Genomic DNA, 57,671 nt, shown 5'->3' with positions numbered 1-57,671 from the left:
CCTGATGAAATAAATGGTAATAGTGAAGATCAGGAAAATGCTGATGAAGATAATATATCTAAAAACAATAAAGAAACCAAAAAGCCACAACCTAAGGTTGTAAAGAAAGAAGAGCAAGTAGCAAGAAAAACTGCTCCAAAGCCACAACCTAAGGTTGTAAAGAAAGAAGAGCAAGTAGCAAGAAAAACTGCTCCAGAAAATGCTATCTCAGATTATGAAAAAATAAATAATGAAGTAGATAAATTAGATATCTCTGATAAACACAAAAAGGAGCTGAAACAGGCAATCCATGGTGTTGTAGATGAGCTTTATAAGTCATCTCCGGCAGAAAGAGAGAGGATTATAGCAGATTTATCAGCTGGTAAATATACTGCTAAGGAGACTGTGCAACTAAAATCTGAAGGAAAGGGCTGGTTATCCACCCTTTGGAGTGAAACTTTTGGCAGCAAAGAGTTGGAGGCCCATACTGCTATAGCTATAGCTGCAGTTGAAACTTGCTTAGTGAATCCAGCCTGTAGTGCCTTACTCGTTGGCGCAGCAACAGCAGTATATGCAAAGATAGTTGATGCATTAAATAAAGGTATCATCCTAAGCACCCCAATCCACGAAAATAAGGGAAGTGTGCTAGATACACCAGCTCATAAAGAAGAAGGTAAAATCCTGCACACGCCATTCCCAAGTCAGGAAGGCGCTGATATTCTACATACACCACTACCAACCAGCAAACAGTCAGCAGATCAAGGCTTTGAAATCCCTGATTCTGATGTGGATATGACTATTTTATTTAAAAATACTTTTGATCCAGAAAAGGTCCAGTATGAAGATGCGCCATATCATCATCAAAACTCTCAAGGGATCAAGAATCCTGCGCCAACTAATCCATTACCAACTTTAAAGAATTCAGTAAAAATATCTGATAATAGTGATAGAAGAGTAGGGGTAGACGTAGAACATAAAGAATTTGTAATATTTGATAAAACAAGGAATTTACCTGATGGTGATTCTGTATATCATGGACATGTGAGGTCATGGAGTGGACTAGAGCAATCTCAAAAAAATGCTTTATTTGAAGCAGAAATGACTGATTTAAAAGGCAAAGTTAACCCTAAATACAGAGCTCAATATGAATGAAAAAGATTTTTGCTGTGAAGATATGCATAATTCTATAGAAAAGTATAAAATTGTTGATTATGAACAAATTGATAGGACATATGGTATATTATTTGGTGATGGCTATAATATGTTTTTACAATTTTGTCCATGGTGTGGAGTGAAATTAAAACATAGATTAGTAAAAGAATTATTTAAGTGTCTTAAGACAGAATACAAAATTGAAGAGCCAGATTTAACAAATTTTACTAATGTACCAGAAGAATTTAAGTCAGATGAGTGGTGGAAGAAGAGGGGCTTGTAGATGGTTGTGTATACAGCGATTAAATACAGCTAAAAGTTGAGTAAAATATGAGAGAAATTTCTGTCACAGCAAATAAAATCCACCTGGTAGGGGCTGAAATCTATGGCACAGAAAAGCTTAAAGTAGTAGGGGATGTATCTAGTGAAGATATTGCTGAAACACGTGAATCTTCGAGCTATCATTTTGGGTTCTCGTTTGATCCAACTAAAGCAACGGGTGGAAGTGCGCTCACTTCAGTAAACTTTGGTGTAAATAACCATCATGATAACGGCGTGGTTCATTCGGGTTTAGGTGAAGCAGCAAAACATGAAGGCACGGATAAAGGCGGCTTCACCGCAAGCTTCCAGTGGAACACAGTGCTCTCTGAGGCTGCAACTAAAATTAAAGATTGGTTTACATCTCCTAAACCTGCAAATGATCATAAACCTAAAGTTGCTCCTGAATGGATTAATCCTGATGAAGTTGTTTCTGGCGATGAGGGTAGCGGAGAGCCTAATCCTAAACAAACAGCAGGTATGAAATATATAGTGCAGCAAGGAGATAACTTATCTAAAATTGCTGAAAAATATGGGGTAACAGTTAAAGAATTAATGGATTTAAATCCGGAAATCACTGATCCAAATAAGATTAAGATTGGTCAAAAGGTGAAACTACCTGAAAATGCAAAAGTTAAAACTTTTATAAATAAAGATAAAACCCTTGAACATCATAAGATAGAAAACGGCGGAATGTTGCCAAATCCAAATTCTCAGGAAGCAAAAACTTGGGAGAATTATTTAACCAAGCACACGCCAATAGGTGATTTGACGCCGCAAGGCCAAAAGGCTTATAATGAGATTGCAAGTAAAATTGATGAGTTGAATTTAAGTGATGCTGAAAAATTAAAATACCAAAAAGCAGCTTATAAATTGCTTGTAAATATGGAAAATAGTAGCACTGAAGATAGATTTGAAATAATGCAATCTCTATCAAATGCAGCAAATGGAAAATCTAAAGGTTCCTTTGGAATTTCTGATGCAAATGCAGCAGTCCCAGCTATTTTAGGTATACCTTATTTAGCAGAATTGCTGGGTGCAAGTGTTGTTGTAACGATGCTTAGTAAATATCTAGAAGATCATCCAATTACCTGGAAAGGATTTAGTGGAGCGGCACAGTATGATGGAGATGTACTTGAAAAAAGTAAGCATAAAGATTCGTCTAGCATAAAGCTAAAAACAGGCGGTGTAGATATGGGAGCTCCCGATCCTGACTTTGACCCAGAAGATGATAATGAACGAAAAACTAATCCAACCAAAGCTGAAAGTAAAATTTGGCAGGAACTTGAACCTTATAAAGGTAAAACTCGTACAAATGGCTTGAGTGGGAAAGAAAGAAGATATTATGAATGGGATAATTTACATAATGATATAGAGGTTTTTGATCATAAAGGAAAACATTTAGGATCTATGAATCCTAAAACAGGAGTGATGTATAAGCAACCTAAAGGCCATAAGCCCTCTATTAAAAATTAGGAGAGAATATGTTTAAAGGTAAGATTGAAGGAAAATTGTTAAATTTTTTTGATAAAAATTCAGGTAATTTGCCAATCAAATGTTGTAAAGACATGGTTTTTCATATTGCTCATAAAGAAATACATTTTTCTTATTTAGACCGTACTAGAGAGTATGTAATTCATTATATGGATATATTTGGCGAAAATAGTGTTCAGATAGTTAACTTTTGTCCATGGTGCGGGGCAAAATTACCTAAAAGTTTACGAGATGAATATTTTGATATTATTTACGATGAATTAGGTATGGATGATGAATTTGATCCTAATTTACCAGAAGAATTTAAGTCAGATGAGTGGTGGAAGAAGAGGGGTTTATAAAATAGAGATTGTGTATAAGATAATAAATACAACTAATAGTTGAGTCAAGATGTGAAAGTATTTTGCAGTAAAAAACTTAAAGTAATAGGTGAGGTATCTAGTGAAGATATTGCTGAAACACGTGAATCTTCGAGCTATCATTTTGGGTTCTCGTTTGATCCAACTAAAGCAACGGGTGGAAGTGCGCTCACTTCAGTAAACTTTGGAGTGAGTGATAAACACGATAATGGTGTCGTCCACTCTGGTTTAGGTGAAGAAGCAAAACACGAAGGCACGGATAAAGGAGGCTTTACCGTTAGTGGCCAGTGGAACACAGTGCTCTCTGAGGCTGCAACTAAAATTAAAGATTGGTTTAAGGGTGAAGAACCAAAAGCTCCTCCTCCAAATCCAGCCAATGACTGGATTAATCCTGATGAGATAGCGGGTAATAGCGAAGATCAGGAAAATGCTGATGAAGATAATATATCTAAAAACAATAAAGAAACCAAAAAGCCACAACCTAAGGTTGCAAAGAAAGAAGAGCAAGTTGCAACGAAAACTGCTCCAGAAAATGCTATCTCAGATTATGAAAAAATAAATAATGAAGTAGATAAATTAGATATCTCTGATAAACCCAAAAAGGAGCTGAAACAGGCAATCCATAGTGTTGTGGATGAGCTTTATAAGGCATCTCCGGCAGAAAGAGAGAGGATTATAGCAGATTTATCAGCTGGTAAATATACTGCTAAGGAGACTGTGCAACTAAAATCTGAAGGAAAGGGCTGGTTATCCACCCTTTGGAGTGAAACTTTTGGCAGCAAAGAGTTGGAGGCCCATCCTGCTATAGCTATAGCAGCAGTTGAAACTTGTTTAGTGAATCCAGCCTGTAGTGCCTTACTCGTTGGCGCAGCAACAGCAGTATATGCAAAAATAGTTGATGCATTAAATAAAGGTATCATCCTAAGCACCCCAATCCACGAAAATAAGGGCAGTGTGCTAGATACTCCTGCTCATAAAGAAGAAGAAAAAATCTTATACACGCCACTACCCGAAGCAGAAGGTGCAAAGATACTACATACGCCAATTCCTGGAGGAAAAAACTACGCTGACCAAGGCTTTGAAATCCCTGATTCTGATGTGGATATGAGCATCCTGATGAATGAAGGCTGGGATGACTGGGCAGTTGATAATTACGACAAAGCTATGCTTCATGGCACATTCGGAAAATTCTACCAAGATCCTAAAGCTGTAAGTGAGAATGGTAATAGAATTTGGTGGAGTAAAGATACGGCCAAACATGGTGGATCAGAGTGGAAAGTATTTGAAAGTGGTAGAGGTGGTTTAAAGTGGTATAAGGATGCAGATAAATATGGAAATTATATTGAAGGTAAACATAAAAGTGATACAGGTTTCTTTATTCCATGGGATCAATTAAGAGGTATACATGTCAAATCAAAAAAATAATAGTATAAAATATTGTTGTGAACATATGGAGGGTGTATTAGATAAATATAAGGTATTATCCTATTCTGATGCTGGAAGATGTTATGCAATAGATTTGTTAATAGGAGCTAATAAAGAATTATACTATTGTCCCTGGTGTGGAACAAAACTTCCAAAATCTCTTGATATAAAATGGATGCAAGTACTTCGAGAAGAATATGGAATAAAAGATCCCATCTTTGATGATGCAGATAAAGTCCCTCCGGAGTTCCATACAGATGAATGGTGGAAGAAGAGAGGTTTGTAGGCGGTTGTGTATAAAAGAAAGATATACAACTTTTAGTTGCGTGTTGTCGAACACGATGTATAGATAAATTAAAGCTTGCGCAGCGCGCAACCCATTATAGCGCTGTAGCAAGCAAGCTTTAATGAATCATTCTAGATTATTTTTAAGATAATAATTGATTATATATCAAAAATGATATAAGATTTTTATATGGATAGTAAAGAATGGAAAATAGTTTTTTTAAATCGTAAAGCAGAAGATGAGTTTCATCAGCTTCCCAGTGAGATGAAGGCCCATTATTGGCATATCGTATCTTTGATAAAAGAATTTGGTCCACATAATGTAGGTATGCCGCATATTAAGCTAATAGTAAAGAAAATATGGGAAATACGAGTTAGAGGGAAAGATGGTATAGCACGAGTATTATATACAACTATAGTGAATAGGAAATTGGTTATTTTGCGAGTATTTATTAAAAAAACGCAAAAAACTCCGGATGCAGAGATTAGAATAGCATTAAAAAGATTAAAAGAGGTGGAAGAATGAATCTCGATTTTGACAAAGCAATAAAAAAATTGGAAAAAAATAAAGAAGTAAAACAGTATTATGATGAGTTAGCTCCTAAATACGCAATTGTCCGCAATCTTATAAAAGCTAGAATTGAGTCTGGCCTATCGCAAGAAGAGATTGCTGAGCGTATGAAAACTTCACAATCAGCAATAGCACGTCTTGAGAGTGGTAAGCAATTACCTAGTCTTGCTACTTTATTTAAGTATGCAGAAGCTACTGGTACAATTCCAGTGATAAATTTTGTGCATCCTAAGCATTAATATTCAAATTTTTTGGTACAGCAACTGACTGAAGGGTTATGCTTTATAGCTCTTAAGTTTCTTATAGCTTTGATTATAAGTGGCTTTAGTGGTGTATTATTATAGTTATACAATCTATAAATAATTTAAAAATTTCCTCAATTATCTTACTTTAAACGAAGCTTTAGCATAATTATTACAGATAGTAATAGTAAGAATAGTTAATAGAAGTTAATGATAAAGTAGTTGAGTAAGAGAAGGAAATGTGTTAATAAACTTAACGAATACTACAAAAAGATCTATAAATTCTAATAAATTAATATCAACGTTATAAAACTAAAAAGAAGTAATGAATTATGTCAGTAATGTCAGGGGAAGTGTTGTTATCCGGGAGCGGTGGTGATTGGTTTGTCAATGATCATCTAGAAGGATGGTTAAATTATTTAGGACTCTATAATCCCTTTGGGTATCATGGAATAATTTTTGGAGATGATCATTTAGTAAATGGTAGTAGCCATAAAATAGCTGTGGTAGAATATGATGGTAATGATTTAGATGATTTTTATTTGTATAATAAGGTACTTGCTGAAGAGCTAATTATTTATTTACCTCAGTATACCAAAGTTAGAGGTTCTTTACATTTAGATCATGCAGCCAGGATTAGGTTAGTAGCGCCACAAGGTATCTCTCTTTCTGGGGTAGATTTTAATGGTTTAGAGGTAATAGTTAGCACGCATGATTTAGAGGAACTGGAACAAATATTAAATAATAAAGATGAGCTGAGAGCTAAGTCTGTTAGTAAAGTGGAGATTGCAGAGGTTAAGGGTCATGGTTTATGGATAGAGGCGTGTGCGGCGGTAGTTGGTGGAAATAATAGGATCAGTGATTTTAGGGCAGCTTTATATTGTAGTAAACCAATTGATGATTACTCGTTTAAGAGTTTACAAGGTAGCGTGCTAAGTAGTAGCGCAGTAGTGGTGGAAGATGATGGTAATAGTTTAGGAGTAAAGCTTGAGGGAAATATTGCTGCTCCTTTGATCAAGGTTAAAAGTAAGGAAGCATTTTGGTTAGAAGGGTCTATTACTGCAAGTGAAGTAGAAGTTGTAGGAAGTTCTGTGAGTCTTGTAGGGTTTGGTAGTATCAAATTAGCAAGCTATAGGAATCAAGATGGGATGGTAGGAGCGCCTGGCAGCTTAAATATTTATGGAGATCATGGAGTATTTGCGCCAAATTCGAGGATATATTATGCGCTTTATGAGATTATAGAATATATAGGAGAGTGTAAGGGGAGCGATGTTAAGCAAAAAAATAATATAGATCTTAAGAACTATAGCTGTATAGAGCAAGTATGTTTAAATAATGAGATTAGCTGGTTATTTGGTGATGAACGTGCAGCAAGCTTGGGTAATGCGAGAGAAGGTAATTTAGAGAATAAAGATAGGGTAATAGTAGATGGCATAAGCAGTTTGCCGTTAATCAAGTTACTGTTTAAGAATAGCTTAGAGCTTGGTGGAAGGGTTGAAGGAGAGAGCGGTGTAGGTATTGTAGGTCAGCTATTATTAAAGTTGGAAGAAGGTGCAAGAGTTAGCAGTAAGCAAGGTGCGATAAAGTTGATAGGGTCTGATAGTAAGTTTGGAGGAGAAGTAACAGGTGATTATGTAAATATAAATGCAGATAATGTAGAGTTTTTAGGTGAAATCAAAGCCTCAAATTTAAATATATTAGCAATGAATTTGAAGAATGGTAAGAGTGTAAAGGCTGATGAATTATGTCTTACCTTAGGGGGTAAGTTAGAAAATGATATAGGTGTAAGGATAGAATTTAAGGTAGGTAGCATTACCGCAGAAGAGTTGATTAATCGAGGAATAATAAAATCGGATTATGGGGTATTTAAGTTTGTAGGTAGATTTGAAAATGAAGGAGAGATTAGTAATGTAAGTGAAGATTCTGAGGCATCGCTGGAATTTTGGTCAGAAGAAGGAAGTTTAGTAAGTAGAGGTAGAATCAAGAGTAACTATTATGTAAAGTTTATAAGTGAAAAAGGAGAGATGGTAGTAGATAATATAGTGGTAGAGCATGGTAATATTTATCTATTTGGGAAGAAAGTTGTAAGTGGTGAATTAGTAGCAGCAGGTGTAGAGGTAAAGAGCAAGGATTGGCAGGCAAAGGATGTTAAGAGTAAGGTAATTAACTTTACCAATGAAAACCAAGATGAGAAGGTGTTATTTAGTGGTAAGACAGAGGTAGAAAAGTTATTTGTAACAGCAAATGAGCTAAGTTTTAGTGAAGAAAGTAGTATAGCAATAGGGAATATAATTTTAACTTTAACTGGCCTGTTAGAAAATAACAGTAAAAACCCAAGTAACTATGTAGGAGTATGGGTGCAGAAAGGAGGTCATATCTTTAATCATGGTTATCTTAAAATAGGAGATAGCCTCGATATGGAGAGTAACACAGGCTCGTTTTCGAATTATGGTATAGTAGAAGTTAAGAATATTGCCTCTATAAAAGCAAAAGATTTTGATATGGGAGAAAAGCTCTCAGGTAATTATCAGCAAATCATGGATAATAATTACCAGTTAACGATGGGTAATGGTGTTATAAAAATAGAGGAAAGATTTGCTAATTATGGAAAAATAGTAGCAACGAATGATTTAGAGATTGGTGCGGGAAGTGATCTTACGAGTTATAAGCATATAGAATCGAAGGAAGGTAATCTATATTTAAAGTCTGGTGGTAATGTTTATAGCTTTGATGGAGTTGTGAACCCATATAGTGAAATTTTAGCGCCAAAAGGTCGGATTAGTATAGCTGCAGATGGTCGGGTTCATATTTATATAATGAAGGCAAAGAATATTTATCTAAGTAGCAAAATAGAATATACGCATGCTGTGTTACTTCAAACTGAGGAAGATTTTGAGTTACGAGCACCTTATTATTTTAATCCTTGCGGAGGCAAAATAGAGGTAGGAGGGATGTGGCATTTAATTGATGAGGATCCGATAGGTGTGCGAGATATGGGAGCTAAGCAGCTAAGCTTCCATCAATTGAATAATGAGTGGAGTGTAGGCAGAGGTCTTCATTTTGTAGGGAAAGACTGGGTACAACACAGTGATTTTGAACTAGGTTCTGACTTAATTTTGGAGTTAAGTGGTAATTTTATTAATTATCAGAAGCTGATTATTCATGGTAAATTGGAGATAAAAGCTAATGATTTGGTTCTGAATGAAGGTTATATCCATACTGATGGAAGTATAGTAGTAGAAGCAATTAGGTTTGGTAACAAAAAGATATGGGATAGCGTACCCTCATATAAGACGTATGAATTTGATTCGATAGCAAGTTTTTCTGAGATTAGAGGAGAGATGGCAAAGCATAGAGGAGCTACGTTAGAAAACATCCTGGACTACTGGCAAGCGCATGATGCTAATGAGTTTAGTATTGATATAGATATAGATACCAATAAAGGTCAGATGCATGGTAGAGGAATCACAATTATCACGAGCTATGTCATACATAATGTTGAAGGAGCGCTTTTACATTCGTATGAAGGAATGAAGTTACAGGCGGGTGGAGAAGTAATCAATTATTATCATAAGCAAAAGAATGGGAAAAGTATCTATGGAGATGGTTATGATATAATGCCATCTTATATAATAGCAGATAATGGTGATATAGAAATCTATAGTAATGATAGAATATATAGTGGAGCTTCTGATATAATAGTGAAAAATGGCTATAAGTTAAAAGAGCATGCGAGATTAAATATAGGTCATGCAGCAGAAACAGGAGTATACATGCTAAGAGGTATTAGTTTGCCTGGTTGTAGAGATCCGCATGGTTCAGATGGGTTAAGTAAACATTGTTATGCAGAAACGAATGGGCTTTATTATTACCTAACGATGCACCCTTATCACTTTTCGCGTGCTGCGAATGTGTATGCGTCAGGAGGATTTCATGCTTATTCGGAGGAAGGTGCAGTCTCAGCGATAGGAGCGCAAATACTCTCGCATGGTGAAGTAGTGTTAGCAGGTAAGGATATTATTCAAAAGCCAGCTTTGGTAGGGAATCATTATATTGGAGGAATAACAGTCGGTCAAACGGTGAGTTATGATGCAAAAAATGATCTGATTTTATCTGGCGCGGTGATGACACAAGGCAATATGTATTTAAAAGTAGGCAGTGAAGCACATATAGAAAGCTTGCAGCATGTATATTTACAAAACTATATATGGACGAAGAAGTATAAAGAGGTAATATATAACATAGTGGTATCAGAGGTTCAGTTAGTTGCGGGTGGCGGCATAGAGATTAGCTGCGGGAAGATTTGTCATCTTAAGGGAGCTAAGCTTTACGCGCAAGATGATATATCGATTAGTGGTGAAAAAGTGGTAGCGGAGGTAGCGCACACAAAAGTAGAGAACATGATCGAGATCAAGAAGAAGCGGGGGTTTTTAGGGAGCAAGAGTATAGCAACAGCTTGGTGGGAGGATTCAAGTGTGGTGCCAACCTCTATTCATTCAAGTCATGGTAAGGTAACGATCAATGGTGAAGAAGTGGAAGGAAAAGGATTAAAAATTGCTGCTAAAGAAATGAATGTCAAAGGTAGCAAAAAGCTGGATTTATCAGAATTTATCTATCAAGAGAAAATGGAAATCAAAACGAAAAGCAGGGGTATTGGGGCGCCCAAGATAGATAAAGCACTATTTGCAAGTAAAATGGGTAAATCTTATATACCGATCTCTGCTCCAGCCCGAATTAGTCTTAGCAGCTGGTTTATAGATTCGGTGAAAGGAGCGAAAGCTGAAACTATAACAGATTTAGAGGGTCCGCTTGGGCTAGCGACGGATGTGCTTAGAGCAGGTCAAATCTATAATAAACTTCGGGCAGATAATGTATCGCCAAGTGCCTCATTAGCCCAAACTATGCTAGCGATGTTACCGAGTGTAAATTTTAACTTTGGAACAATCAAAACTTCTGTTACATTAGAAGAAAGAAAGGCAGTGCTGACGGAGCTATATGCTGAGAAGGTGGAGGTTGAATCAGGCGGAGATAGTAGCTTTAGTGGCACGCAAATAACAGCAGAAAAAGAAGCAAATGTTCATGTCAAAGGAAATGCGAAAATGGAAGCTGCGGTAGAGAGCAGAACTCAAGAAGGAGAGACGACAAGCCAGGGGCCAGTTGCAAGTGCGAACTTTAATGGCCTAACAGTTGCATTTAGCCATTCAGAGAGTGATTATACTGCATTTGGAAGCCATCATGTGCCCTCCTTTATCAAAGCACCTCAAGTGATGGTTGAAGTGGGCGGAGATTTAACTATCAAAGGTGCTTATATTAAAGGCCAGAAAGTTGAAGTAGCTGTTGCTAAAAAGTTACTGATTGAGTCGGTGCATGACATAAACTCTATGGAAGCAGATAGTTCGAGTATATCCCTTGGTGTCTCATTTACTCCAGCTGGCGTTGCACCAGCAGTCTCTTTTGGAGCAGGAGAATCTCATTCTAACAGTGAGCTAGTGAACTTTATCTCCGGGATTAGTGGTGAGGATGTATCTGTCACAGCAAATAAAATCCACCTGGTAGGGGCTGAAATCTATGGCACAGAAAAGCTTAAAGTAGTAGGGGATGTATCTAGTGAAGATATTGCTGAAACACGTGAATCTTCGAGCTATCATTTTGGGTTCTCGTTTGATCCAACTAAAGCAACGGGTGGAAGTGCGCTCACTTCAGTAAACTTTGGTGTAAATAACCATCATGATAACGGCGTGGTTCATTCGGGTTTAGGTGAAGCAGCAAAACATGAAGGCACGGATAAAGGCGGCTTCACCGCAAGCTTCCAGTGGAACACAGTGCTCTCTGAGGCTGCAACTAAAATTAAAGATTGGTTTACATCTCCTAAACCTGCAAATGATCATAAACCTAAAGTTGCTCCTGAATGGATTAATCCTGATGAAATAAATGGTAATAGTGAAGATCAGGAAAATGCTGATGAAGATAATATATCTAAAAACAATAAAGAAACCAAAAAGCCACAACCTAAGGTTGTAAAGAAAGAAGAGCAAGTAGCAAGAAAAACTGCTCCAAAGCCACAACCTAAGGTTGTAAAGAAAGAAGAGCAAGTAGCAAGAAAAACTGCTCCAGAAAATGCTATCTCAGATTATGAAAAAATAAATAATGAAGTAGATAAATTAGATATCTCTGATAAACACAAAAAGGAGCTGAAACAGGCAATCCATGGTGTTGTAGATGAGCTTTATAAGTCATCTCCGGCAGAAAGAGAGAGGATTATAGCAGATTTATCAGCTGGTAAATATACTGCTAAGGAGACTGTGCAACTAAAATCTGAAGGAAAGGGCTGGTTATCCACCCTTTGGAGTGAAACTTTTGGCAGCAAAGAGTTGGAGGCCCATACTGCTATAGCTATAGCTGCAGTTGAAACTTGCTTAGTGAATCCAGCCTGTAGTGCCTTACTCGTTGGCGCAGCAACAGCAGTATATGCAAAGATAGTTGATGCATTAAATAAAGGTATCATCCTAAGCACCCCAATCCACGAAAATAAGGGAAGTGTGCTAGATACACCAGCTCATAAAGAGGAATCGCAGGATAAAGGCTATACTCCATGGGACGGAGCAGGCTTCAAAGATCAAGGTTTTACCCCTGCTAACCTGAACTCAGATACTCCTGGCTTTGATATTCATACCGGTGATGATATGAGTATACTTTACTATGATGATTCTGGTGATACGATATATGAATACTGGCCTAAATACGTGGAACATAAAGGGAATAAAGTTTATCAGCGTGATGATTTAATTGATCCGTCAAGGATAAATCCTAAGAATAAAAAAACTAGTTTAGAGAATATGAAGAATGGCCAAGCGCCTACTGGTCCTGATAATAGGCCAGTAAACTTACATCATTTAATCCAAACTGAAGCGGGAGGAGTAGCAGAAGTAACTGAAAAAATGCATCAGGATTTTACAAAAATATTACATATTAACCCTTCATCTTTTGGTTCTGGTATTGATAGAAAAGAATTTGATAAATGGAGAAGTCAATATTGGAAAGAAAGAGCAAAAGGTTTTGAATAGGAGATAAAAAATGAGCTATGCAGATTACAAAGAAGCTATAAATTGGATAAAGAATAATGAAGAGAAATGTTTTATCAGAAAAGGTAATACTATTGATGAAATAAATAAAGCAGAAAAAAAATTAGTAATTGAATTACCAAAATCTTATAAGGAATTTTTGAGTAAGTATGGATATTGGTCTTGTGATAGTAAAGAAATTTATGGACTTTACAATAATACTTTAATTGATTTTACTATAGATCAACGTAACGTAAATCATGATTATAAATTTCCTTTAGGTTTTGTACCTATTCATGAATTAGGTAATGGTGAAAAATCATGTCTTGATACCTCGCAAATGAATGAAGAAGGAGAATGTCCAGTAGTGGCATGGTATTTTGGTCCAACTTTACCGAATGGTAAATGTGAAATATTAGCAGAAGATTTTGGAGCTTTTTTATTAGATAAAGTAAAATCAGCTATAGAGTCATTAGAAGAAGAGGAATAAAATTATATAGATTGTATATACGGCAATCATACACAACTATAGGTTGAGAAAGGAAAGCTGGAAGTGAAGGCGGCAAGTGAGAAAATAGACCAGGAAGGCAGGGCGAGTTCAAATACTCCGGTGGCGAATATGAACTTTAATGGCCTAACAGTTGCATTTAGCCATTCAGAGAGTGATTATACTGCATTTGGAAGCCATCATGTGCCCTCCTTTATCAAAGCACCTCAAGTGATGGTTGAAGTGGGCGGAGATTTAACTATCAAAGGTGCTTATATTAAAGGCCAGAAAGTTGAAGTAGCTGTTGCTAAAAAGTTACTGATTGAGTCGGTGCATGACATAAACTCTATGGAAGCAGATAGTTCGAGTATATCCCTTGGTGTCTCATTTACTCCAGCTGGAGTTGCGCCAGCAGTCTCTTTTGGAGCAGGAGAATCTCATTCTAATAGTGAGCTAGTGAACTTTATCTCCGGGATTAGTGGTGAGGATGTATCTGTTACAGCAAATAAAATCCACTTAGTGGGGGCTGAAATCTATGGCACAGAAAAGCTTAAAGTAATAGGAGATGTATCTAGTGAAGATATTGCTGAAACACGTGAATCTTCGAGCTATCATTTTGGGTTCTCGTTTGATCCAACTAAAGCAACGGGTGGAAGTGCGCTCACTTCAGTAAACTTTGGAGTGAGTGATAAACACGATAATGGTGTCGTCCACTCTGGTTTAGGTGAAGAAGCAAAACACGAAGGCACGGATAAAGGAGGCTTTACCGTTAGTGGCCAGTGGAACACAGTGCTCTCTGAGGCTGCAACTAAAATTAAAGATTGGTTTAAGGGTGAAGAACCAAAAGCTCCTCCTCCAAATCCAGCCAATGACTGGATTAATCCTGATGAGATAGCGGGTAATAGCGAAGATCAGGAAAATGCTGATGAAGATAATATATCTAAAAACAATAAAGAAACCAAAAAGCCACAACCTAAGGTTGCAAAGAAAGAAGAGCAAGTAGCAAGAAAAACTGCTCCAGAAAATGCTATCTCAGATTATGAAAAAATAAATAATGAAGTAGATAAATTAGATATCTCTGATAAACACAAAAAGGAGCTGAAACAGGCAATCCATGGTGTTGTAGATGAGCTTTATAAGTCATCTCCGGCAGAAAGAGAGAGGATTATAGCGGATTTATCAGCTGGTAAATATACTGCTAAGGAGACTGTGCAACTAAAATCTGAAGGAAAGGGCTGGTTATCCACCCTTTGGAGTGAAACTTTTGGCAGCAAAGAGTTGGAGGCCCATCCTGCTATAGCTATAGCTGCAGTTGAAACTTGCTTAGTGAATCCAGCCTGTAGTGCCTTACTTGTTGGCACAGCAACAGCAGTATATGCAAAAATAGTTGATGCATTAAATAAAGGTATCATCCTAAGCACTCCGGCTCATGAGAATAAGGGAAGTGTGCTAGATACGCCAATTCATCAAGAGGAAAGCAAAATCTTGCACACGCCACTACCCGAAGCAGAAGGTGCAAAGATACTACATACGCCACTTCCTGGAGGAAAAAACTACGCTGACCAAGGCTTTGAAATCCCTGATTCTGACGTGGATATGACTATTTTGATAAATGAAGGCTGGGATGACTGGGCAGTTGATAATTACGACAAAGCCATGCTACACGGTACATTCGGAAAATTCTATAAAGATCCTAAAGCTGTAAGTGAGAATGGTAATAGAATTTGGTGGAGTAAAGATAATGCAAAACATGGTGGATCTGAATGGAAGGTTTTTGAAGAAACAGATAAAGGTTTAGAATGGTATAAAGATGCTGATAAGCATGGAAATTATATTGAAGGTAAGCATAAAGGTCCTATAGGTTTAAAAATAAAGTGGAAAGAGCTAAGGAATATAAATATTAAATAAAAAGCAATTAATATATAGGAAAAAATTGTTATGGAACATTGTTGTGATAATATGCGATATTATGTAAAAGAAAATAAAGAAATCAATTATGATCCTTCTTTAAGATCATATGATATGAGAGTATCTGAGGATAGAAGAGGTACCTCACAAGAGTTGTATTATTGCCCATGGTGTGGAATAAAATTGCCTAAAGAATTAAATACAGAATGGTTTAAGGCTTTACGCGAAGAATATGGAATAAAAGATCCCATCTTTGATGATGCAGATAAAGTCCCTCCGGAGTTCCATACAGATGAATGGTGGAAGAAAAGAGGTTTGTAGATGGTTGTATATATGTCGATTAAATACAACTAATAGTTGAGTTAAAATGTGAAAGTATTTGGAACAGAAAAGCTTAAAGTAGTAGGGGAGGTATCTAGTGAAGATATTGCTGAAACCAGCGAATCTTCGAGCTATCATTTTGGGTTCTCGTTTGATCCAACTAAAGCAACGGGTGGAAGTGCGCTCACTTCAGTAAACTTTGGAGTGAGTGATAAACACGATAATGGTGTGGTTCATTCGGGTTTAGGTGAAGAAGCAAAACATGAAGGCACGGATAAAGGAGGCTTCACCGCAAGCTTCCAGTGGAACACTGTGCTTGCTGATACTGCTGCTAAAATTAAAGATTGGTTTAAGGGTGAAGAACCAAAAGCTCCTCCTCCAAAGCCACAATGACTGGGTAATTACGGTGTATAATAATACTAATGGAAGTGAATAAAGGCACCCCAGCACATGAGAACAAGGGAAGTGTCTAGATACGCCAGTTCATATATAGTAAATTAAGTTGATAAAGACATGATATATGATATATTAAAAAGCTCATAAACCCAAAACAGTAGAAGCAATGGCATATTCCTTAGATTTACGTAAAAAAGTAATTCACTATGTTAATAAAGGTTATACCAGAGAAGAAGCTGCAAGAATTTTTGGCATAGGTGAAAGAACAATTTATAGATGGTTATCGAGATCGAAATCCGGGAATTTAGCAGCCACACGAGCAGCTAAGCCATGGAAGAAGCTTGATCCAATCAAATTATTAAACGAGGTGTCTAAAAACAGCAATTGGCTATTATCTGATTTTGCAAAGGTTTTTAATGTGTCTACAGCTGCTATCTGTTTGGCATTCAAGACTTTGGGGATCACACGAAAAAAAAGACCACACTCTATCGTGAACGGGATGAAGCAAAACGGCAATTATTTTTGGCAGCTATCGCAAACTATAAAGCGGAAGATATAGTTTATATTGATGAGAGTGGAATTGATAGCTATTTGTACTATTCTTGGGGATACAGTCTCAGAGGAAGTAAAGTTTATGGTGATATCTCAGGTAAAAAACATGATCGAGAAAGCTTTATTGCAGGTAAGGTTGGGAAGAAAATTATTGCGCCAATGTGTTTCAAGGGCACATGTAATACAGAAGTTTTTAACGAGTGGGTTAGTCAGTGTTTGGTGCCCGAACTAAGATTTGGTCAAGTTGTAATACTTGATAATGCAACGTTCCATAAGTCAGCTAGAACTAGGAATTTAATAGAAGATATAGGCTGTAAACTTTTATTCTTACCACCTTACTCTCCTGATCTCAACCCAATTGAAAAATATTGGGCTCATTTAAAAGCTAAAATCAAACCTATCATTACTAATTTTAATAACCTTAGCGATGCTATTGATTATGGCTTCTCTATGCTATTCTCAACTTAATTGACTATAGTGGAACAATCAAAACTTCTGTTATCTAATTTAACTAAGTATTAAATTATTATTAAATATCTCTCACATTGGATATATAGTAAAAACAACAGAAAGCACAGAAATACTAAAATTTTTGAGAGTTTGATATTAGGCCGGATTCAACATTATCATTGTTAGGATTAAAATCTTCTAAAAATAATTCCCTATTGTAGGGGATGGGATAATTATTGTGGCTTGCTATAATAACTATTCCCCCCTGTCTTACTCTAGTATCAATTAAAGTATATAAGAGTTCTTTACTTGAATTATCTAAATTATTTTCTGGTTCATCTAATAACCATATGTAACTATGACATGCTATAAGACGTGCAAGAGCGACTTTTTTTTGCCAACCAGCAGATAATCTACAACATGATATATCTTTTATATCATCTAAACCAAAATACATTAAAGCTGGTAAAATTAATTCGGGAGTTTGATATAATTCAGACCAGAATATTAAATTATCTATTACAGATAGTTCAGTTCTTAAAGCATTTTTATGAGCAATATAATTTATCAACTTATATTCATTATGATGTTCGATAGAAACAGTTCCTTTTGTAGGTTTTATAATACCTGCTATTAATTTGAGTAAAGTAGTTTTACCACTACCATTATTACCTCTAAGAATAAGTAAAGACCCAGGTAATAGTGAAAAACCTAAGTCTTTAAATAAAACATTATAATTAGATTCTACTGTAATATTAGAACAGCTTAACATATAGATTATTAATCTATTAAATAATACTCTATTGTAGGCATAACTCTAACTTTTTTCTGTATAGTAGAACTATCGCCTGAAACAGAAATATAAGAACGTGCCATCATAGGCATAGCAGCCTTAACTGAGTCTGTAGATGGGCCATAATAAGAGTCTACCATGAAATCTCCTTGTGCAGCTCTATGTATTTTGCCAAGTTTACTACCAGAATCATTAGTAAATTGTTTTGCAGAGTCATAGGCATTTTTTGTAGCTTCAGCTAACATTTCTGGTTTTATTTCGCTCAATTTAGTAAATTCATATCTAACATCAGCTGCATAATATCCCGAACTAGATTCAAGTACTATTCCTTGTTGGACCAATTCTCCAATTTTTTGAATAGCTGGTTTAATTAAATTAATTTTTGAAGAACTTACTTCAAGAGAAGTATTAATAATATAGCGATAATCCTGTGTGTTATTATTATTTCTATATTGTTGCGCGAGTAGATCGGTAACATTATATTTACCGACTGTAACTTCATCTTGAGCAAAACCTTGTTTTAATAAGAAATTGGTAATGGTTTGTTTATCAGTTTCAATTTGTTTGCTTACTTCAAGTAAATCATTACCTGTAGATTTAAAATTTATAGTCCATATTGCAAAATCAGAGGTAACAATACGTTCTGAAAGGCCTGTTACAGTTATAATACGATCCATTTTTTTACTATTTGAAGATGCACTACATATAAAATAACCAAGTACACTAAGGCCTATAATTAAGCTTAATCCTATTATTAAGGCAGAACAGGAAAAAGAATGTTTATCACAATCAAAGGTCATTATTATACTCCTTGTATAAAAAATTAATTAATTATCTTGTTCGATACCGCTTACACATGGGCTTTTTAATTCATGAGGTGGGCTTTTTAAACAAGCATTTAAAAGCATTAAAATAGATATTGTAGAAAGTAATTTTTTGAACATAACTAACTCCTAACATAAATTATAAACCATAGCTTTTAATTAAACTACCACAAATCATATGCCAACCATCTATTATAACAAAAAATATTAATTTAAATGGTAAAGAAATCGCAACTGGTGGCAACATCATCATACCCATTGCCATCAAGATAGATGAAACCAGTATATCAATTATTAGAAAAGGTATAAAGATTAAAAATCCAATTTCAAATGCTCTTTTTAATTCGCTAATCATGAAAGCTGGTACTAAAACTTCTAAAGGAGTATCTTGTGGAGAGTCCAGTACCTCTTTATTAGTAAATGATAAAAATAACGATAAATCTTTCTCACGTGTGTGTTTAAGCATAAATGATTGGAAAGGTTTTATAATTACTGGAATGGCTTCTTGCTCTGTCATTTTTTCTTCAATTAAAGGAACAATACCTTCATGATACGCAGTCTCAAAAGTTGAAGACATAATAAAAGCAGTTAAAAATAGCGCTAAACTAATTAATACTGTATTGGGAGGACTTTGCTGTATTCCGAGTGCATTACGTAAAAATGAAAGAACTACAATAATTCTAGTGAAAGAAGTAACCATTACTAAAATTGACGGTGCTAGACTGAGTATAGTAATTAAGGCAATAGTTTGAAGAATTCTAGAAGTAAGCTTAGTGTCGTCAAGATTGAAATTGATTGGCTCAGCAGATGCCACAGAAGTAATGAATACCAAAACAGAGGCTAAGAAAAGATATTTGAGTGTTTTATATAAGTTATTCATATCATTCAGTATAATACTTCCTTAAGATTAATATCTGATTTTATAAGTGTTTCATTATTATGTCCAAGTAATATTAAATATCCGGAATCTACATATCTGACCAACACTATTTTACGTTTGTTATCAAGAATTAACATATCTTCTATGTTTAGCTTAGAGTCTTTCTTGTATGTTGAAAAGTTAAAGAAAAGATTAAATTTTTTAAATAAGGCAGCAATAACAATAATAAGCGCTATAACAAAACTTAAGGCTAATAAAACTTTTAAATAACTATATAATTCCATGTTGAGTTGCTTTTTTATTTGATGTTATAGTTAAGAACATTGTTATAAGCATTAAATGCGTTTGCATGTGTATCAATTTCTAGTAATTGCTTTTTTATATTTAATTTATATTTTTCTAAAATACTAGTGTAATTAACTAAAAAATCTCTAAAAGATTTGATATAATGATTAGTTTCTCTTATATCTAACTCAGGCGTAGAATCTATTAAGTTTAATATTAAATCTATTTTTTTATTTAATTTTAATATTATATCATTAGACAAAGGCAGATGACTGCTGGCAAAGTATAATTCATTTAATTCGGTGATTAATGAAGACAAATTTTTATTTTGGGGCATAAGTATCTAAAATCCATTTATTTAGCTAATCTATAAATATTATTAAAATAAATAATATAATATAGTTAATTTAAAATTAACAGTCCTATATAGAACTGTTAACAAAGTCTTTATTAGCAATTTTGATAATTATTAAGCAAAGTCATTTAGATAATAGAAATTATTTAGTAGGAGGCGCTAGTTTAGGCATCTCTTCTTGGGGTGGAGGATTATTTGAAGGTAATTCTTGTTTGGGTGCAGAAGATTCTGTCTCTTTAGGGGATGGTTTTTTAACATTTATGATCAAATTTTGTTTTGAACCTTGAACGTCTTGATCTAGGTCTTCTTTATTATTTCCGGGTGCTGCTTGAAGATATTTGTTAAGTAGATTGCGTAGTGATGGATCATTCCAATCGACAGCTCCTATCACGCGAGCAACTTCCTTATTATGATGGTTTATAATAATAGAGGTAGGTACGCCTATAATATTAAAGGCATTAAATAATACACCTTTTTTATCTATATATTTATCTAAATATTTTATTTCATGCAGTTTATAAAAGTCACTTACCACATCAATACCTTTAAAATCTTCAGATATAGCTATGACTTTTAAAGGCTTTTTCTTAAAATCTTTTTGTAATATATCTAAATCTTGCATTTCACCGAGACAAGAAGTGCACCAAGTAGCCCAAAAAGTTAATAATACAACTTGTCCATCAAACTCTTCTAGCAAATGGCCTTTATCATTTTCATCAAAAAGATAGTCGTCAGGCAAAGATTGAGGAGGGTATTCTTCAATATTATAATTAAGGTTAGTAGGAGAATCAGGTAAATCATTTGCAAGGCAAACATTAAAAGATAGAAAGAAAGACAATAATAAAATTATAAACTGTATCATTTGTTTAAGAGTACTACTTGTATTATCCAGATTTCTTGTTACACTATAATATTTTTAATGTAAGCATTATTACATATTTTGATAATTAACAGTTGGGATATATTATGTCAATTAAAAATAAGATAGTTGTAGCGTATACAAAGAGGTTATTATTACTATTCTGTATAAGTGTGACGTTATTGTATGGATGCGCAGTTAGAGGCCCTCTTACCTTACCTCCAGAAGACTTAACTTCTATAAAACAAGATAATAAAAATAGTAAATAAACATAAATTTATGAATATAAAATTAGTTGCAGCAAAAGAATTATTCGATTTAGATATTGATATGGAATTACCAATATTTGATATCAAAAATGAACATGTACCAACTATAGATCAAAATTATTGTTTTGATAGAGAAACATTAATGTCGATTTTAGTTGGATTTAAATATAATATGAAAGTTATGATTTAAGGTTATCATGGCACAGGTAAATCAACACATTTAGAGCAAGTAGCAGCTAGATTAAATTGGCCATGTCTTCGGGTTAATCTCGATGGACATTTAAGTAGAGCAGATTTTATTGGTAGAGACAGTATTATAGTAAAAGATGGAGTCCAAATAACCCAATTTCAAGAAGGATTATTACCATGGTCATTACGTCAACCGATGGCGTTAATTTTTGATGAATATGATGCTGCACGTCCAGAACTAATGTTTGTATTACAACGTATATTAGAAAATGATGGTAAGTTTACCTTAATTGATCAAAATCAAGTGATTACTCCTAACCCTTACTTTCGTATGTTTGCAACCACTAATACTATTGGTTTAGGGGACTCAACAGGTTTATATCATGGCTCACATGTTATTAATCAAGGACAAATGGATAGATGGAATATAGTAGCAACCCTCAATTATTTACCGTTAGAAAAAGAAATAGCTATAGTGAGGGCTAATAGTCCGCAGTTAGACCAGGAAGTTATAAAAAATATGATAGAACTAGCTTCATTAATACGTAAAGGTTTTATGGTAGGAGATATTTCATGTGTGATGTCACCAAGGGCCGTAATTAATTGGGCTAAAAACATGTTAATTTTTAAGTGCTTGGAAACATCGTTTCGTCTATCTTTCTTAAATAAGTGTGATGAGGCAGAAAAACCAATACTTGCTGAGTATTATCAACGTATTTTTGATCATGCCATCAAAGAGAGTATAATTGCTAACTAATGATTTAAAACAAGCTATTAATGCTGCTTCAAGAGCAATTTCTGGTTCTAAGAAATTAAATGTTGAGGTTAGAGAAAGAGGAGAGGGAGACTTACAAGCACTCATACTATTATATCATAATAGTGATCTATCTAATGATATAACTTCTAAAGAAAATAGTATAATTATTGAAAAGTGTGAACAAGCACGGATAGAAGCTTTGGGTGGTAGAAGGTTTAAGGGAGTTTTAAGTAATTTAAATAGGCTACTAATTAAGACATATACTGATATAATTTATTCCTCAGATAATATTCTCTATTTGTTAGTCAGGGCAAAATTAATTGATACTCCCGTAATGCATCTTATATCTTTGGAGATATATGATGATTATAATAAAATAGTTAACAGATATAGGGATGCTTTAGTAGATGCTCTAAATAATCAACAAAAATTTGCTCAAATAATAATTAAATTAATTGAAGAATTAAAGTTAAATGTACCTGATGAGGTAAATACTAAAAAAATTATGGTAGAGCTAGATGAATCTAATGAAGCTGAGGTGAAGATAGATTCTACAGCTATTAGTTATAACCAAGCTTCTTCGGTAAAAGAATTATATAAACTATCATCTAAATTGGAAAAAACAGATGAAGCGGATGTACAGAAACCTAAAATAATTTTAGATGTGGAAGCTATAGTCAATTAAGTTGAGAATAGCATAGAGAAGCCATAATCAATAGCATCGCTAAGGTTATTAAAATTAGTAATGATAGGTTTGATTTTAGCTTTTAAATGAGCCCAATATTTTTCAATTGGGTTGAGATCAGGAGAGTAAGGTGGTAAGAATAAAAGTTTACAGCCTATATCTTCTATTAAATTCCTAGTTCTAGCTGACTTATGGAACGTTGCATTATCAAGTATTACAACTTGACCAAATCTTAGTTCGGGCACCAAACACTGACTAACCCACTCGTTAAAAACTTCTGTATTACATGTGCCCTTGAAACACATTGGCGCAATAATTTTCTTCCCAACCTTACCTGCAATAAAGCTTTCTCGATCATGTTTTTTACCTGAGATATCACCATAAACTTTACTTCCTCTGAGACTGTATCCCCAAGAATAGTACAAATAGCTATCAATTCCACTCTCATCAATATAAACTATATCTTCCGCTTTATAGTTTGCGATAGCTGCCAAAAATAATTGCCGTTTTGCTTCATCCCGTTCACGATAGAGTGTGGTCTTTTTTTTCGTGTGATCCCCAAAGTCTTGAATGCCAAACAGATAGCAGCTGTAGACACATTAAAAACCTTTGCAAAATCAGATAATAGCCAATTGCTGTTTTTAGACACCTCGTTTAATAATTTGATTGGATCAAGCTTCTTCCATGGCTTAGCTGCTCGTGTGGCTGCTAAATTCCCGGATTTCGATCTCGATAACCATCTATAAATTGTTCTTTCACCTATGCCAAAAATTCTTGCAGCTTCTTCTCTGGTATAACCTTTATTAACATAGTGAATTACTTTTTTACGTAAATCTAAGGAATATGCCATTGCTTCTACTGTTTTGGGTTTATGAGCTTTTTAATATATCATATATCATGTCTTTATCAACTTAATTTACTATAATAAAAATTATAAAATATATACGAGCTTATATGATGAAGTTACTACGCCGTTTCATCTATGTTCTAATAGTGAATTAATTATGCTGCGTCAGCGGCTTGATAAAAAACTTACCGAAAAACAATCGAATGTTACTCAGGTAAAGGCTAATAAATTGAAGCGTAAATTATTGGTTAAGAAGCCAATATGGTGGTAATATAACGTTGAAGAAGGAATATTAGATAACAAAAAATTGGCAGAATTAGTAGCTAAAAATAACCATAGCTATTGTTATAAGCAAGAACATTCCCAAAATGCATTAGATACAGTTATGACTTTATTAATAGATAATTCAGGTTCAATGCGAGGAAAACCGATAATGATAGCTGCTATGTGTAGCGATATTTTAGCTAGAACATTAGAGAAATGTGGAGTGAAGCTTGAAATTTTGGGCTTCACCACTAAAGAATGGCAGGGAGGTTCATCTAAAAAATTGTGGCAGAACAGTGCTTCGCCAGCCAATCCAGGAAGATTAAATGATTTGCGTCATATAATTTATAAATCAGCTGATACTCCGTGGCGTAAGGCAAAATTAGGTTTAGCCTTAATGCTGCGCGACGGTTTACTAAAGGAAAATATTGATGGTGAAGCCATAATTTGGGCTTATAACCGGTTAAGAAAAAGGAAAGAAAAAAGACGCATATTAATGGTTATTTCAGATGGTGCGCCCGTTGACGATAGTACCTTATCAGTGAATGATAGCCGTTATCTGGAAAGACATTTACGAGAAACTATCAGTTATATTGAAAAGAAAAAAGAGATTGAACTGGTTGCTATTGGTATAGGTCATGATGTAACGCAGTACTACCAAAATTCTGAAAGGATTTTAGATGCAGCTCAATTAGGGAATATTATATTTGAAAAATTAGATAGGTTATTTACGGAGATGGTTGTTTAATTTGAATTAGAGGCAAAGGATATATTATAGCACATTAATTTTAATAATTAAGCTCTCCGCTTAAATGTTTTCCACCATCTATATTAATCAGTTCCCCAGTAATAGAGGGAGTAGTTAAAATAAATTTTATCGCGTTATAAATATCCTCTATTGAACCAGCGTTATTAAGAGGAGAATGTATGCGGGATGCAGTAAAATTTTCTTCAGATTGTCGAATGCCACGCATAATAGACCCAGGTCCTAGGGCATTCACCCGTATTTGAGGAGCAAACTCTATCGCAAATAGCTTGGTTAATTCCCATAAAGCGTTTTTGCTTAAGCTATAAGATAAAAATTTTCCCACAGGTAATTTAGTAACACAGTAATCTAAAATATTAATAATGTTTCCACGTTGCTCTAAGAGCTGTTCTTTAAAATCTTTCATTAGTAAAAATGGTGCTCGTAAATTTACTGACATGTTTTGATGCCAAATTTCGTAATTAGAGTTTGCTACATTATCATTAATAAAGCTAGCTGCATTGTTAATTAATAAAGATACTTGACCAATATTCTTGGTGATGTAAGGAAAGATGGATTTAGTTTGATTTTCATCGATTAAATCTGCTTGAACACTAAAGGCCTGCAAGTTATTTGCGTTTAGTTCTTGAAGCAAAATTTCTGCTTCATCTTGGGAATTATTATAATGGATAACAACCTGCCAACCATCTTCTACCAATGATTTGACTATCATTTTACCTATTCTAGTGGCGGATCCTGTGATTAAAGCAATTTTTTTCACGTTTTATGTATATTTTTACTATCATTATTATTATATATTAATTATCATAAAGACACGTAAAAAGAAACTTTAAAATTTGTGTATAATAGAAAGAGAGAGAAATGGAAACATCACCGGCTGAATTTTTACCCAATATTTTATTATTACTTGCTGCGTCTGTTGTAGTAGTTGGTATATTTAAAAAATTAAATTTAAGCCCTGTATTAGGTTATTTTGCAGCTGGTGCTATTATAGGTGTACATGGTCTGAATATTATTAAAACTGCTGATACAGAGTTATTTGCAGATTTTGGTGTAATATTTCTTTTGTTTGCTATAGGCCTTGAATTAACCTTTGAACGTTTAAAGGCTATGAGGCTATATGTATTTGGTTTTGGGACCTTACAAGTAGTGATTACTAGCGTTGTTCTTGGCTATTTAATTAATATGTTAGGTGTAAATATAAAGGCAGCTATGATTATAGGTGGGGGGCTAGCGATGTCTTCTACAGCGGTTGTATTACAGGTAATAGCAGAAAATAGACAGCAATCTACCCAAGTTGGAAGATTATCCTTATCAAATTTATTAATGCAGGATTTTGCAGTAGTACCGTTACTCGTATTGATACCATTACTAAGTTCAAATACTACTAATATTTTTTCAGCGCTTGGCTCAGCTTTTGTAAAAGCATTAATTGCCTTACTTGTAATTTTTATGTTGGGCAGGCTAATGCTTAGGCCATTTTTTAAAATGATTACTTCTGCTAATCCAGCCAAAACTAATGAATTATTTGTGGCAACAACTCTTTTGATAGCACTTGGTGCTGCATGGTCTACGGAATATATGGGGCTATCTCATGCTTTAGGGGCGTTTGTGGCAGGATTATTAGTAGCCGAAACCGAATTTCAACGTCAGGCTGAAGAAAGTATTTATCCCTTCAAGGGGCTCTTTCTAGGGTTATTCTTTATGACAGTAGGTATGTCCATAGATATAAATATGGTTGTAGAACAAATTGGTATTATAGCTTTATGTTCATTATCATTACTTGCGGTTAAGGCTCTTATTATTATAGCTTTAAGCTTAATTTTTCGCTTAAGCCTTAGTACTTCAATACATACAGGGTTATTATTATCGCAAGGTGGTGAATTTGGCTTTATTTTGTTTAATTTAGCCATGGAAAGAAAATTAATAGATTCTGAATTTGGTCAATTATTGTTAGCTGTTATAACAGTTACAATGGCTCTTACGCCTTTGCTTTCTGCTATAGGAAGTAGAATTGCTACAAAATTAGAAAAGAAAGTTCCTACTTCTCCTGAGGTGATTTATAAAGGAATTTCTGATTTAGATAATCACGTAATAGTAATAGGATTTGGTCGTGTAGGTAAAATGGTGGCTAGATTACTTGAAGCTGAAAATGTTAATTATGTGGCTATCGATGTAGATACACAAAATGTTGAAGAAGGGTGTGCAGAAGGATTCCCTTTATACGCTGGAAATGGTGCTCACTTAGAAACATTAAAGGCCCTCGGTATCGAAAGAGCAAGATCTGTGATTATCACGGTTGATAATGAAGTGACATTGCAAAAAACAGCAAAAATTATTAGTAAAAATTTCCCTGACTTACCAGTAGTGGTAAGATCTAAGGATCTTAGTAATTCTGCGCAATTATATCAAGCAGGTGCAAAAATTATTGTCCCCGAAACTTATGAAACAGGGCTTCAACTTGGAGGTGCAGTACTAAAATCGGTAGGTATAAGCGAATCTGAAGTAAGTCGGATTAAAAATCAATTTAGAGCTGGTAACTATATTTTAGCTAAAGAGCCTGAAGAATATATTGATGAAGAATATGATGAAGAAAATTTAGGTTATGATTATATGGGGCAACTAATGATGGGAGATGATGAATTCAAGCATATTAGTTCTTATAATATTTCTGAACAAGAATTGGATAGTAAAAAACCCAAAGGCGGAAAATAGTTTTAGGAAAATAAAGTGAATAATATAGATAAATTATTATGGATATGTAAAAAAGCTATAAGCATATTATTTATTATTGTACTGGCGCATATAGAAGAAACGTTTGCTGAGAAGTTACCCATACCACGTTTTGTTTCTGTTAAGTCTAATGAAGTTAATATGCGTGCTGGTCCTAATATACGATATCCAATTTTATGGACTATTGTCAAAAGAGGTGAGCCTGTAGAGGTGTTAGCAGAGTTTGAACATTGGCGTAAAGTGCGTGATAAACAAGGCGATGAAGCATGGGTGCATGAATCTATGTTAACTGGTAAAAGAGTAGGTATTGTCATAGGTAGTAAATTACAAACTATGTATAATAAATCTAATAATGTATCAAAAAAAATATGCATGCTTGAGCCAGAATTACGTGTAAATATTATATCCTGTAAGAAAGAATGGTGTATGATACAGGTAGAAAAATGTAAAGGATGGTTATTGCGTAATTCGTTATGGGGTGTATATAATAATGAGGAAATACGTTAAATTAGTTTTTTACCATAGATAATTGGTATAGGAGTATTTTACATTTATAATGCTAAGTAATAGTGGAATATAAGTTAAAAAATGAGTATAGTAAATTGATTTGAACTTGCGGACGCAGTTAGCTCAAAGCTCTCCTACTATAAGTAAATAAAAGATTGTTGTACCTGTTTGCGAGTGTGATATTTCTTACGTATCTCTAAATTGCTAAATATTTACATATTATACTATTATATAAGTTTTATTTAAAAGATTAATGTTTTGTTAGAAATAAAATATATTACTTTATTCAAGATTAGGATTATCTTCGTTATTCCCTTTATCATTTGCGTTTTGTTCTTCATCTTCATTAGTCTTCTTCTTGTTGAGCGGAACCAAGGGCGTATACACACAATTCTTCAAAAGAAACATTATTTTTTTCTGCTAATTCTTTTAATTTTGCTATACTGTCCATAACTTCTTGTGGAATAGTACCTCCACGTTCTCTAGATAGCCAATCAGTTTGAAAGTGAAGTGGGTGGTGTCTTGGTTCTGAGTCGCCTAAAAAAACTGTAAAAGGAGCTTTTACTCCATTAAAAAATGCTGGTAAGACAAATTTTTTCATATATCAACCATTTAATACGTAAACTAACTTTACTATAATTAGCATAATTTCTAATTATATGTATAGTTTATAATTACCTCATATATAATACAATTAAAATATAAACTTATTAAAAAAAAACTAATTTTATGGATATCACACGAAGAGAATACATCATCCTAAATTAGATATGGGATTATTAACAAACTCTTTACTAGCAATGCCAGAGCTAAGAGATTATGTTGATTAAAGAATTAATCTTATTTTGGTAATCCCCCCCCTTGAATATATATTCACCGGCAACTAACACGTTTGCTCCAGCTTCTATTACGCTTTTTACGGTTATAAGATTAATACCACCATCCACTTCTAAATCGATTTTTTTATTAATTTTATTAATCTTTTGACGAATAATACTAATTTTCTCGAGTTGAGATGAGATAAAATTCTGACCAGAAAATCCAGGATTAACCGTCATTACCATTACTAAATCTAATTCTGGTAAAATATAATCTAAAACATTAGGATGGGTTGTAGGCACAAGAGATATGCCAGCCTTTTTACCCAGAGATTTTATAAGTTGTACTGATCTTTCTAAGTGGATACAGGCTTCAGCATGTATGGTTATAATATCTGCACCAGCATCTGCAAAAGCTTTAATATAGTTATCTACATTATCTATCATTAAATGTACATCAAAAGTTATATGTGAGTATGGTCTAATCGCCTTTACTACGGAGGGGCCAATAGTGATATTTGGTACAAAATGCCCATCCATTACATCTATATGTAAATATGAAGCACCAGCTTCTGTAATAGATCGGACTTCTTCTCCTAATTTAGAAAAATCTGCTGAAAGTATAGAAGGAGCAATTTTAATATCTTGAGCCATAACTTTATAGTATATTCAGTAATTATTGATATTTTAATAATAATAAAGTATTATTATAAATACGCAATAAAGTAAAGAGGTATTTATGTCTGATGGTATGGGTATGGGAAGAGTTCTTTCTTCAATTGGTCATGCTGGAAACTTAGCTGGTGGTAGTAGTGGTAGTTCTGGGCATGTACTGGAGGCAGGAGCAAATGAAAATATCCAAAATGCTGTTGATAATACGCTTGAAAAAAGCGGTATTTGGCGTGTGATGGGCTCGATGTTTTTAGGCTTTGATACGATTTTTAATGTTTTTAAAAGTGAAGGGTTTTTACTCGGGGTAGCAAGTCAGGCTCTTGCAAGCCTCGGCACTTTACCGACACCAGCTGCTCATATGCCACGTCCTAGTAATATAGCAGGTAAAGGTGGTGGAAAAGGTGCCTAATATTTAAATCTTATTAACAAAAAAATTATAATATATCTCTTGGTAGCGCTTATAAAAATGCTTGACATGGTACGTGGTTTTGAATAAACATTTACTATGAAATTGATTATATATATCCTAAATTTTTAAAGCTATTATTATATTATGTTAGATCCTCTTAATTTGCCTAGCGGATACTTATGTCCAGACTATGCCACATCTATACTAATGTTTCAAAGTGGAAAGGTGTTTTTTGGTAAGGGCATCGGTAGTTATGGTATTACTTCTGGTGAAATATGTTTTAATACTTCTATTACTGGTTATCAAGAAATTATTACTGATCCTTCATATAATGGACAAATTATAAATTTTACTTTTCCTCATATAGGTAATGTTGGTGCAAATGCTGAAGATATGGAGTCAAAGGTAATTTATGCTAAGGGGATAATTTTACGTAATGATATTAGCCGAGATTCTAATTACCGAAGCACTATCCATTTTAATGATTGGCTAGAAGAACAAAATATAATTGGTATTACAAATGTTGATACTAGGGCAATTACTAGATATATAAGAAAATTTGGGGCTGAAAATGTATTAATTTTTCATAGGTCTCCAGGTGAGAAATTTGATTGGGATAATTTATACGAAAGGTTACTAAGTACTCCTATGCAGGATGGCTGTGAACTTGTAGCTGCAACTAGTTGTAAAAAAATTTATTCTTGGAAGAAAGATCATATAGCTGGTGCTAAAAAAGTAGTTGTAATTGACTATGGAATGAAATTAAATATGTTGAACTGCTTAGAAAATGTTGGATGTGAGGCAATTATAGTACCAAGTAATACTAGTGCCAGTACTATTATGAAATATAATCCTGATGGTATTTTTTTATCTAATGGTCCTGGAGATCCTAAAGCAACGGCTAGTTATGCGGTTCCTATATTAAAACAGCTTATTGCGACAGGTATTCCTATTTTTGGGGTGTGTATGGGGCATCAATTGCTTGCTTTAGCTCTTGGGGCTGAGACGGAAAAAATGCATCAAGGTCATAGAGGAGCTAATCATCCTGTAAAGAATCTAATCACTAACCAAATTGAAATTACTACACAGAACCATGGGTTTGTGGTTAGGAAGGAAAGTCTACCATCTCATGTTAATATAACTCATATCTCATTATTTGATCAAACTATAGAAGGTATAGCATTAAAAGATAAACCTGTATTTTCAGTTCAATATCATCCTGAATCTTCACCAGGTCCTCATGATAGCCATTATTTATTTAACCAATTTGTGAATTATATGAAGTGATAAGAAAATGAAGTGTAATAAATTATATTATAATTCTCTTATAAAGAGAATCCTATTAATAGGATTAACATATGCCTAGGCGTACGGATATTAAATCTATATTAGTTATAGGGGCAGGTCCTATTACTATTGGTCAAGCTTGCGAATTTGATTATTCTGGTACCCAGGCTTGTAAAGCTTTGAAGGAAGAGGGCTATAAAATAATTTTAGTTAATTCCAATCCTGCAACAATTATGACAGATCCTGATATAGCTTATATTACTTATATTGAGCCTATTACAGCTGAATTTGTAGCTAAAATTATTGCTAAAGACCGTCCAGATGCAATTTTACCAACTGTAGGAGGTCAAACAGCTTTAAATTGTGCTTTAGAGCTCGCAGATATGGGGATTTTAGAAAAATACAATGTTGAATTGATAGGTGCTAAAAGAGAAGCTATAGAAAAATCAGAAAATCGTAGATTATTTAAAGAAGCCATGGAGCGTATAGGATTAGAATGTCCTAAAAATGCTATAGTAAATTCTTTGAAAGAGGGATTAGAGGCTTTAGAATATATTGGGTTGCCTGCAATTATTCGTCCTTCGTTTACTCTTGGTGGTGCAGGAGGGGGTATTGCCTATACTAAAGAAGATTATATAGAACTTGTAAAGAGCGGTTTAGATACATCTCCAGTAAGAGAAATTCTAATAGATGAATCTGTGATCGGGTGGAAAGAATATGAGATGGAGGTAGTAAGAGATTCTGCGGATAATACTATTATAGTATGTTCAATAGAAAATATTGATCCTATGGGAGTGCATACTGGTGATAGTATCACTGTAGCCCCAGCATTGACTCTGACTGACAAAGAATATCAAACTATGCGTAACGCTTCTGTCGCTGTATTAAAGGAAATAGGCGTGAGTACTGGGGGTTCTAATGTTCAATTTGCTATTAATCCAGAAAATGGTAGGATGCTTGTTATTGAAATGAATCCTCGGGTGTCGCGTTCTTCAGCTCTTGCATCTAAGGCTACTGGGTTTCCAATTGCCAAAATTGCTGCTAAGCTTGCTGTGGGGTATAGGTTAGATGAAATAAATAACGATTGTACAAAAGTGACACCTGCTTCTTTCGAGCCTGTGATTGACTATATTGTAACTAAGATTCCAAGATTTACCTTTGAAAAATTTTCTCTTACTAAAGCAGTGTTATCAAGTTCAATGAAATCTGTTGGGGAAGTAATGGCAATTGGTAGAAGTTTTGCTGAATCGCTACAGAAGGCTTTAAGATCATTAGATATAGGACTAACAGGTCTGAATGATCTTAATTTGCAAAATAGTAATAAAGATATAATTTTAGATAAGTTAAAATTATTTACCCCAGAGCGATTATTACTGATTGCAGAAGCATTTAGGCAGGATATATCTCTTGAAGAAATTCATGAAATTACCAAATATGATAGATGGTTTTTAGAGCAGCTTAAAATGTTAGTGTACGCTGAAAATCAATTAAAAAAATATGGGCTACCTACTACCAAATATGAATTATTAAATCTAAAAAAACAAGGGTTCTCAGATCTGAGAATAGCAGAGTTATGTAAAATTGAAGCTCATGAAATTAGAAGATTACGTCATAAATTAGGTGTAAGACCAGTGTATAAAAGAATAGATACTTGTGCTGCAGAATTTGAATCTACTACACCATATTTATATTCTTGTTATGAAAGCTATGATACAGAATTAAATCAAGACACCGAATGTGAAGCTCAGCCTTCAAATCGTAAAAAAATTATGATTTTAGGTAGTGGTTCTAATCGTATAGGGCAGGGTATAGAGTTTGACTATGCATGTGTGCATGCTGTATATGCTTTCAGAGAAGCAGGTTTTGAAACAATTATGGTAAATTGTAATCCTGAAACAGTTTCAACTGATTATGATACTCCAGATAGGTTATATTTTGAACCTTTACAATTTGAAGATATAATGGAAATCATAGATAAAGAAAAATCTAATGGCAATTTTATTGGTGTAAGTTTACAGTTTGGAGGGCAAACACCTTTAAAGCTTAGCTATGCTCTTTCTTCTGCGGGGGTGTCAATTATAGGTACATCCTATGATTCTATTGATAGGGCTGAAGATAGGGAACGTTTTAAAAATCTTTTAATTGAGCATGGCTTTAATTATCCTGAAAATTTTATTTGTTATTCAGAAGAAGAAGCAAGAGAAAAAGCATCATTAATTAGTTATCCGATTGTGGCACGCCCTTCATATGTTTTGGGGGGAAGAGCAATGGAAGTATTGCATGATAATCAATCTTTTGAAGAATATTTAGATGAAAATAAAAATATTTTTTCAACTGGTCCCTTGGTTATAGATAAGTTTATTAATAATGCAATTGAGGTAGATGTTGATGCTATATGTGATGGTAAAGATGTATTTATTGCTGGTATTATGGAGCATATAGAGGAAGCTGGAATACACTCTGGAGATTCTGTATGTGCCTTGCCTTCATTTTCTTTATCGCAAGATATTATTGCTAAAATTATTACATATACGCAGTCGTTAGGGACTGCATTAAATGTCCTAGGATTTATAAATATACAATATGCTATTCAAGATAATAAGATATATATATTAGAAGTTAATACTCGTTCTAGCCGTACTGTACCATTTGTAGCAAAGACTATAGGGATACCGATAGCAAAAATTGCTGCTTTAGTAAGTCTAGATAAAAAATTATCTGATTTTGGATTAAATAGTAATATTCGTGTTGACCAATTATTAAACTATACATCAATAAAAACGCCAGTTTTTCCATTTGCAAGATTTCCTGATGTGGATATTATTTTAGGACCAGAAATGAAGTCTACTGGCGAAGCAATGGGGATTGATAAAGATTTTCCTTCAGCTTTTGCTAAATCCCAAATCAGTAGTGGTACAAAAATTCCTATAAATGGTACAGTGTTTATTTCGGTAAAAGATTATGATAAAAAAGCGGTAGTGCCTATAGCTTCTGAGTTTATTAAATTAGGGTTTAGTATTATTGCAACACGTGGAACTGGTAATTTTTTATTAGCAAAAGGGTTAGATGTTAAAATTGTAAATAAGGTTAGAGAGGGCAGTCCGCATATAGTAGATTTAATAAGCAATAATGAAGTTAAGCTTGTTGTTAATACTACAGAAAACAAGCAAGCTATACGTGATAGTTTTAGTATCAGGAGAACGGCCTTAATGAATAAGATCCCGTGTATTACAACTATATCTGGTACAAAAGCAATTATCCAATCTATTGCTAGATTAAAAAATGATAAAGAAGGTTTAGATGTATTATCTTTACAAGATTATTTTAAAGTGGTGCATAATAAACTAAAAGTTAATTTTAAGGATATATATTAGGTTATTATGTATTAAAATATAAACTAATATATTAAATGTATAATAACTTATATATAATTATTTTGCTAATAATCTCAATACATTATATGTTTTAGATATTGAATATAGTATATAGTAATTATTTATAATATAGGATAAGGAATGAATTATGAATATTAATAAATTTCCTATTACAGTAAAAGGAATTGAAGAACTTAAAGAAGAATTGAAAAGGCTTTCTACAGTATCAAGGCCTGCGGTAATAGAGGCAATTGCAGAAGCACGTGGCCATGGTGATTTATCAGAAAATGCTGAATATCATGCAGCTCGTGAAAGACAAAGTTTTATTGAAGGAAGAATTAGTGAATTAGAAGATAAATTAGCACGAGCTGATGTTATTGATATTAGTAAATTGTCTGGGGACACTGTAAAGTTTGGAGCCAAGGTTTTACTTGTAGATTTGGATACTGATGAAGAGGTAACGTATCGTATTTTAGGTGAATATGAAGCTAATTTAGAACAAGGTTTACTTTCTATTGCCTCTCCCTTAGCTCGTGCTTTAATAGGAAAAGCTCAGGGAGATAGTATAGAAGTAGTGACGCCAAAAGGAAGTAAGGCTTACGAAATATTAAAAATAGAATATTAAAGGTATATTAATGAAATTTTACATTTTTTGTTTATTAGGGATTGTTTTTTATGTAAATGATGTGTTAGCCGAATTAACGGTATGTTCTAGTATTAGACCATTATATAGTTTGGTTGAAAATATAACAAAAGACATCAATAATTCAAAATTACTAGTTTCTAAGCCTAATAGTTCTCCCCATAATTATAGCTTATCACCATCAGAGTTAAAGTTATTATCTAGCTGCGATATTATTTTTTTAATTGATAAAAATTTAGAATATTTTTTACCAAAAGCCATAGCTACAGCTGGAAAAAAAAATTTAGTGATAGTAGAACTTACAAAAGATGCTTCTATACATTTACTTAAGACTAGAGAGAAGATTATAAATAAAAATAAGGATGATACCCACCATGAGCATCATCATAGCGAAGATGATCTAGATCATCACCATCATGGAGAAAATGATTTACATATATGGCTTGATCCAGAAAATGCAAAAGCTATACTTAAAATAGTAGCTAATACACTGATGAAATATGATACTGCGCATCTAGATCAATATGTCTTGAATGCAGAAATTGCACAAGATAAAGTTACCAATCTTGATAAAGAAGTGGGGCTTAAATTACAGCCCTATAAAAATAGCTCTTATTTAGTGTTTCATGATGCTTATCAATATTTTGATACGCATTACAAATTAAATTATTTAGGAGAGTTTTCCTCATCTGGCTCTACTATTAGTGCTAAAAAATTATCTTTATTACAGGATATTATTATAAAAAATAAGGTTAAATGTATATTTTCAGAGCCTGAATTTTCCAATCATATAATAACAAAAATTGCACAAAATACTAAAATTAAAACAGGTGTGTTAGATGCTGAATGGGGTGGTAATAATACACAAAGTAATGATATATATTTTGCTTTAATGCGTAATTTAGCGGATAATTTTGTACAATGTATGAATGATCGTTAAAATATAAATTATAGTTTTTTCAGCTTCCTTAGTAGATAGGGATTATGAACGAAACCTACTTTTTGTTAGGTTGGTGGCGAAGAACACATATGCTAATTCAAAGCACGAAACTATAGTATTACAATTTATTAATGATGTTATAATATGCAAGAAAGAAAATATACAAAAATTGCGTGTATAGCTGATGATAATCAGAAATCTTTCCAGGCTTTATCTGATATGCAAGCAAAATATTGTTTTGTAAGTCTAGAAGAGAAGCCTGACATAATTATTGTGCTTGGTGGAGATGGGTTTATGTTACACAGTTTACACCATCTAATGCACCTAAACATACCGTTATATGGTATGAATGTAGGTCATATTGGCTTTTTAATGAATATCTTTTCTACTGATAATTTATTATCCCGAATAGAAAAAGCAAACATTACCTCTATTAACCCTTTGCATATGTTAGCTAGATGCAACGATAACACAGAACATATTAGGTTAGCTATTAATGAAATATATTTATTACGTGATACTAATCAAGCAGCAAGAATTAATATTTATATAAATGATATTCTACAAATTAATGAAATGGTTTGTGATGGTATTATAGTATCTACTGCTGCAGGTAGTACTGCTTATAATTTATCAGCAGGAGGACCAGTGATACCGCTTGAAGCAGATTTATTGGCTCTTACCCCTTTAAACCCTTTTCGTCCTAGAAGGTGGAAAGGTGCATTATTACCTAGTTCAGCATGTATAAAATTTGAAATATTAGAATCTGAAAAAAGATCTACAAATGCCGTTGCAGATTTTTATGAAGTAAAACATGTAATAAGTGTAGACATCAAAAAGTCAGATGATCAAAAAATTAATCTATTATTTGATGAAGGGCATAGTTTGGAGGAAAGGATTATCAGAGAGCAATTTTCATTCTGAATCATTAATTAATTCTTGGTATATTGTGTCCACATTGATAGAAAGCTTTTTAGAGATAAAACTATATAAATTATGTTTATGCAAAATATGGTTTGGGTTATTAGGGAATAGTTGTATAATTTGACATGTATTATTGGTGTTAGTATTTTTTGTGTCTGAATAATTAACATCATTAACATGGTACATATTTATATTCTCTCATCAATATTAAATAGAAACATTAGACAGCAAATATTCTAATTATCTTATTTATAATGCCTAATTTAGCTCTATGGGCCTAATTTGGTAAAGAGCAATATATTACTATAAGTAATTATAGTTTTTTAATTTAAATTATGTCGGCATTGTTTATTTCTAATCAGCTATGTGCTAATTTATAGTAAATTGATTTGAATTCGGAACGTTGTTCTTTGCTCTCCTACTCTTTGTAGGCTTTGCTTATCACTCCTAGTCCCAAATACAACTTAATTTACTATATAGTTTGTATCCTATATATAAAGAAATTAATATATAAACTCTTTTATATAAAATTAATCAATATATGAAAGGAATATACGGTTGAAAGGTTAAGAAAATGTTAATAATAAATTAAATTATTATTATATATGTTATTAATATTAATATTTTAAATCTATTAGCCATTTTTTAATTTTAAGATAAGAATTTTTGTATAGGGGCAAAAGTTTTTCGGTGATATTTACAGATACCATAAGAATTTATAGCGTTTATATGATCTTTAGTGCCGTAGCCTACATTAGTGTTCCAATTATACATGGGAAACTCTTTAGCCAAATCGTACATTATTTGGTCTCGAGTAACTTTTGCAATAATAGAAGCAGCTGCTATTGATAAACTTTGGCTATCTCCTTTTACGATATTTACTATTTCTGGAACGTTTAATTGTAATTTAGCATTACCATCCAATAATAAAGTTGAGGGCTTTGAGCGTAGCTGTTCTATAGCCCTATTCATCGCTATAGTTGTAGAAGCAGTTATTTTAAAGAGGTCTATTTCTTCGACGGATACAATACCTATACCAAAATCAGCAACTTGGATCAATTTTTGAAAAATAAGAGTACGTTGTTTAATTGTTAATTTTTTTGAATCATTAATGCCTTCAGGAATTGCATTTGGGTCTAAAATAACTACTGCGGCAACCATAGGTCCTGCCCACGGGCCTCTTCCGGCTTCATCTATACCAGCTACCGGTTTATTTAAATATTGATATTTAGATTCTATTAATAAATGGGGCTTATATATCATTTTTACCACAAACTTTTAATAACCTTATTATAAAGTATCGATGAATGAACACTAGGTTGAATCACCATCAAAATTCTTGTACCATAATTAAAGTTCCAATATTTTTAAGAGTAACTTAATTAAGAGGAGAGAAGATTATGAATAAGGAAATTTTACGATATTCAGCAATCTTAGCAATATCCTTGACATCCTGCACGAGTATATCGAAATTAGATAGAATGTCAATTAGTGGTAATGATTTTAATTCTTCGTTGGCACAAAATTATAGATCTCTAGCCAATTATGAAGCAAATCAAGATGATTGGGTAAGTGCTTATAGATACGCTAACAAAGGTTTGGCTAGTGTAAAAGGTAAAGAAGTGTTGCCTACAAATATTTCTAAATGTATGAATGCAGCAAATAAAGCAGAATTAATTGAAGGAAGAGCGCAATTAGTATCTTTCTTGACCGAAAATAATAAAATGAATATGCCAAAACGTACAGCAGATGCTCAAGCATATTTTGATTGTTGGGTAGAAGAAAGCAATGAAGGATGGCAAATTGATCGTATTAATTTATGTAAAAATGGCTTTGTCTCCTCATTAACAGATGGAGGTACTGGGGGTGGTATAACATCTAATGATCATATAATCTATTTTGGCCTAAATAGTACTCATCTTGGAGGTTATGATCAAAAAATTATAGCAAATCTAGCTAAAAATATTAAGCATCAAGGTATAAAATTAGTAAAAGTAAAAGGATATGCTGATACTACAGGATCTAAGCAATATAACTACAAAATCTCTCAAAAGAGGGCTGAAGTAGTAAAAGGTGCATTAGTAAAGCATGGTGTACAAAATAAATTGGTCAAAACAGAAGCTTTTGGTCAAAGTAATTTAGCAATTCCTACTGCTGATAATATAGCTGAAAAGAGAAATCGTAGAGTGGAAATTGATATAGTAAAATAAATATTATTTGAGGATTAAATGAGAGTTAAGTTAATTAATTATGTATTATGTGGAATCTTATTCAAGGTAGTTTTGAGTGGTTGTACTAAAATTGAAGATGTACGCAGAGTAACACCTCATGGTAATAACTTTCAAAAAGCTTTAGTTACATATTATTTAAAATTTGCTGAAAAAGAAGCTGCACAGTATGATTGGCTTGACTCTCAACACTTTACGAATAAAGCTATGAAATTAGCATATGGTAAAAATGTACTACCAGAAGATCCAAAAAAATGGAATATTCCCAGTGATATTTTGTTACAAATGCAGCAAGCAAGAGATAGTTTAATATCATTGTTAAAAAATAAAAATTTAATAGAAAAATATCCTGAAATTGTAGCTAAAACCCAGTTTTATTTTGATTGCTGGGTAGAAGAGCAAGAAGAAAATTGGCAAGCAGAAGATATAAAATTATGTTGTAATAATTTTTATAAATATTTTAATGAATTATCAAATAATAAGCCTACCAAAATTAAATGCATAAAGCCTAATTGTTCTAATGCTCAGAAACAACTGAATATAGTAAAGCAGACACATAATTTTGAGAATTTCATTTATAGTTTAAAATTTCTTCCAAAGGATAATAAAGTTACAAATGTAATGGATCATCAGATTCAAAAAATTATATCAAACAGTAAAAAAAATAATAAACGTATAATCATTAATAGCTATAGTAACAAACTTTCCAATGAAAAAGCTAATATTATACTTGCTCAGTCTAGGGCAGAAAACGTAAAACAAAAATTAAAAGCAAGTGGTATAGCAGGTGATCGTATAGAAATGTATGCTTTTGTAGAAGATAAACCTATGATTAGCAATCCTACAAACATGCTAGAAATTATCATTTCAGATTAGTGGTTAATGGTACCTATTAATAAAGCTTTTATCAGCAATCTTTTGATCTAATTTTATGCTATATTTCGGTAATTTTTTTGCTAATATTACTAATATTAGCTGCAAAAACTCACTTATATACCCTAAAATTATTTTCAGAATCTTATCTAAAAATATTGTGAACAGTGCACAGTAAATTGATTTGGACTTGCGGACTCGGTTATAGCTCAAAGCTCTTTTACTATTTTTGTAGGCTTTGCTTTATTCTTAGCCTACTCTCACATACTACTTAATTTACTATAATTTGCAGCTTGTTTTCTTTATCTCTGTATTTTCTCTATAAGTTTTGTCATTTTTTTCTACCACTTTAATAATATATTGTTTTTCATTAGTAATTTTATTTAATATTAATAGTTATAAAATTAATATTTTAAATTTGAAAATATGAATATTTTATTATATATTTTGTGTATAAATTATTAAATTTATATAAGTTTATATTATTAAAATAACTATAAGGTACAAAATGAAAAATTCCGGAATTAAGTTGTCTAATGTTGGTGAAATAGTTAAGATATGTAACAAATACACTGAGATAGACACTAAAAATTTTTTAAATCTTATGGAAGATAATCATTATTCCTCACGCAAAAAAATGCATGAAGCAGCTAAGTGTGGAGATTTAAAGAAAATTCAATATTTACGCTCCAAGGGTGTATCAGCTGAAATTAAAGATGAGCAAGGTAAAACAATATTACATATTTCTATTATTTATAATAAGAAAGAAATAGTAGAGTATCTATGTGAGCAAGGTGTAGAGAAAAATGTACAGGATAATAATGGTATGACGCCTCTACATCATGCTGTGACTAAAAGTAATTTAGATATTGTAAAAGTTTTACTTCCAAATGTTGATAAAGTTGCAAAAGAAAGTATAGAGGCAAAAGATCAAATACAAGACTTACAAATAAAGTATATCAATACCACGGATCATGAAAAGAAGACAGCTTTGCATTATGCTCTTTCTTTGAAGAATATAAAAATAATTCAATTCATGAAAAGAAGACAGCTTTGCATTATGCTCTTTCTTTGAAGAATATAAAAATAATTCAATTTTTAGTTGAGCAAGGAGCTAATATAAATGCACAAGATAAGGATGGTATAACACCACTACATCTTGCTGCTGCCTCTGGTAATAAAGAAATAGTGAAGTATTTATGTGAACAAGGTGCAGTAAAAAATGCACAAGATAAGGATGGTATAACACCACTACATCTTGCTGCTAATAATAACCGTCTAAGAATTGTAGAGTATCTATGTAGGCAAGATGTAAGCAAAGATGCGCAAAATAATCATGGTAATACTCCATTACATATTGCTGTTAATAATAATCACATAGAAGTTATGAAATATTTGTGTAAGCAAAGATGCGCAAAATAATCATGGTAATACTCCATTACATATTGCTGTTAATAATAATCACATAGAAGTTATGAAATATTTGTGTAAGCAGGGTGCTAAAATAAATGTACAGAATAAGGATAGTATGACGCCTTTCCATTATTCAATAGGTAATGGTTATGAGCAGATGAGTAAACTTTTATATGATAAATACAGAGTAAATATTAAATGTACAAATGGGGTAGGTATACATTATTTACATTTAGCATCTAGAAATGGCCATGTTCAAATGGTTAATTGGTTATTAACCTTACCAGAAACAAAAATTAATTATCAAGACCATGAAGGTAAATCAGCAATGCACTGGGCAGCTGCAAACGGTAATGTTAAAATAATACGATTATTAAAAGAACATAAAGCAAAACTGGATATTCCAGATAATATAAATCGTACTCCTTTGCATTATGCTGCTAAAAATGGGCATTTAGAGGTGATGCGTAACTTATTGCCAGAACCAACAAAAATGTTAATCTTCATTACTAAAAACCGGGATAAATTATCAAAAGAACAAAAATCTTTTATTAATATTCAAGATCGTGAAGGTAGAACAGCACTACATTATGCTGTATGTAATGGTTCAAAAGAAAATGTAAAATTTCTCTTGTCTCGAGGTGCTGAGGTGAATTTAAAAGATACACATGGAAAGACTGCCTTGGATTACGCGAATCAGGATTTAGTATCTTTATTAAAAAATCATTTGGAAAAAGCTTGTGATAAGAACAACAATCTTAGAGATAATAATAAACAAAACAGAATAGGAGTTAAAAGGACAGAATCGTTACACGTTCAGGCAAGTAATCAGAAGGGAGAAGCTACTAAACCGAATATTCCAGTTAGGAGTTCATCATTACGTTCTAATGATCAGGTATCATTTGTTGAAAAAGTACAGGAAAATAAGAGTTCATCATTCCGTTCTAATCATCAAGGATCATTTGTTAAAAGAGTGCAGGTAAAAAAAGTAGGGAAACCAACAATAGCTATAAAGCCTATGATGCAGTTAACGGATGAGCAAGCAAATAATGATAAGGTAAAAACTAAACCGAAGCTTCCAGTTAGGAGCTCATCATTACGTTCTAATGGTGGGGTGTCATTTGTTGAAAGGGTAAATAGAGAGAGTAGTGTAGAGGAATTGACTAATTTAATTATGCGGGGGGGGTGATATTAGTGCATACATAAATAAATAATAAAAACCTTAATATAATGTATATGATCAGTATTATATACATTATATTAGCAATATTAATTGAAATATTTTTAATGTCTAATATCAAAATTCAGCAAAAATATTTTCTACTAATTTAAGATGATACTACTCAATACAATACTATAGTAGATTTATTTACATTCGGGACACAGTTAGCTCAAAGCTCTTCTACTATTTAGTTTCGCTCTATCGCTCCTCGTCCCAAATACAACTTAATTTACTATATATAGTTCTAGCATATGCGCCACTCTTCGCTAACCTAACAAAAAGTAAGTTTTGCTCATCATTCCTATTTGCTAAGGAGGCTGAAAAAACTATAACCAATGTTCCTTAATTATTTATGTTCTTTTTTCCAAATAATATAAGCAGAGCTCATGGTAATAATCATTGTTCCTGTAATACTCCATATATCGATTTGATCACCAAACCATACTGTACCAATTATTGTACTAAATAATATACGGCTAAAATCAAATGGTGCTAAAACAGATAAATTTGCATACTGAAATGCCTTAAACACAGCAATTAAGTGTATAAAATAAAAAGAAGCTAATACTAGAATCCAAGGTAAATGCCATAATTCTAAAGGTTTCCATTCTTTGATTGCAATTGGTGCGGATAATAATGTTGCAAATAACGAAATATAAAATAGATATTGGACAGATTTTTCTGTTCTACCTAGTAACTTTACTGCTAAATTGTCAAATGACCAAATTATAGCGGCTCCAAGTACCCATAAAGAATAAATGTTAAAATTATGTGCTCCAGGGCGCAGAGTAATAATTGCTCCTATAAAACCTATGATAAGGGCAATAATGCCGTTAACATTTAAGAATTCTTTTAAGAAAATTACTGCAATTAATGTTACAAATAATGGTTCAGTAAACCCTATAGCTACAGCATTCGCAAGAGGCATGTATTGTAACGATTTTACATATATAAGAGCTGCAGCAATGCTTAAAAAAGAACGTATAAAATATAGTTTAATTTTACTAGTTTTGAGTTGATAAAATCCAGTAAAAGCTACCCATATAAATAAACATACCCAAACTACAAACTTATATAAAAAGACGATTTGAGCGCTACTTAAACTAGAACATAATTCTTTAATTGTGGCACTTTGAATGGATAGATTTAAATTATTTACTAATATCCATATAATACCATATATACTATGTTTTGCTACATCATGTACCATATATCCCGCTTTTGACAAAATTTTTCTCCAAGTTACAGTTATCTTTTTAAATTTAAGTGAATAAGTATAGGTGCAGAAACAAAAATTGAAGAATAAGTACCTATGATTATACCAAAAAATACTACCAGACTAAAACTCCTAATCGATTCACCTCCAAAAAATATTAATGCTATTGTAGCAAGGAGGGTTGTTAAAACAGTAAGTATAGTACGTGATAAAGTATTGTTTATACTCATGTTAATTAATTCGCTGATTGATAATTTACGATATTTACGTATATTTTCTCTAATACGGTCATAAATTACAACAGAATCATTAACTGAATAACCAATTATAGTCAAGATAGCAGCAACAGATGTAAGATTACATTCAAGTCCTGCAAAACTCATGAAACCGATGGCAACGATTGCATCATGTATAAGCGCTATAATAAGTCCTATACCATATTGCCATTCAAATCTAACCCATATATACAGCATAATAGATAAAAATGATAGTAAAATAGCATAAATACCATTTCTAGTTAATTCCTGCCCAACTTGAGGGCCAACATAATCTATTTTCCTATACTCTATTTTTCCTGGAAAATGGCTTGTAATCGCAGATTTTATTAATTCTATATCTTGTTGTTGTGAATGATTATTAATATTTTTAGCAAGTCTAATCATAATATAACTATTATCGTTGCTAAAGTTTTGAAGAGAAATTTCTCCAATATTTAAATTATTTAATATATTCCTTAATTTTGTTAAATCAGGGGCAGGTTGTATTCTAGCTTCTATTAATACTCCTCCAGAAAAATCTATACCATAATTTAATCCTTTAGTAGCGATAGATAAGATAGATAAGATAATTAAAATAGCTGTAAATATAAAACTGATATAACGCTTTTGCATGAAATCAATATTAGTATTATCAGATATAAATCTTATTGCAGGTATTTTCATAAATTTTCTATAATATATTATTAGTTATTTTAGTCTTTTTATTTAATAATATTGAAATAGTTTCAATACCAACAGAAAACATCATAGAAAAATATAAGTATCCTTTTGGTATATATATGTTGAAACCATTCGCTACTAAAAATACTCCGAGTAACATAATAAAGGCTAGAGCCATGATTTTGATATTTTGGTATTTATATATAAAATCGCTAACTGCTTTTGAAGACACAATCATCACTATCATAGCAATGACCACGGCAGTAACGATAATAGGTAAATGGTTAGACATACCAACAGCAGTAATGACAGAATCAAATGATAAAATAAAATCAATCAAAATTACTTGAAAAATTGCGTGCCAGAAAGATCGTGGAGTATTATCCATATGAGGAACAGTCTGTCCTTTTTCTTGAAATAAAGTAATAAATTCTAATAATGGTTTAATAATAAGAAATAAACCCCCAAAAATTAAGAGTAAAGACTTACCAGAAAATTCATAATGAAAGAATGTGAACAATGGTTGCGTTAGCGTAATAATTTTTGAGGCACTCATCAACATTAATACACGTAATATTAACGCTAGGCTTAGACCGATAAACCTAACTTTAAAGCGATCTTTTTCATTTAAGGATTGAACAAGTAGAGCTATAAATATGACGTTATCTATACCGAGTACTATTTCAAGTCCGGTTAAAATAAATAAATTCAACAAATTTTCAAAAGTAAATAATAATTCCATTTCACTAATTTATGACTTAGCACAAGCTTCGTCATTCTATAGTTTTTTATCTGTTTGTCCAGAAAGATTTTATAATTTTATTTAATAAAATTATAAAGATCAGTTTAAGTAAATTATATGTATCGGAGCAGAAACAAATTATGTCTGTCCATAATTTAAATCAATACTGCAAGTTATTATGAGTATATATAGAACTATAGTAAATTAAATTGTATTTGGGACTAGGCTAAGAATAGAGCGAAAATTACAAATATAGTAGTCTCAAATGAAGATGCATATGTAGTCATTCGTCGCTCTCCTAGCAATTAGTAGGCGTAGGCTCCTCATTCCGAGTGTCATCTCCATTTAAAACTACTATACTAGGAGAGCTTTGAGCTAACTATGTCCGCAAGTTCAAATCAATTTACTATAGGTAAAATTGTTAGTCAATTTCATCTATATTATGTTAGCTAAGCTCAGCTATATTATTATGAATATTACCTACAAAGCTACAGGTATGAAAATCTGCTATATTATGATTATCAGAGATATATATGTCTTGAGCTTGAATAATGCTATTTTCACACGTAAAATGTTCTGCTTTGATTATAATTGCTTTTTCTGAGTTAATTATACTATCAGCTATATGTAAGGTTACAGAATTGAATTTGATCTCTTCCTGCGTATATATCTTATCTGTAATTGTCATAGATTGTGATGCCATATTGAGTATAGAGAATTTTTTGAAAGTATCTTTTGAGCTACCACATGTAAAAATGTTTGACATAAAACTTTTCCTTTAATACATTAATATTTTATAAATAAATTTTTAATATATAGTATTAAGAATAATTAGTAAACTCTAAACAAATTATTTATTTAGAGTTTAATATGTAGATAGCTGGGGTGCTAAAAACCCATAGTATATAATTAAACATATGTGCTTTAATTAGGCGATGCTTCTGCTAAAATAACCTTGCTTGCCTAAAATGGTAATATTAAAGCATCATTATAAGCCATCGTTAGTGGTATATTCATTATCTGCTCCATGATGGACCAGCTTCAGGAGAAGGGGATCTAGATCTTGTAGCCATTTCAGTAAAGTTTAATTTATCAGGTATATTATTACTAGAAGTTGATATTGGATTTTCTATATTATTAAGTTTTTTTAATTTATTTATATGCGATGAAGAATCAGAAGTATTATCTATTTGACGTTTATTACTTGATATGTTTTGAGGTGGTTGATTTTCATTCATAGATTGATTTGAAGTAATTTGATTTTCTATATTTAGCTTATTGTATAATGGCAAAGTCTTCTTAGCTTCAGGTATTTTGTTAATAATTATCTTATATTCTTCTAGTGTAGGTATTTCTCCTTTATAATTAGGTAAATGTTTTTCAATAAGTATTATAATAAATTGATTAATGATTGATAAAACTACTTGTTCAGAGGAAGTAAGTTTAGTAGGCTCAGAAATATTTAACATATTTATTAAAATATCCATCAAGCCTTCTTTTTCTTTTTTCTCCATCTTCATGAGTGCTTTATCTGTATAAAATATATCAATCATTTCTTCTACAATAGGTATAACATTAATTTCATTAATAGCTTCTTTTTGCGCTTCTTTTGCGTGCATCTCTGCAATATATTCAGCAAATTTGTCTAATAACTTAGGATCAATTTCTTCAGCGCTATTAATAATTTGAATCCAAACTCCAGGTATGCAAGCACTATTATCTTCACCATAAGCAGTAGATGCTATAAAAATCTGTTTAGCCAATTTAAACTCTTGTTGCTCTCTCCATATATCTTCTATATCTTTTTGGGTTATCTGATAAAATAATGTAGCTATTTCTTCTTCTGTTAATTCCGAAAGTAAATCATGTAATCGTGTAGAAATTTTTAAATTTTCTGCAGAAATATTATCTTTTTTCAAGAGAGATTTTATTAGAGTTAAATTATTTTCTACAAATTCGGCATTATTTCTGAGTAGTGTAACACATAACTCTTGCTTTTCTCTTCTTGGTATATTTATTTTATCAATCAATGAGACTATTAAGCCAATAGATTCGGGAATGGTAATATATGCTTCATTACCTTCACTCCAATTATATTGTAGAGGTTTAGTAGCATAAATTGTATCATAATTATTATGACAGTCTTTATGTAAATAATTATTGTTTAGCACCATTGTCACCTTATTTTTTATTATCTGAACAAATTCATGAGGACTTGGCGTGAGTGTAGGTTCAATGTTCTTTAATGCACTTTTGATATCTTGTTCTGTTAAATCCAGTAAATTGATATTACCTTCCTTAAATAAATTAGATAAATTATTTTTATAATACTCAGCTTTTACTTCTAGCTCCTCTTTACTTAAATTTGTAAAATTTTTTAGTTCTTGAGTAATAAAATTTCCTTTTTTGACTATGTTAGAATCGTGAACAGAGTGTTCACTACGAAGAATATTTTGTATTTTATGCGTATCATATTTTACATTAGGAATTAAGTCATGCTCAAAAAATAATTTTAACATCTCAGGATAATTAGTATAAAAATCCTCTATTGTATGACCATTTTGAGCAGTGTTAATTAAAAATGGATATTCAGATGAATGTGTTATTATATATTTTATTTCTTCAATACTATTATTTTCTGCTAAATTAAATACTACCTTTCTTATTGCTGCGCTCAAATCAAACGTAGGATCACCTTTGTTCTTTTTTAACACTTGACATTCTTTAATAAATTCTTTGTGAAAATGATTTTTTATTATGAGGTTAGGATATTGTTCTAGAGTATTCAGTATTAAGCTTAAGGTATAGTAAATTAAGTTGATAAAGACATGATATATGATATATTAAAAAGCTCATAAACCCAAAACAGTAGAAGCAATGGCATATTCCTTAGATTTACGTAAAAAAGTAATTCACTATGTTAATAAAGGTTATACCAGAGAAGAAGCTGCAAGAATTTTTGGCATAGGTGAAAGAACAATTTATAGATGGTTATCGAGATCGAAATCCGGGAATTTAGCAGCCACACGAGCAGCTAAGCCATGGAAGAAGCTTGATCCAATCAAATTATTAAACGAGGTGTCTAAAAACAGCAATTGGCTATTATCTGATTTTGCAAAGGTTTTTAATGTGTCTACAGCTGCTATCTGTTTGGCATTCAAGACTTTGGGGATCACACGAAAAAAAAGACCACACTCTATCGTGAACGGGATGAAGCAAAACGGCAATTATTTTTGGCAGCTATCGCAAACTATAAAGCGGAAGATATAGTTTATATTGATGAGAGTGGAATTGATAGCTATTTGTACTATTCTTGGGGATACAGTCTCAGAGGAAGTAAAGTTTATGGTGATATCTCAGGTAAAAAACATGATTGAGAAAGCTTTATTGCAGGTAAGGTTGGGAAGAAAATTATTGCGCCAATGTGTTTCAAGGGCACATGTAATACAGAAGTTTTTAACGAGTGGGTTAGTCAGTGTTTGGTGCCCGAACTAAGATTTGGTCAAGTTGTAATACTTGATAATGCAACGTTCCATAAGTCAGCTAGAACTAGGAATTTAATAGAAGATATAGGCTGTAAACTTTTATTCTTACCACCTTACTCTCCTGATCTCAACCCAATTGAAAAATATTGGGCTCATTTAAAAGCTAAAATCAAACCTATCATTACTAATTTTAATAACCTTAGCGATGCTATTGATTATGGCTTCTCTATGCCATTCTCAACTTAATTGACTATAATTTGAGATGAACGAGATAAATCTATAATTTTCAATTTTAGCAAATGTTTTGATACTAAAAGATGCATTATGCCTTGATCTGTTATTCTAGAGCAGTGCGATATTTCCAAATTTTCTAAGTTAGAAAAATTTGAAGAATCTGAAATAGAAGCGAGTCCGATATCAGTAATTGAATTACAGTTGCTTAGATATAAATCTTCTAAATTAGAAAAATTTTTAGAATTTGCAATAGCTGTGAGTGCAGTATCAGTTATAGAACATCCTGATAAGTCTAACCCTCGTAAATTATAAATACAATTCGATGTTGTAAGAGCCTCTATTCCCTTATCTGTTATTTCAGCACAATAAGAAACATCCAAACCTTGTAAATTATGTTGGAAAGATGCAATATACATTAGTCCATGATCAGTAATAGAACACCCTGATAGCTTTAAATTTTCTAAATTTTCAAGAAATTTAGATTCTACCATAGCCTTTAACCCATGATCAGTAATTAAATCACAATAAGTTAAGTATAAATTTTCTAAGTTAGAAAAATTTGGTGAATTTGCAACAAATGCAAGGCCGTCATCAGTTATAGAGCACTCTGATAAATCTAAGCTTAAGAGATTTTTGATATAGCGCGAGTTTGCAGTGCTTTTATTCCCTCATCTGTTATTGCAGGGCCTGTATATAGTTCTAAATCTTTTAAGTTAATAAAGTTTTGAGCATTCGCAATAATTGCCAACCCCTTATCAGTAATAGAGGTTCCTGATAAGTCTAAACTTTCTAATTTTAGAATATATTTTGAGGTGGATAAATATTTTATTCCTTCATCCTTTACTAGTAAATGTCCTGAAAGATCCAAATGTTGTAGATTATAACAATTTGGTGAATTTGCAATAGTTTTAAGATGATCATCATTTATATCAAAGTCAAATTGTATAGAAGTAATAGTATTATCTTCTGAATTGCAAAATTCTTCAAATTCTCTTTGATTATTTATGATTTTTGTCATGACTACCTTTTTTATCCAATAAAATTATATAATTAATAAATTAACTTCTAATATTAATATAAATTAATATATTAGTCAATCAAATAATTAATGATTATTAACCATTTATTATAATAAAATAATAAATTACTTTAGAAGGAGTTTCAGTTTTTTAGATTCTATAATCTCTTTTTGTGAATCAGAATTAGCATCATATATTTCTTTTTTATCCTGATTAGATAAAACTGATTTTTCTTGATCCAAGTATTTAAATATTTGTTCGCGTGCCAGTTAAGCAAATTCAAATCAATTGACTATACTACTAAGGAAGCGGACAAAACTATAGTGGCAAGAAATTAGGTCATACCCGTGAAAACGGTTATCTCATGAGCAGGTGCATTACTAGATTACTGCCTTCGCGGTAAGGGGGGTGTATGGTTCCAAATAGGCGAAAAGTACAAAAGGATGGAATGAGCACTCTTTTCTTTACTATGGCCATTAATTTGGAGAGTTATTAGGTATAATTTTTTGCTGTTTATGCCATAACTTGGCATAATGATTATTTTGTTCAAGTAATTGTTCATGAGTACCGCGTTCAACAATATAGCCATCATTAATAACTATAATTTCATTAGCATCAACAATAGTTGATAAACGGTGAGCTATGATAAGAGTTGTATGATTTTTTGATAATTCTTTTAAACTATCCTGTATGGCTTTTTCAGTAGTTGTATCAAGAGATGAAGTATATTCATCAAAAATATAAATATAAGGTTTTTTTAAAATTGTTCTAGCTATAGCTATACGCTGTTTTTCACCACCTGAGAGTTTAAGTCCACGCTCTCCAACTGTTGTATTATACCCTTCTGGTAAAGATACTATAAACTCATGTATGTATGCTTTTTTAGCTGCTTCAATGATTTCTTCGTAAGTAGCATCTAAGTTTCCATATAAAATATTATAATATATTGTCTCATTGAATAAAACTATATCTTGGGGTACTACACCTATTGCTTGTCGTAAAGAATGCTGTGTTACCTGGCGTATATCTTGTCCATCGATCATAATTTGACCATTAGTTACGTCATAAAATCTAAAGAGAAGTCTTGTAATTGTTGACTTTCCAGAGCCGCTATATCCAATAATAGCTAGGGTTTTACCTTGTTCAATTATAAAATTTATATCTTTTAAAATATGCCTATCTGAATCATATGAAAAACTGACTTTATCAAACACTACTTTTGCAGTAGATATTTTTAGAGGCTTATTATTTGGATCATCTGTTATTTCTGTCTTAATATCTAGCAAACTAATCATTTGCTCCATGTTAATTATGGCGCTTTTTATTTCTCTATAAGCAAAACCAAGTAAGTTTAATGGTATAGATAATTGTATTATATAAGTATTAACTAGAACAAAATCTCCGATAGTCATAGTACCATTTTTTATTCCTATACCAGCTAAGAGCATTATTGCAACAAGTCCAAGAGCAATAATCACTCCTTGTGCAATATTTAGAACTGATAAAGTAGCAAAGCTCTTTACAGCAGCATTTTCATATTTAAGTAGAGATTGGTTAAATTTTTGTGACTCATAACTTTCGTTCCCATAATATTTGACAGTTTCAAAATTTAGCAAACTATCAATAGCTTTGCTATTAGATTGATTATCTTGTTCATTCATCTCTCTTACAAACGAAATACGCCAGTTACTTATCCATAATGTAAATAATATATAAATGATCATGGTGGTTAAAGTAATTATAGCAAAAGAAATACCGTAAATAGCCCATAAAATTCCACAAACTAATAGAATTTCAAAGCTAGTTGGAATAATATTAAAAATAGAAAAACGTAAAATAGTTTCAATACCTTTAGTTCCTCGTTCAATAGATCTACTTATATCCCCCGTTTTTTTATTGATATGAAATTTTAAGCTTAAATTATGCATATGTTCAAATATTTTTAATGCAATCATACGTGTTGCACGCTGACCTACTCTTGCAAATATCATGTCTCTAAGTTCAGAAAAGACTACCGAAAATATCCTTGCACTCCCGTAGGATAATAAGATTGCTATGAATATTATTTCATTAGATTTGTTAGATAGAGCATCTAAAGTGTATTTATAACTAACTGGTATAGCTAAACTAATAATTTTTGCTACTATCAGGCAAATAATTGAGAGAATTACTCTAAGACGAATGTTTCGTTCATCAGCCCATAAATATTGTAATAAAAAAGCAAGTGTTTTGAGTTTATTAGAACTAGCTTGAGAAAATTTCATATAAATTTTAACCAAATTGATAATAATTAAGAGGTATATAAATATTTTTATACAATAGTTTTTCTTTTTTGCAATCACTAAACTAACCAGTATAGTAATAGCTATTATAAGGTTCTTAGCACCTAGTTGCTATAAATCCGTTTTTGACTCTTTGTCTGCAAATGATAGCTTGATTTTTACAATATAAACGATATTGTTGCAAATCAAACTATAATTTTCGCTCAAAATCCTCTAGAAATATGCTCTTTACAAAATTAGATGCTCAGAACCTCAGTGATTTATAATAAATTTTATATTTAATATATTATTAATAAGGAATAATATCTTTCTATCATTCTTAATAATCCCATCTCAGGTTTAATTAGTTAAATTTATTTAATTTTTATTTATTATTCTCAAGTAATATAAAATTTATGGTTGATATTTATTTTTTGATTATGTATCCTACAAATATTAAATAAATTAAAGAAAGGAAAGAAATATGATTAATATTAATTCTAATTATGATCCTAATACTAATCGTTATACCATTTATGACTTTAGTAGTGAAAATTTAAAATATATTACTCTCACTTCTTCTCCTGAGCACAGAGAGGTACTTCGTAATATTCTAGATAATAGGGTTAATACAAATGCTCAAGTTTATGGAGATGCGCATACTCAAGCATCTACAGATGAGCAACTCAATGCAAGAGTTGCAGCTAAGCAAGCTTGGTTTAATAGAGGAGATAATGAAGATTTTCATCGTACTTTTTTAGTAGAATACGAAGGAGAATATATTGGATACGTTAATTTTGGTACCTCTGCTAATGTATATGTAAATGGCCAAGTGGCAGATGAAGGTGGTGCCTTATTTTTACCTACAATTAGTAATGAATTGATTTCTGAAGCTTTAAGGGCGGTATATGTTGATTATACTAATGATTTATCCACAAGATTTCCTGAGCAGCATCCTTCTACTGAATTTTTATATACAATCAGTCAAAGTAACTCATTGTATAATGCTATGGAAGCCTCTAGCTCAGGTTTAGACCATGTAATTTTTAATGATAATGATGCTTATATTCGTAGTGCTCTATTAACAGGTGTAGCAGGTGGGGAGCCACGTTTCCAAATTAATGAAGAAGACCAGTTTATTGGAGAAAGAAATTCAACCGGTTCTTATCGTGAAGTTGAAGTGTTTCATCATCATTATGAATCTCTTGAGCTATTATTAGGAGAAATTAAAGGAGAATTATAGAGAAACAAGACAGCTGGATGCTGGATGTTTATTATTTTATCTTCTGATTCTTAACATTTGCCTATGATGCCTGCTTTTGCAGGTATCATAGGAAATTTAGAATTATATATTCCAGTATTATTATATATTTCATTAAAATTAAAAAAAGGTACTTCCATAAATAGTATTTTATAGCTATAAATAAATATAGAGTGAAAATATTCTATCTATAGCTTAAGCTTCTTTGCACCTACTTGATTAAAAGTCCCATATTATTTATATATTAAAACCTATACTAGGAGTTATCTAACATGGTATTTGATAAACCTATATTTCAGAAAATTAGCAAATTATTTACAAAATCTGAGCCTAAAGCTTCTTATCCTTATTATTCATATTTATATAATAATCAAGAGCCTTATTGGATACCAAAAAATTATCAGAAATTTTCTGAAGAAGCTTATGCACGTAATGTTATTGCATACAGGGCCATTAACATAGTGGCACAAGGGGCAGCTAGCGTGCCATGGTTATTACATAAGGCATCTAAAAACGATATGCACGAAATTAAAAGTCATTCCCTTTTAACTTTATTACAACAGCCTAATCCTTCATATGCAGGTGCTGAATTCTTTGAAAATCTGTATGCTTATCGTATGATTAGTGGTAACGCTTTTATAAATATAATAGAGGATCAATATTCAAAACGTAAAGAATTACATATATTACGTCCTGATCGTGTTACAGTAGTATCTGGTAAAAAAGGAGTAGGGGGATACTATTATAGTACTAGTGAGGAAGAAAAAAGATTTTTTCCAGTAAACAGTATAACAGGTAAAAGCCAAATATTGCACCTTAGGACATTTCATCCTACAGATGATTGGTATGGATTATCGCCACTGGAAGCTGCAGCTTATAGCATCGATCAACATAATAATGCTGCAATATGGAATCAATCTTTATTACAAAATGGAGCAAGGCCTAGCGGCGCTGTTATAGTAAAAGCTAATAATAGCGGATATAATGGTAACTTAACTGAAGAACAATATCAGCACTTAAAAGAACAAATTGAAGAAAAATATATGAGTAGCGCTAATGCTGGGCGTCCATTATTGCTAGAAGGAGGTTTGGAATGGCAAGAAATGAGCCTATCGCCTAAAGATATGGATTTTATAGAAGCAAAAAATAGTGCAGCTCGTGATATAGCACTCGCCTTTGGAGTACCGCCACAATTGCTAGGTTTACCTGGTGACAATAAATATAGTAATATGCAAGAAGCAAGGCTTGCCTTATGGGAAGATACTATATTACCCCTTTTAGATCATACTATCGATGCGCTGAATCACTGGCTAGGTGTACAATTTCAAGGGTTGATGGAAGAAAAAAAGAGTATATAAGTAAGAGCTAGGGATATAATTAATTTGGAGGAATTGTGGGACAAATATTACATGGCTGCGCCACGACTACGCACGCAATTAGAAAAGAATTACAGCGATCGCAAGCTACGATCAAAGAATTAAGTGAACAATATAATATTAACCCTAAAACTGTGATAAAATGGCGTCAAAGAAAAGAAGAAGGAGTAGAAGATCGCTCTAATGCTCCTAAAAAAGCAACTACTATTTTGAAGCCCGAAGATGAAGCTTTGATTATTGCTTTTCGTAAGTCTACGCAATTACCTTTGGATGATTGCTTTGATGCACTTATTAAAGAAATACCTTATTTAACTCGTTCAAATCTTTACCGATGCCTTAAACGGTACGGTTTATCTTGTTTACCCAAAGAAGATAATATCAAAGAGAAGAAGAAATTTAAGGCTTATGAAATAGGATTTATGCATCTTGATATCACAGAAGTAAGAATTGGTGAGGGAAAATTTTACATATTTGTGGCAATATGTAGAGTGAGTAAATTTGCTTATGTTGAGCTGCATAATAATAGCAATGGCGATACTACAGTTAATTTTCTTGATAACTTGGTAAGTAGCTGTCCCTTTAAGATACATACCATATTAACTGATAATGGTGTTCAATTTGCTTACAATGGTTTAGCCAGGTACAGAGCTCCTAAAGCAAGACATAGATTTGATCTAAAATGTAAAGATTACGGTATCAGGCATCGCACAACAAGGCCTTATAGTCCAAGTACCAATGGTCAAGTAGAAAGAATGAATAGGACTATAAAAGAAGCTACTACTAAGAAGTATCATTATACTAGTAGAGAAGAGTTAGATAGTCATCTACAAGCTTTTGTTATGGCTTATAATTATGCTAAAAGGCTTTCTTCTATTGCTAGAAAAACGCCTTTTGAAATGATCTTGACTTGTTACACACAAAATGCTAATAATTTTAGAATTAATCCTAACCATCAACTACTGAAACCGTACACCTAGTACCAATGTTTGATGAAAGTCTGAAATTATCTTATAATAAAGATGATATTAGTGCTCTAGCCTCTAAAAGAGAAAATATTTGGTCAAGAGTACAAAATTGTAATTTTATGACCATTAATGAAAAACGAGCTGCAGTAGGTTTATCTCCTATACTAGATGGAAATAAAATAGTCTAAAACATTTACTAATTTTTAATATCTTGCTTGTCTGCTCTTATTTCCTTTCAAATTAAACATAATCAAGCTTTTATTTCTAATAAAAGGTTAATTTAACGCTTCCTATTATATAAAATTTATACTATTATTATGGTATATATAAAAAATTTAACTAATTATATAACTATATGTTAATTATTTATGGAGAAATATTATGACCAAAGTAAATAAGGCTATTAACATATCAAAATGGCAAAATAAAATTAATGCTACTGAAATTCATGATCATGGAATAAAAACAGTGATTATGCGGGCTACTGAAGGTGCCACTTATCAGGATCCAAAATTTGTTGAATATTGGAATGAAGTAACTGCCAATAATATAGTACCAGCTGCTTACCATAATTTCCGTGTTTTAACTTCTACTCCAGCGGAGCAAATACAAAATATTAACACTGAACTTGCAAAGGTTAATTTTGATAAAAATATACATGTTCTTGCTGTATCCGTGTTTCCTAATTCAGAGGAAGTTTCGTCTACTGAAAGAGCAGATAAATTGAACGAATTTTTAGATCTCTTAAAACAAGCAGGCTATCAAAAAGTGTACCTTAATACTAATAATAATGATTGGAATGATAAAATTGATTGGCATAAATATGATTTTAGTCAAAATAAATTGTGGATATCACATTGGACAGAGAACCCAGAACCAACTATCCCAGAAACTTGGCAGAATGTAGGATGGGAATGGTGGCAATATAGCTGCATTGGACAAGTGGCAGGGATTTCTGGAGATGTGTGTTTGGATCTTGCTAAAGATGCTTAGTTTTTTAATTTGAATTAGGTGGGGTGTTGATCAATGCTCTCCTAGCTATTAGTAGGCTTCGACTCCTCACTCTTACCCCTAATTCAAATTAATTCACTATAGATCAATATAAGCAACACTTAATCGAAAAAAATAAAAAATCAGGCAGTTTGTAATATGTAATTACTAAATTGTCTGATTTTATTTTTATATTATTAAATTTCTTACCAATTCTTAACTATAGTCAATTAAGTTGAGAATGGCATAGAGAAGCCATAATCAATAGCATCGCTAAGGTTATTAAAATTAGTAATGATAGGTTTGATTTTAGCTTTTAAATGAGCCCAATATTTTTCAATTGGGTTGAGATCAGGAGAGTAAGGTGG

Annotated in this window: 59 protein-coding genes and 1 pseudogene (2 of these 60 only partly in view); 38 read left to right on the top strand and 22 right to left on the bottom strand. The window is 32.3% G+C overall.

Annotation, left to right across the window (positions count from 1 at the left end; translation table 11 throughout):
• The 15 genes from NOVO_09090 to NOVO_09020 form a co-directional block, all read left to right on the top strand.
• A protein-coding gene (locus tag NOVO_09090) for a hypothetical protein (GenBank protein AIL66132.1) crosses the window boundary here: on the top strand, window positions 1-1,131 show its 3' end. Its footprint begins 5,586 nt before the window's first position; only the last 1,131 of its 6,717 coding nucleotides appear in the window; its start codon lies beyond the left edge, outside the window; it ends in the stop codon at window positions 1,129-1,131.
• Window positions 1,124-1,414, top strand: coding sequence for a hypothetical protein (locus tag NOVO_09085; GenBank protein AIL66131.1), 291 nt, complete (start codon window positions 1,124-1,126; stop codon window positions 1,412-1,414). The genes NOVO_09090 and NOVO_09085 overlap by 8 nt, the downstream gene beginning before the upstream one ends.
• Before the next feature lie 47 nt (window positions 1,415-1,461).
• Entirely contained in the window at window positions 1,462-2,925 is a 1,464-nt protein-coding gene (locus NOVO_09080; protein ID AIL66130.1) for a Cytotoxic domain protein, read from the top strand.
• Between the two features lie 8 nt (window positions 2,926-2,933).
• The gene (locus NOVO_09075; GenBank protein AIL66129.1) at window positions 2,934-3,284 is read left to right on the top strand and encodes a hypothetical protein; all 351 of its coding nucleotides are present in this window, start codon (window positions 2,934-2,936) and stop codon (window positions 3,282-3,284) included.
• Between the two features lie 51 nt (window positions 3,285-3,335).
• A complete protein-coding gene (locus tag NOVO_09070; protein ID AIL66128.2) occupies window positions 3,336-4,727 on the top strand; it encodes a hypothetical protein in 1,392 nt (463 codons plus the stop codon).
• Window positions 4,708-5,013 carry a hypothetical protein gene (locus NOVO_09065; protein ID AIL66127.1) on the top strand — a complete coding sequence of 102 codons (306 nt, stop codon included), beginning with the start codon at window positions 4,708-4,710 and terminating at the stop codon, window positions 5,011-5,013. Before NOVO_09070 ends, NOVO_09065 begins: the two co-directional genes overlap by 20 nt.
• Before the next feature lie 189 nt (window positions 5,014-5,202).
• Window positions 5,203-5,538, top strand: coding sequence for a Phage-related protein (locus NOVO_09060; GenBank protein ID AIL66126.1), 336 nt, complete (start codon window positions 5,203-5,205; stop codon window positions 5,536-5,538).
• Window positions 5,535-5,822 (top strand): helix-turn-helix protein, encoded by a 288-nt coding sequence (locus NOVO_09055; protein AIL66125.1) that lies wholly within the window; start codon window positions 5,535-5,537, stop codon window positions 5,820-5,822. Before NOVO_09060 ends, NOVO_09055 begins: the two co-directional genes overlap by 4 nt.
• Window positions 5,823-6,157: 335 nt before the next feature.
• Window positions 6,158-12,889, top strand: coding sequence for a hypothetical protein (locus NOVO_09050; GenBank protein AIL66124.1), 6,732 nt, complete (start codon window positions 6,158-6,160; stop codon window positions 12,887-12,889).
• 10 nt (window positions 12,890-12,899) lie between these two features.
• A complete protein-coding gene (locus tag NOVO_09045) occupies window positions 12,900-13,376 on the top strand; it encodes an SMI1-KNR4 cell wall assembly regulator protein (GenBank protein AIL66123.1) in 477 nt (158 codons plus the stop codon).
• Window positions 13,377-13,439: 63 nt separating this feature from the next.
• On the top strand, window positions 13,440-15,281 hold the full coding sequence (locus NOVO_09040; protein AIL66122.1) for a hypothetical protein: 1,842 nt from the start codon (window positions 13,440-13,442) through the stop codon (window positions 15,279-15,281).
• A gap of 30 nt (window positions 15,282-15,311) precedes the next feature.
• Window positions 15,312-15,602 carry a hypothetical protein gene (locus NOVO_09035; protein AIL66121.1) on the top strand — a complete coding sequence of 97 codons (291 nt, stop codon included), beginning with the start codon at window positions 15,312-15,314 and terminating at the stop codon, window positions 15,600-15,602.
• 48 nt (window positions 15,603-15,650) lie between these two features.
• A complete protein-coding gene (locus NOVO_09030) occupies window positions 15,651-15,995 on the top strand; it encodes a hypothetical protein (protein ID AIL66120.1) in 345 nt (114 codons plus the stop codon).
• Window positions 15,996-16,164: 169 nt separating this feature from the next.
• Window positions 16,165-16,557, top strand: coding sequence for a Transposase (locus NOVO_09025; protein AIL66119.1), 393 nt, complete (start codon window positions 16,165-16,167; stop codon window positions 16,555-16,557).
• Between the two features lie 152 nt (window positions 16,558-16,709).
• Complete coding sequence (locus NOVO_09020; GenBank protein AIL66118.1) at window positions 16,710-17,018, top strand: hypothetical protein; 309 nt, start codon at window positions 16,710-16,712, stop codon at window positions 17,016-17,018.
• A 115-nt stretch (window positions 17,019-17,133) separates the two neighbouring features.
• On the opposite strand, the gene ccmA is transcribed toward NOVO_09020, so the two are convergent.
• The 6 genes from ccmA to tlpA form a co-directional block, all read right to left on the bottom strand.
• Window positions 17,134-17,772, bottom strand: a complete 639-nt coding sequence (gene ccmA / locus NOVO_09015) for a Cytochrome c biogenesis ATP-binding export protein CcmA (protein ID AIL66117.1) — start codon at window positions 17,770-17,772, stop codon at window positions 17,134-17,136.
• 8 nt (window positions 17,773-17,780) lie between these two features.
• On the bottom strand, window positions 17,781-18,593 hold the full coding sequence (locus NOVO_09010) for a hypothetical protein (protein ID AIL66116.1): 813 nt from the start codon (window positions 18,591-18,593) through the stop codon (window positions 17,781-17,783).
• A gap of 163 nt (window positions 18,594-18,756) precedes the next feature.
• The gene (gene fliP / locus NOVO_09000; protein ID AIL66115.1) at window positions 18,757-19,497 is read right to left on the bottom strand and encodes a Flagellar biosynthetic protein fliP precursor; all 741 of its coding nucleotides are present in this window, start codon (window positions 19,495-19,497) and stop codon (window positions 18,757-18,759) included.
• 5 nt (window positions 19,498-19,502) lie between these two features.
• Entirely contained in the window at window positions 19,503-19,781 is a 279-nt protein-coding gene (locus NOVO_08995) for a hypothetical protein (protein ID AIL66114.1), read from the bottom strand.
• 14 nt (window positions 19,782-19,795) lie between these two features.
• Complete coding sequence (locus NOVO_08990) at window positions 19,796-20,119, bottom strand: hypothetical protein (GenBank protein AIL66113.1); 324 nt, start codon at window positions 20,117-20,119, stop codon at window positions 19,796-19,798.
• A gap of 160 nt (window positions 20,120-20,279) precedes the next feature.
• Window positions 20,280-20,999 carry a Cytochrome biogenesis protein tlpA gene (tlpA, locus tag NOVO_08985; GenBank protein AIL66112.1) on the bottom strand — a complete coding sequence of 240 codons (720 nt, stop codon included), beginning with the start codon at window positions 20,997-20,999 and terminating at the stop codon, window positions 20,280-20,282.
• A 276-nt stretch (window positions 21,000-21,275) separates the two neighbouring features.
• Between tlpA and NOVO_08975 the strand changes: the two are divergent.
• Both NOVO_08975 and NOVO_08965 read left to right on the top strand, forming a co-directional pair.
• Window positions 21,276-22,211, top strand: a pseudogene (locus NOVO_08975) (cobalamin biosynthesis protein CobS; disrupted).
• Window positions 22,201-22,896, top strand: coding sequence for a Cobalamin biosynthesis protein CobT (locus tag NOVO_08965; GenBank protein AIL66111.1), 696 nt, complete (start codon window positions 22,201-22,203; stop codon window positions 22,894-22,896). Before NOVO_08975 ends, NOVO_08965 begins: the two are co-directional and overlap by 11 nt.
• Here NOVO_08965 and NOVO_08960 read toward each other — a convergent pair.
• Window positions 22,893-23,390 carry a hypothetical protein gene (locus NOVO_08960; GenBank protein ID AIL66110.1) on the bottom strand — a complete coding sequence of 166 codons (498 nt, stop codon included), beginning with the start codon at window positions 23,388-23,390 and terminating at the stop codon, window positions 22,893-22,895. The two genes, NOVO_08965 and NOVO_08960, sit on opposite strands and share 4 nt — an antisense overlap.
• Window positions 23,354-23,746, bottom strand: a complete 393-nt coding sequence (locus NOVO_08955) for a Transposase (protein ID AIL66109.1) — start codon at window positions 23,744-23,746, stop codon at window positions 23,354-23,356. Before NOVO_08955 ends, NOVO_08960 begins: the two co-directional genes overlap by 37 nt.
• Window positions 23,747-24,050: 304 nt before the next feature.
• On the opposite strand from NOVO_08955, the gene NOVO_08950 reads away from it, so the two are divergent.
• Window positions 24,051-24,755, top strand: coding sequence for a hypothetical protein (locus tag NOVO_08950; GenBank protein AIL66108.1), 705 nt, complete (start codon window positions 24,051-24,053; stop codon window positions 24,753-24,755).
• A 40-nt stretch (window positions 24,756-24,795) separates the two neighbouring features.
• On the opposite strand, the gene fabG_3 is transcribed toward NOVO_08950, so the two are convergent.
• A complete protein-coding gene (gene fabG_3, locus NOVO_08945) occupies window positions 24,796-25,533 on the bottom strand; it encodes a 3-oxoacyl-[acyl-carrier-protein] reductase FabG (protein ID AIL66107.1) in 738 nt (245 codons plus the stop codon).
• A 101-nt stretch (window positions 25,534-25,634) separates the two neighbouring features.
• On the opposite strand from fabG_3, the gene kefC reads away from it, so the two are divergent.
• Both kefC and NOVO_08935 read left to right on the top strand, forming a co-directional pair.
• Entirely contained in the window at window positions 25,635-27,488 is a 1,854-nt protein-coding gene (gene kefC / locus NOVO_08940; GenBank protein AIL66106.1) for a Glutathione-regulated potassium-efflux system protein KefC, read from the top strand.
• A gap of 15 nt (window positions 27,489-27,503) precedes the next feature.
• Window positions 27,504-28,013 carry a hypothetical protein gene (locus tag NOVO_08935; protein AIL66105.1) on the top strand — a complete coding sequence of 170 codons (510 nt, stop codon included), beginning with the start codon at window positions 27,504-27,506 and terminating at the stop codon, window positions 28,011-28,013.
• 346 nt (window positions 28,014-28,359) lie between these two features.
• Here the strand turns inward: NOVO_08935 and NOVO_08925 are convergent, their stop codons facing one another.
• Together NOVO_08925 and rpe are read right to left on the bottom strand one after the other, a co-directional pair.
• Window positions 28,360-28,614: a hypothetical protein gene (locus NOVO_08925; GenBank protein AIL66104.1), complete on the bottom strand. Its 255-nt coding sequence runs from the start codon at window positions 28,612-28,614 to the stop codon at window positions 28,360-28,362.
• 208 nt (window positions 28,615-28,822) lie between these two features.
• Entirely contained in the window at window positions 28,823-29,485 is a 663-nt protein-coding gene (gene rpe / locus NOVO_08920; protein ID AIL66103.1) for a Ribulose-phosphate 3-epimerase, read from the bottom strand.
• Between the two features lie 85 nt (window positions 29,486-29,570).
• Between rpe and NOVO_08915 the strand changes: the two genes are divergently transcribed.
• The 6 genes from NOVO_08915 to ppnK all read left to right on the top strand — a co-directional run bounded on the left by NOVO_08915 (window position 29,571) and on the right by ppnK (window position 37,080).
• Entirely contained in the window at window positions 29,571-29,912 is a 342-nt protein-coding gene (locus NOVO_08915; protein AIL66102.1) for a hypothetical protein, read from the top strand.
• A gap of 144 nt (window positions 29,913-30,056) precedes the next feature.
• Window positions 30,057-31,199: a Carbamoyl-phosphate synthase small chain gene (gene carA / locus NOVO_08910; protein AIL66101.1), complete on the top strand. Its 1,143-nt coding sequence runs from the start codon at window positions 30,057-30,059 to the stop codon at window positions 31,197-31,199.
• Between the two features lie 71 nt (window positions 31,200-31,270).
• Window positions 31,271-34,573, top strand: coding sequence for a Carbamoyl-phosphate synthase large chain (gene carB, locus NOVO_08905; protein AIL66100.1), 3,303 nt, complete (start codon window positions 31,271-31,273; stop codon window positions 34,571-34,573).
• Between the two features lie 148 nt (window positions 34,574-34,721).
• A complete protein-coding gene (greA, locus tag NOVO_08900) occupies window positions 34,722-35,198 on the top strand; it encodes a Transcription elongation factor GreA (GenBank protein ID AIL66099.1) in 477 nt (158 codons plus the stop codon).
• Window positions 35,199-35,208: 10 nt separating this feature from the next.
• Window positions 35,209-36,156, top strand: coding sequence for a High-affinity zinc uptake system protein znuA precursor (gene znuA / locus NOVO_08895; protein ID AIL66098.1), 948 nt, complete (start codon window positions 35,209-35,211; stop codon window positions 36,154-36,156).
• Window positions 36,157-36,300: 144 nt separating this feature from the next.
• Entirely contained in the window at window positions 36,301-37,080 is a 780-nt protein-coding gene (ppnK, locus tag NOVO_08890) for a putative inorganic polyphosphate/ATP-NAD kinase (GenBank protein ID AIL66097.1), read from the top strand.
• Here the strand turns inward: ppnK and NOVO_08885 are convergent.
• Window positions 37,072-37,266 (bottom strand): hypothetical protein, encoded by a 195-nt coding sequence (locus NOVO_08885; GenBank protein ID AIL66096.1) that lies wholly within the window; start codon window positions 37,264-37,266, stop codon window positions 37,072-37,074. The two genes, ppnK and NOVO_08885, sit on opposite strands and share 9 nt — an antisense overlap.
• 465 nt (window positions 37,267-37,731) lie before the next feature.
• On the bottom strand, window positions 37,732-38,343 hold the full coding sequence (gene rnhB, locus NOVO_08880; GenBank protein ID AIL66095.1) for a Ribonuclease HII: 612 nt from the start codon (window positions 38,341-38,343) through the stop codon (window positions 37,732-37,734).
• Between the two features lie 137 nt (window positions 38,344-38,480).
• Here rnhB and NOVO_08875 point away from each other — a divergent pair, with 137 nt between their 5' ends.
• The 5 genes from NOVO_08875 (at window position 38,481) to NOVO_08855 (ending at window position 42,783) form a co-directional block, all read left to right on the top strand.
• Window positions 38,481-39,290: an Outer membrane protein gene (locus NOVO_08875; GenBank protein ID AIL66094.1), complete on the top strand. Its 810-nt coding sequence runs from the start codon at window positions 38,481-38,483 to the stop codon at window positions 39,288-39,290.
• An 18-nt stretch (window positions 39,291-39,308) separates the two neighbouring features.
• Entirely contained in the window at window positions 39,309-40,184 is an 876-nt protein-coding gene (locus tag NOVO_08870; GenBank protein ID AIL66093.1) for an OmpA family protein, read from the top strand.
• Between the two features lie 505 nt (window positions 40,185-40,689).
• Window positions 40,690-41,256 carry an Ankyrin repeat protein gene (locus NOVO_08865; protein AIL66092.1) on the top strand — a complete coding sequence of 189 codons (567 nt, stop codon included), beginning with the start codon at window positions 40,690-40,692 and terminating at the stop codon, window positions 41,254-41,256.
• Complete coding sequence (locus NOVO_08860) at window positions 41,235-41,603, top strand: Ankyrin repeat protein (protein ID AIL66091.1); 369 nt, start codon at window positions 41,235-41,237, stop codon at window positions 41,601-41,603. Before NOVO_08865 ends, NOVO_08860 begins: the two co-directional genes overlap by 22 nt.
• Before the next feature lie 52 nt (window positions 41,604-41,655).
• Complete coding sequence (locus tag NOVO_08855) at window positions 41,656-42,783, top strand: Ankyrin repeat protein (protein AIL66090.1); 1,128 nt, start codon at window positions 41,656-41,658, stop codon at window positions 42,781-42,783.
• A 379-nt stretch (window positions 42,784-43,162) separates the two neighbouring features.
• Here NOVO_08855 and NOVO_08850 read toward each other — a convergent pair whose 3' ends face one another.
• The 5 genes from NOVO_08850 to NOVO_08830 form a co-directional block, all read right to left on the bottom strand.
• Window positions 43,163-44,044: an EamA-like transporter family protein gene (locus NOVO_08850; GenBank protein AIL66089.1), complete on the bottom strand. Its 882-nt coding sequence runs from the start codon at window positions 44,042-44,044 to the stop codon at window positions 43,163-43,165.
• Between the two features lie 20 nt (window positions 44,045-44,064).
• Complete coding sequence (gene secF, locus NOVO_08845; protein AIL66088.1) at window positions 44,065-44,973, bottom strand: preprotein translocase subunit SecF; 909 nt, start codon at window positions 44,971-44,973, stop codon at window positions 44,065-44,067.
• Between the two features lie 7 nt (window positions 44,974-44,980).
• Window positions 44,981-45,712, bottom strand: a complete 732-nt coding sequence (yoaE, locus tag NOVO_08840) for an Integral membrane protein TerC (GenBank protein AIL66087.1) — start codon at window positions 45,710-45,712, stop codon at window positions 44,981-44,983.
• 445 nt (window positions 45,713-46,157) lie between these two features.
• Complete coding sequence (locus tag NOVO_08835) at window positions 46,158-46,478, bottom strand: hypothetical protein (protein AIL66086.1); 321 nt, start codon at window positions 46,476-46,478, stop codon at window positions 46,158-46,160.
• Window positions 46,479-46,728: 250 nt separating this feature from the next.
• Window positions 46,729-48,426, bottom strand: a complete 1,698-nt coding sequence (locus NOVO_08830; GenBank protein ID AIL66085.1) for a hypothetical protein — start codon at window positions 48,424-48,426, stop codon at window positions 46,729-46,731.
• Window positions 48,427-48,589: 163 nt separating this feature from the next.
• Between NOVO_08830 and NOVO_08825 the strand changes: the two genes are divergently transcribed.
• Window positions 48,590-48,982: a Transposase gene (locus tag NOVO_08825; GenBank protein ID AIL66084.1), complete on the top strand. Its 393-nt coding sequence runs from the start codon at window positions 48,590-48,592 to the stop codon at window positions 48,980-48,982.
• 152 nt (window positions 48,983-49,134) lie between these two features.
• Window positions 49,135-49,443 (top strand): hypothetical protein, encoded by a 309-nt coding sequence (locus tag NOVO_08820; GenBank protein ID AIL66083.1) that lies wholly within the window; start codon window positions 49,135-49,137, stop codon window positions 49,441-49,443.
• On the opposite strand, the gene NOVO_08815 is transcribed toward NOVO_08820, so the two are convergent.
• From NOVO_08815 to NOVO_08805, 3 genes are all read right to left on the bottom strand, one after another.
• The gene (locus NOVO_08815) at window positions 49,440-49,922 is read right to left on the bottom strand and encodes a Leucine-rich repeat protein (protein AIL66082.1); all 483 of its coding nucleotides are present in this window, start codon (window positions 49,920-49,922) and stop codon (window positions 49,440-49,442) included. The genes NOVO_08820 and NOVO_08815 overlap by 4 nt on opposite strands.
• A gap of 131 nt (window positions 49,923-50,053) precedes the next feature.
• On the bottom strand, window positions 50,054-50,449 hold the full coding sequence (locus NOVO_08810; protein ID AIL66081.1) for a hypothetical protein: 396 nt from the start codon (window positions 50,447-50,449) through the stop codon (window positions 50,054-50,056).
• A gap of 477 nt (window positions 50,450-50,926) precedes the next feature.
• Window positions 50,927-52,714, bottom strand: coding sequence for a Putative multidrug export ATP-binding/permease protein (locus NOVO_08805; GenBank protein AIL66080.1), 1,788 nt, complete (start codon window positions 52,712-52,714; stop codon window positions 50,927-50,929).
• Window positions 52,715-53,195: 481 nt separating this feature from the next.
• Here NOVO_08805 and NOVO_08800 point away from each other — a divergent pair, with 481 nt between their 5' ends.
• The 5 genes from NOVO_08800 (at window position 53,196) to acm_2 (ending at window position 57,306) form a co-directional block, all read left to right on the top strand.
• A complete protein-coding gene (locus tag NOVO_08800; GenBank protein AIL66079.1) occupies window positions 53,196-53,954 on the top strand; it encodes a hypothetical protein in 759 nt (252 codons plus the stop codon).
• A 290-nt stretch (window positions 53,955-54,244) separates the two neighbouring features.
• Window positions 54,245-55,330, top strand: a complete 1,086-nt coding sequence (locus tag NOVO_08795) for a phage portal protein, HK97 family (GenBank protein AIL66078.1) — start codon at window positions 54,245-54,247, stop codon at window positions 55,328-55,330.
• Between the two features lie 35 nt (window positions 55,331-55,365).
• The gene (locus NOVO_08790; GenBank protein AIL66077.1) at window positions 55,366-56,325 is read left to right on the top strand and encodes an Integrase core domain protein; all 960 of its coding nucleotides are present in this window, start codon (window positions 55,366-55,368) and stop codon (window positions 56,323-56,325) included.
• Between the two features lie 5 nt (window positions 56,326-56,330).
• Entirely contained in the window at window positions 56,331-56,501 is a 171-nt protein-coding gene (locus NOVO_08785) for a hypothetical protein (GenBank protein AIL66076.1), read from the top strand.
• Window positions 56,502-56,694: 193 nt separating this feature from the next.
• Complete coding sequence (gene acm_2, locus NOVO_08780) at window positions 56,695-57,306, top strand: Lysozyme M1 precursor (GenBank protein ID AIL66075.1); 612 nt, start codon at window positions 56,695-56,697, stop codon at window positions 57,304-57,306.
• A 227-nt stretch (window positions 57,307-57,533) separates the two neighbouring features.
• Here acm_2 and NOVO_08775 read toward each other — a convergent pair whose 3' ends face one another.
• Window positions 57,534-57,671 carry the end of a hypothetical protein gene (locus NOVO_08775; protein AIL66074.1) on the bottom strand. Its footprint extends 171 nt past the window's final position, so only the last 138 of its 309 coding nucleotides appear in the window; the start codon falls outside the window, past its right edge; it ends in the stop codon at window positions 57,534-57,536.

This window comes from Rickettsiales bacterium Ac37b (assembly GCA_000746585.2).
Taxonomy (GTDB): domain Bacteria; phylum Pseudomonadota; class Alphaproteobacteria; order Rickettsiales; family Arcanibacteraceae; genus Ac37b.
Note: the sequence above shows the minus strand (reverse complement) of the source record. Positions and strands in the feature narration are given on the sequence as shown.

What these genes read in the sequence shown, in the direction of transcription:
- NOVO_08795 (AIL66078.1), top strand. Translation starts at nt 54,245, where the DNA reads ATGGTATTTGATAAACCTATATTTCAGAAAATTAGCAAATTATTTACA.
- fliP (AIL66115.1), bottom strand. Translation starts at nt 19,497, where the DNA reads ATGAATAACTTATATAAAACACTCAAATATCTTTTCTTAGCCTCTGTT.
- carB (AIL66100.1), top strand. Translation starts at nt 31,271, where the DNA reads ATGCCTAGGCGTACGGATATTAAATCTATATTAGTTATAGGGGCAGGT.
- NOVO_08885 (AIL66096.1), bottom strand. Translation starts at nt 37,266, where the DNA reads ATGTACCATGTTAATGATGTTAATTATTCAGACACAAAAAATACTAAC.
- NOVO_08865 (AIL66092.1), top strand. Translation starts at nt 40,690, where the DNA reads ATGAAAAATTCCGGAATTAAGTTGTCTAATGTTGGTGAAATAGTTAAG.
- NOVO_08995 (AIL66114.1), bottom strand. Translation starts at nt 19,781, where the DNA reads ATGGAATTATATAGTTATTTAAAAGTTTTATTAGCCTTAAGTTTTGTT.
- NOVO_09085 (AIL66131.1), top strand. Translation starts at nt 1,124, where the DNA reads ATGAATGAAAAAGATTTTTGCTGTGAAGATATGCATAATTCTATAGAA.
- NOVO_09035 (AIL66121.1), top strand. Translation starts at nt 15,312, where the DNA reads ATGGAACATTGTTGTGATAATATGCGATATTATGTAAAAGAAAATAAA.
- NOVO_09060 (AIL66126.1), top strand. Translation starts at nt 5,203, where the DNA reads ATGGATAGTAAAGAATGGAAAATAGTTTTTTTAAATCGTAAAGCAGAA.
- NOVO_09080 (AIL66130.1), top strand. Translation starts at nt 1,462, where the DNA reads ATGAGAGAAATTTCTGTCACAGCAAATAAAATCCACCTGGTAGGGGCT.
- ccmA (AIL66117.1), bottom strand. Translation starts at nt 17,772, where the DNA reads ATGTTAAGCTGTTCTAATATTACAGTAGAATCTAATTATAATGTTTTA.
- NOVO_09050 (AIL66124.1), top strand. Translation starts at nt 6,158, where the DNA reads ATGTCAGTAATGTCAGGGGAAGTGTTGTTATCCGGGAGCGGTGGTGAT.
- NOVO_08820 (AIL66083.1), top strand. Translation starts at nt 49,135, where the DNA reads ATGTGTTTCAAGGGCACATGTAATACAGAAGTTTTTAACGAGTGGGTT.
- NOVO_08855 (AIL66090.1), top strand. Translation starts at nt 41,656, where the DNA reads ATGAAATATTTGTGTAAGCAGGGTGCTAAAATAAATGTACAGAATAAG.
- NOVO_08915 (AIL66102.1), top strand. Translation starts at nt 29,571, where the DNA reads ATGTCTGATGGTATGGGTATGGGAAGAGTTCTTTCTTCAATTGGTCAT.
- ppnK (AIL66097.1), top strand. Translation starts at nt 36,301, where the DNA reads ATGCAAGAAAGAAAATATACAAAAATTGCGTGTATAGCTGATGATAAT.
- NOVO_09075 (AIL66129.1), top strand. Translation starts at nt 2,934, where the DNA reads ATGTTTAAAGGTAAGATTGAAGGAAAATTGTTAAATTTTTTTGATAAA.
- NOVO_09020 (AIL66118.1), top strand. Translation starts at nt 16,710, where the DNA reads ATGTGTTTCAAGGGCACATGTAATACAGAAGTTTTTAACGAGTGGGTT.
- NOVO_09025 (AIL66119.1), top strand. Translation starts at nt 16,165, where the DNA reads ATGGCATATTCCTTAGATTTACGTAAAAAAGTAATTCACTATGTTAAT.
- NOVO_09055 (AIL66125.1), top strand. Translation starts at nt 5,535, where the DNA reads ATGAATCTCGATTTTGACAAAGCAATAAAAAAATTGGAAAAAAATAAA.
- acm_2 (AIL66075.1), top strand. Translation starts at nt 56,695, where the DNA reads ATGACCAAAGTAAATAAGGCTATTAACATATCAAAATGGCAAAATAAA.
- NOVO_08785 (AIL66076.1), top strand. Translation starts at nt 56,331, where the DNA reads ATGTTTGATGAAAGTCTGAAATTATCTTATAATAAAGATGATATTAGT.
- rpe (AIL66103.1), bottom strand. Translation starts at nt 29,485, where the DNA reads ATGGCTCAAGATATTAAAATTGCTCCTTCTATACTTTCAGCAGATTTT.
- NOVO_08810 (AIL66081.1), bottom strand. Translation starts at nt 50,449, where the DNA reads ATGACAAAAATCATAAATAATCAAAGAGAATTTGAAGAATTTTGCAAT.
- NOVO_08800 (AIL66079.1), top strand. Translation starts at nt 53,196, where the DNA reads ATGATTAATATTAATTCTAATTATGATCCTAATACTAATCGTTATACC.
- NOVO_08955 (AIL66109.1), bottom strand. Translation starts at nt 23,746, where the DNA reads ATGGCATATTCCTTAGATTTACGTAAAAAAGTAATTCACTATGTTAAT.
- NOVO_08835 (AIL66086.1), bottom strand. Translation starts at nt 46,478, where the DNA reads ATGTCAAACATTTTTACATGTGGTAGCTCAAAAGATACTTTCAAAAAA.
- carA (AIL66101.1), top strand. Translation starts at nt 30,057, where the DNA reads ATGTTAGATCCTCTTAATTTGCCTAGCGGATACTTATGTCCAGACTAT.
- NOVO_08805 (AIL66080.1), bottom strand. Translation starts at nt 52,714, where the DNA reads ATGAAATTTTCTCAAGCTAGTTCTAATAAACTCAAAACACTTGCTTTT.
- NOVO_09045 (AIL66123.1), top strand. Translation starts at nt 12,900, where the DNA reads ATGAGCTATGCAGATTACAAAGAAGCTATAAATTGGATAAAGAATAAT.
- tlpA (AIL66112.1), bottom strand. Translation starts at nt 20,999, where the DNA reads ATGATACAGTTTATAATTTTATTATTGTCTTTCTTTCTATCTTTTAAT.
- NOVO_08870 (AIL66093.1), top strand. Translation starts at nt 39,309, where the DNA reads ATGAGAGTTAAGTTAATTAATTATGTATTATGTGGAATCTTATTCAAG.
- NOVO_08875 (AIL66094.1), top strand. Translation starts at nt 38,481, where the DNA reads ATGAATAAGGAAATTTTACGATATTCAGCAATCTTAGCAATATCCTTG.
- NOVO_09065 (AIL66127.1), top strand. Translation starts at nt 4,708, where the DNA reads ATGTCAAATCAAAAAAATAATAGTATAAAATATTGTTGTGAACATATG.
- NOVO_08815 (AIL66082.1), bottom strand. Translation starts at nt 49,922, where the DNA reads ATGGTAGAATCTAAATTTCTTGAAAATTTAGAAAATTTAAAGCTATCA.
- znuA (AIL66098.1), top strand. Translation starts at nt 35,209, where the DNA reads ATGAAATTTTACATTTTTTGTTTATTAGGGATTGTTTTTTATGTAAAT.
- kefC (AIL66106.1), top strand. Translation starts at nt 25,635, where the DNA reads ATGGAAACATCACCGGCTGAATTTTTACCCAATATTTTATTATTACTT.
- secF (AIL66088.1), bottom strand. Translation starts at nt 44,973, where the DNA reads ATGAAAATACCTGCAATAAGATTTATATCTGATAATACTAATATTGAT.
- NOVO_08990 (AIL66113.1), bottom strand. Translation starts at nt 20,119, where the DNA reads ATGCCCCAAAATAAAAATTTGTCTTCATTAATCACCGAATTAAATGAA.
- NOVO_09010 (AIL66116.1), bottom strand. Translation starts at nt 18,593, where the DNA reads ATGACCTTTGATTGTGATAAACATTCTTTTTCCTGTTCTGCCTTAATA.
- rnhB (AIL66095.1), bottom strand. Translation starts at nt 38,343, where the DNA reads ATGATATATAAGCCCCATTTATTAATAGAATCTAAATATCAATATTTA.
- NOVO_08925 (AIL66104.1), bottom strand. Translation starts at nt 28,614, where the DNA reads ATGAAAAAATTTGTCTTACCAGCATTTTTTAATGGAGTAAAAGCTCCT.
- greA (AIL66099.1), top strand. Translation starts at nt 34,722, where the DNA reads ATGAATATTAATAAATTTCCTATTACAGTAAAAGGAATTGAAGAACTT.
- NOVO_08825 (AIL66084.1), top strand. Translation starts at nt 48,590, where the DNA reads ATGGCATATTCCTTAGATTTACGTAAAAAAGTAATTCACTATGTTAAT.
- yoaE (AIL66087.1), bottom strand. Translation starts at nt 45,712, where the DNA reads ATGGAATTATTATTTACTTTTGAAAATTTGTTGAATTTATTTATTTTA.